At 43.4% G+C, this 57,671-nt stretch carries 28 protein-coding genes (2 of these 28 only partly in view); 23 read left to right on the top strand and 5 right to left on the bottom strand.

Annotated features, from left to right (window positions below):
* The 6 genes from DWW10_RS08210 to DWW10_RS08185 form a co-directional block, all read left to right on the top strand.
* Positions 1-38, top strand: partial view of an SGNH/GDSL hydrolase family protein gene (locus tag DWW10_RS08210; RefSeq protein ID WP_022394133.1) — the end only. The gene continues 832 nt to the left of window position 1, outside the view; only the last 38 of its 870 coding nucleotides appear in the window; its start codon lies beyond the left edge, outside the window; the stop codon is at positions 36-38.
* A 485-nt stretch (positions 39-523) separates the two neighbouring features.
* Positions 524-3,691: a SusC/RagA family TonB-linked outer membrane protein gene (locus tag DWW10_RS08205; RefSeq protein ID WP_118421202.1), complete on the top strand. Its 3,168-nt coding sequence runs from the start codon at positions 524-526 to the stop codon at positions 3,689-3,691.
* Positions 3,692-3,697: 6 nt separating this feature from the next.
* The gene (locus DWW10_RS08200) at positions 3,698-5,737 is read left to right on the top strand and encodes a RagB/SusD family nutrient uptake outer membrane protein (protein WP_022394130.1); all 2,040 of its coding nucleotides are present in this window, start codon (positions 3,698-3,700) and stop codon (positions 5,735-5,737) included.
* Positions 5,738-5,785: 48 nt separating this feature from the next.
* Complete coding sequence (locus DWW10_RS08195) at positions 5,786-8,602, top strand: SusC/RagA family TonB-linked outer membrane protein (RefSeq protein WP_022394129.1); 2,817 nt, start codon at positions 5,786-5,788, stop codon at positions 8,600-8,602.
* Between the two features lie 29 nt (positions 8,603-8,631).
* Positions 8,632-10,365 (top strand): RagB/SusD family nutrient uptake outer membrane protein, encoded by a 1,734-nt coding sequence (locus DWW10_RS08190; protein WP_022394128.1) that lies wholly within the window; start codon positions 8,632-8,634, stop codon positions 10,363-10,365.
* A gap of 129 nt (positions 10,366-10,494) precedes the next feature.
* Entirely contained in the window at positions 10,495-13,359 is a 2,865-nt protein-coding gene (locus DWW10_RS08185) for an exo-beta-1,4-galactosidase (protein WP_409012354.1), read from the top strand.
* Positions 13,360-13,468: 109 nt separating this feature from the next.
* Here DWW10_RS08185 and DWW10_RS08180 read toward each other — a convergent pair whose 3' ends face one another.
* From DWW10_RS08180 to DWW10_RS08170, 3 genes are all read right to left on the bottom strand, one after another.
* Positions 13,469-15,064 (bottom strand): glycoside hydrolase family 43 protein, encoded by a 1,596-nt coding sequence (locus tag DWW10_RS08180; RefSeq protein ID WP_118421204.1) that lies wholly within the window; start codon positions 15,062-15,064, stop codon positions 13,469-13,471.
* Positions 15,065-15,168: 104 nt separating this feature from the next.
* On the bottom strand, positions 15,169-19,455 hold the full coding sequence (locus DWW10_RS08175; RefSeq protein WP_022394125.1) for a hybrid sensor histidine kinase/response regulator transcription factor: 4,287 nt from the start codon (positions 19,453-19,455) through the stop codon (positions 15,169-15,171).
* A 210-nt stretch (positions 19,456-19,665) separates the two neighbouring features.
* Positions 19,666-20,208: an RNA polymerase sigma-70 factor gene (locus tag DWW10_RS08170; protein ID WP_022394124.1), complete on the bottom strand. Its 543-nt coding sequence runs from the start codon at positions 20,206-20,208 to the stop codon at positions 19,666-19,668.
* Between the two features lie 163 nt (positions 20,209-20,371).
* On the opposite strand from DWW10_RS08170, the gene DWW10_RS08165 reads away from it, so the two are divergent.
* From DWW10_RS08165 to DWW10_RS08155, 3 genes are read left to right on the top strand one after another with little or no spacing between them, the layout of a single operon-like run.
* Positions 20,372-23,635, top strand: a complete 3,264-nt coding sequence (locus DWW10_RS08165) for a SusC/RagA family TonB-linked outer membrane protein (RefSeq protein ID WP_022394123.1) — start codon at positions 20,372-20,374, stop codon at positions 23,633-23,635.
* Positions 23,636-23,649: 14 nt separating this feature from the next.
* Entirely contained in the window at positions 23,650-25,428 is a 1,779-nt protein-coding gene (locus tag DWW10_RS08160; protein WP_022394122.1) for a RagB/SusD family nutrient uptake outer membrane protein, read from the top strand.
* A 33-nt stretch (positions 25,429-25,461) separates the two neighbouring features.
* The gene (locus DWW10_RS08155) at positions 25,462-26,553 is read left to right on the top strand and encodes an Sb-PDE family phosphodiesterase (RefSeq protein WP_022394121.1); all 1,092 of its coding nucleotides are present in this window, start codon (positions 25,462-25,464) and stop codon (positions 26,551-26,553) included.
* Between the two features lie 67 nt (positions 26,554-26,620).
* Here DWW10_RS08155 and hemW read toward each other — a convergent pair whose 3' ends face one another.
* On the bottom strand, positions 26,621-27,751 hold the full coding sequence (gene hemW, locus DWW10_RS08150; RefSeq protein WP_022394120.1) for a radical SAM family heme chaperone HemW: 1,131 nt from the start codon (positions 27,749-27,751) through the stop codon (positions 26,621-26,623).
* Positions 27,752-27,829: 78 nt separating this feature from the next.
* Positions 27,830-29,848, bottom strand: a complete 2,019-nt coding sequence (locus tag DWW10_RS08145) for a DUF2264 domain-containing protein (protein ID WP_118421205.1) — start codon at positions 29,846-29,848, stop codon at positions 27,830-27,832.
* A 353-nt stretch (positions 29,849-30,201) separates the two neighbouring features.
* Between DWW10_RS08145 and DWW10_RS08140 the strand changes: the two genes are divergently transcribed.
* The 14 genes from DWW10_RS08140 to lacZ form a co-directional block, all read left to right on the top strand.
* Positions 30,202-34,401 carry a hybrid sensor histidine kinase/response regulator transcription factor gene (locus DWW10_RS08140; protein WP_022394118.1) on the top strand — a complete coding sequence of 1,400 codons (4,200 nt, stop codon included), beginning with the start codon at positions 30,202-30,204 and terminating at the stop codon, positions 34,399-34,401.
* Positions 34,402-34,624: 223 nt separating this feature from the next.
* Positions 34,625-37,924: a SusC/RagA family TonB-linked outer membrane protein gene (locus tag DWW10_RS08135; RefSeq protein WP_022394117.1), complete on the top strand. Its 3,300-nt coding sequence runs from the start codon at positions 34,625-34,627 to the stop codon at positions 37,922-37,924.
* A 15-nt stretch (positions 37,925-37,939) separates the two neighbouring features.
* The gene (locus DWW10_RS08130) at positions 37,940-39,952 is read left to right on the top strand and encodes a RagB/SusD family nutrient uptake outer membrane protein (RefSeq protein ID WP_118421206.1); all 2,013 of its coding nucleotides are present in this window, start codon (positions 37,940-37,942) and stop codon (positions 39,950-39,952) included.
* A gap of 98 nt (positions 39,953-40,050) precedes the next feature.
* Positions 40,051-41,175: a glycoside hydrolase family 43 protein gene (locus tag DWW10_RS08125; protein WP_118421207.1), complete on the top strand. Its 1,125-nt coding sequence runs from the start codon at positions 40,051-40,053 to the stop codon at positions 41,173-41,175.
* Positions 41,176-41,237: 62 nt separating this feature from the next.
* On the top strand, positions 41,238-42,089 hold the full coding sequence (locus DWW10_RS08120; RefSeq protein WP_022394114.1) for a glycoside hydrolase family 16 protein: 852 nt from the start codon (positions 41,238-41,240) through the stop codon (positions 42,087-42,089).
* Between the two features lie 151 nt (positions 42,090-42,240).
* A complete protein-coding gene (locus DWW10_RS08115) occupies positions 42,241-43,491 on the top strand; it encodes a DUF2264 domain-containing protein (protein WP_022394113.1) in 1,251 nt (416 codons plus the stop codon).
* Between the two features lie 5 nt (positions 43,492-43,496).
* Positions 43,497-44,786, top strand: coding sequence for an alpha-l-rhamnosidase (locus tag DWW10_RS08110; protein WP_022394112.1), 1,290 nt, complete (start codon positions 43,497-43,499; stop codon positions 44,784-44,786).
* A 249-nt stretch (positions 44,787-45,035) separates the two neighbouring features.
* Positions 45,036-46,160, top strand: a complete 1,125-nt coding sequence (locus DWW10_RS08105) for a glycoside hydrolase family 88/105 protein (protein ID WP_118421208.1) — start codon at positions 45,036-45,038, stop codon at positions 46,158-46,160.
* A 232-nt stretch (positions 46,161-46,392) separates the two neighbouring features.
* A complete protein-coding gene (locus DWW10_RS08100) occupies positions 46,393-48,282 on the top strand; it encodes a glycoside hydrolase family 43 protein (RefSeq protein WP_259320449.1) in 1,890 nt (629 codons plus the stop codon).
* A gap of 40 nt (positions 48,283-48,322) precedes the next feature.
* A complete protein-coding gene (locus tag DWW10_RS08095) occupies positions 48,323-51,250 on the top strand; it encodes a glycoside hydrolase family 97 protein (RefSeq protein ID WP_118421209.1) in 2,928 nt (975 codons plus the stop codon).
* A gap of 16 nt (positions 51,251-51,266) precedes the next feature.
* The gene (locus tag DWW10_RS08090) at positions 51,267-53,792 is read left to right on the top strand and encodes an alpha-L-arabinofuranosidase C-terminal domain-containing protein (protein ID WP_118421210.1); all 2,526 of its coding nucleotides are present in this window, start codon (positions 51,267-51,269) and stop codon (positions 53,790-53,792) included.
* Between the two features lie 11 nt (positions 53,793-53,803).
* The gene (locus DWW10_RS08085) at positions 53,804-54,364 is read left to right on the top strand and encodes a hypothetical protein (protein ID WP_118421280.1); all 561 of its coding nucleotides are present in this window, start codon (positions 53,804-53,806) and stop codon (positions 54,362-54,364) included.
* A 13-nt stretch (positions 54,365-54,377) separates the two neighbouring features.
* Positions 54,378-56,309: an alpha-L-arabinofuranosidase C-terminal domain-containing protein gene (locus DWW10_RS08080; RefSeq protein ID WP_118421211.1), complete on the top strand. Its 1,932-nt coding sequence runs from the start codon at positions 54,378-54,380 to the stop codon at positions 56,307-56,309.
* Between the two features lie 134 nt (positions 56,310-56,443).
* A protein-coding gene (lacZ, locus tag DWW10_RS08075; RefSeq protein WP_022391594.1) for a beta-galactosidase, LacZ type crosses the window boundary here: on the top strand, positions 56,444-57,671 show its start. 1,868 nt of this gene lie beyond the right edge of the window; 1,228 of the gene's 3,096 nt are visible here — the first part of the coding sequence; the start codon lies at positions 56,444-56,446; the stop codon falls past the right edge of the window.

Here is a 57,671-nt window from a genome sequence, read left to right as displayed (position 1 = left end):
AGCAGGTTGCGTTTATTGGTACTGATTATAAATACTAATCCTCAAAGGTAAAGTAGTAACCTTTCTTTTGGTAAATACTAATTCGTCCCTCCATGGAGAACATTGCGTCCCCTTATAAGGAACATTGCGTCCCTCCATAAGGGAACGCAATGTTCCTTATAAGGGGACGAATTAGTGTTTATAGCTACATTATTAAATGGTGGTAATAGTAGAGGTAGTATTAGTTACCGGGAGTTAATTTCATTATGAATGATTAATAATCATTTTCTTCAAAATCGTACAGGGATGGATAGTATTTGCCAATGATTCCTTTTAAGGACTCTGTAATTTTGATGGAAATTTGTGCAAGAATATGGAAATATTGGGCAAATAGACGATGTAATGGTGGCATTCTATTCGGGTGTCCATTATTACATGCTTTTGTACAATTTCACATTATTTGGAATTATATGTGTAGTTATATTTGCAGCACATTTATTATTTGAGAATTAAAAACACTATCGTTAACTTAAAAAAAGAATGCATGAAAAACAGAAGAAAAAACAAACTGTTTGGTTACCTGCATGAGTTCAGGCAATTTTTCTTCATTACATTTCTATCGGTGCTTTCCGTGAATCTCTATGCACAGCAGAAGGGTATTCAAGGCGTTGTGGTAGATGGTAATGGAGAAACTATCATTGGAGCTAATGTCTTGTCGGAAGACGGTAAGGTTGGAGTGATAACCGATCTTGATGGGAATTTTAAATTGGATGTCCCGGTGGGTACTAACATTAAGATTTCATACATTGGTTATAAGACCAAGGTATTGAAAGCGACTGCCGGGAATATGAAAATCATTTTATTGGAAGATTCCGAAATGCTTGCCGAAGTGGAAGTAGTAGCCTATGGCGTACAAAAGAAAGTAACGGTGACCGGTGCGCTTTCGAGTGTGAAATCGGATGATTTGGTTCGTACGCCGGTATCTTCCGTAAACAACGTGTTGGCAGGTCAGCTTTCCGGTGTGACTACCGTACAGTATTCGGGTGAGCCGGGTTCGGATGCTGCCACGATTTTCGTACGTGGTCAGGGTACTTGGGCAGATTCCGCTCCGTTGATTCAGGTGGATGGCGTGGAACGTTCCATGGCGGACATTGACCCTGAAGACATCGAAAACATCACTGTGCTGAAAGATGCCTCGGCTACGGCCGTATTCGGTGTACGCGGTGCCAACGGTGTAGTATTGATTACTACCAAGCGAGGTAGAGAAGGACAGGCCAAAATTGACATCAACACCTCTTTTTCTGCGTTGACTCCGACTCGCCTCTTAGAGCAGGCAAACAGTTATGAATACGGGTCTTTCTTCAACCAGATGCAGAGGAATGACTTTGACTTCTCTGCCGGTGAGACGTTCACTCCGATGTTCTCGGATGGAGTGCTTCAGAAATTCAAGGACGGCAGCGACCCCATCCGCTTTCCGAGTACGCGTTGGGTCGATTACATCATGAAAGATGTTACCATGCAATCCAAGCATAATGTCAACATCAGTGGTGGTACCAAGACCATGCGCTACTTTGTTTCTGCCGGTTTCATGACACAAGGTGGTCTGTTTACCGAATTTGACGATTTCCATTACGACTACCGCTATCAGCGTTTCAACTATCGTACCAACCTTGACTTGGATGTGAGTAAGACTACCACTTTGTCGTTCAACTTAGCTGGTTCGGTAGACAATGCACAGAAGCCCCGTACCAGTCAGGGCGCTTCCGGTATGATTATGAGTATGTTGCAGGCCACTCCTTTCAGCAGTCCGGGTATCGTTGACGGAAAGAATGTCGCCACTACCACCGATTATAGCGATGGACTGACCTTGCCTTTTGTAGGAGGCGGTGCCATGAATTATTACAGCAGTGGAGGTACCGGTGGTTATTACCATTACAATAATAACAAGTTGCAGTTAGATCTTGCATTAGATCAGAAATTGGACTTCATCACCAAAGGCCTTGCATTTAAGCTCAAAGGTTCGTATAACAATATGTTCAACGTGACCAAGGGAGGTACTGTGGGGCGTGCTACCTATTTTCCTGTTATTCAGAGTGATGGCAGTCTCCTTTATCGTAAAGAAGGCGAAAATACTCCCGTCAGTTACAGTGAAGATACCGGAAAGGCGCGCGACTGGTATTTCGAGGCACAGTTGAACTACAATCGCACTTTCGGCGATCATTCGGTAGGTGCATTGGTGCTCTATAATCAGAGCAAGAATTACTATCCCGACAGTTATTCGGACATTCCGCGCGGATATGTAGGTCTGGTGGGGCGTGTCACTTACGACTACAAGAATCGTTATATAACCGAATTCAATGTAGGTTATAATGGTTCCGAAAACTTCCACCCAGACCGCCGTTTCGGTGTATTCCCGGCAGGTTCTATCGGTTGGGTGGTCAGCGAGGAAAACTTTTTCAAGCCCTTGAAAAAAGCCATCTCTTTCTTGAAGCTCCGTGCTTCATGGGGTTTGGTAGGTAACGACAAAGTGGGTGGTTCGCGCTTCATGTATCTGGCCGACCCCTTTCTGTATAGTGATAAGATGGCTACCCGTGGCGGTTATGCCTATAACTTCGGTGTAGAAAACTCAGTACTGTTCCCGGCTTATTATGAGGATGTGAACAACAAGAACAACCCGGAGTTGACTTGGGAAAAGGCATTTAAACAAAATTACGGTATCGATGTCAACTTATGGAACGACCGTCTGCGTGCCACTTTCGACTACTATAAGGAACACCGTACGGACATCCTGCTGAAAGACTACACTGCACCCGCCATCGTAGGCTTCCAGCCGCCTTACGCCAATTTGGGTGTGGTAGACAGCTGGGGATGGGAAGTCTCCTTGAACTGGAATCACAAGGTGAACGACAACTTCCGCTATTGGGCTACGCTGAACCTCTCTCACAACCAGAATGAGATTATCGAAAAGAAGGAAGCTCCCTATACCAATGCTTACCAGTATGAGAAGGGACACCGGATCGGTTCGCGCTATATGTACAAATTCTTCCGTTTCTATGACGAAGACACGCCTCGTTTGTACGAAGAAAAATTCGGTAAGCCTTTCCCGGAACAGCTCGTTGACTTAAAAGACGGTGATGCCGTGTTTGTGGACTTGGACGGTAACGGCATAATCAATGAAGACGATAAGACCCGTGAGTTGGGTTATACCGACGACCCGCAATACATTGCCGGTCTGAATGCCGGTTTTGCATGGAAAGATTTCGAATTTAACATGCAGTGGACGGGTTCTTGGGACGTATCGCGTGTCATCAGCGACGTGTTCCGCTATCCATTCCTGGACCGTACGACGAAAGACCGTGGCGGCTTGTTGAAATATCATGTTGAGAATACATGGAATCCCGACAGACCGGGGCAGCATTATGAATATCCGCGCGCCACTTGGACCAACGGATCTACCAACAACTATCAGGATTGCGCTCTTTATGAGAAAGATGCGAAATATCTGCGTTTGAAGACGATTATGCTTGCTTATAACATGAAACTTCCTTTCTTCAGGAAGATTGGATTGGATCGTGCCCAAGTGGCATTGAGCGGTTACAATCTGCTGACCTTTACTCCTTACATTTGGGGTGACCCCGAAACACGTGCCAGCAGTTCGCCCTCATACCCGCTTCAACGTACTTATACCATTAGTCTAAAACTTAATTTTTAAGCAAAAATGAAACTGAATATCAAACATATCATAGGTGTAGCAGCTGTGGCTACTCTCGGAATGGTTTCTTGTACGGATGAAATAAAGTTCGGAAACTCATTTCTGGAAAAGGCTCCGGGTGGTACGGTGACTGCCGATGAGGTATTTTCCAATCCGGAATATACCCGTAACTTCTTGGCAAGTGTTTACGCTACACAGTATTACAATCTGCCCACTAATTCCACGAACGCTGCTCCGCAGTGCCAGAACTATTGGAAAGGAATGCCCGATGCGTTGGGGGATGACTTTCATATTTTCTTCAACAATACCACTGTGTTTTCCAAATACTATGGCGGTTCGCTGACTTCGGCTATTGACGGAAACAAGAACGGTAATATTTATCCTTATACGAACGAATTTATCTGGGAGAATGTACGTCACTGCTGGATTCTGATTGAACGCATTAATGAAGTGCCCGACATGAGCGATGCCGAGAAAGCCCGTATAGTCGACGAAGCAAGATGTCTGATGGCTTATACTTACTTTATCGCTTTCCGTTGGTACGGCGGTCTGCCTATTATCCGCCAGTCGTTCACCGGTGCCGAAAGCAGTTATGACCTGCCCCGTCGCAGTGTTGAATCGACCGTGAACTTCATGCTGGAACTGCTGGATACAGCAATCGCCAACAAAGCATTGCCGTGGGCTTACACCGGTGCGGAAGCACAGTCGGAGACCGGTCACTGGACTTTGGCAGGTGCTATGGCACTGAAATGTAAGGTGCTGGCTTTCGCCGCGTCTCCTTTGTTCAATGATTCACAACCTTATTATCAAGGCAAATATGCTCTGGAAGCTGATACCTGCACTTGGTATGGTGGCAGCAAACCTGAACTGTGGACGAAACTGAAGGGCGCATGCGATGATTTCTTTACACAAATGAACAGCCAGGGACATTATCAGTTGATAAAACCGTCCGGAAATACACAGGAAGATTATCGATATGCCTATCGTAGCGGCTACATTCTGGAAAACAGTACTGAAATTCTACATAGTGTCCGCCGTAGTAAAAATGCCAATGGTAATGATTATGGTTGGTTCAATTTGGGCTTTGGCTCTGCGGTAGATGGTAGCAAAACCAATTCTCGTTACGCCTATTGTCCTACGCAAGAATACATCGAGATGTTTCCTTGGGCAGACGGTACTCCGTTCGATTGGGAAAAAGCGGAGAAAGAAGGCCGATTGGACAATATGTTCATTCAAGGCGATACCGTGAAAGGCAAACAACAGTTGCAGAATATCCGCTATACCCGCGATCCTCGTCTGTATGAAACCGCAGTGGTAAACGGTGCACGCCAAGCCGTGAACTGGGGTGACGGACGTGCCAGCGGTAATAACTGGGAGACTTGGGTAGGTGGCACCAATGCCAATAAAGATCCGAAAACCAATTCAGGTATATATGCCACCGGTTACCGCATGCTGAAATATCTGGTAGGTAGTGTCATGGACAGGAAGTTTCCGCAGTGGAATGCCATCATGTTGAGCGATATCTACTTGACATACGCAGAGGCCATCGTTCAGACCGGAGGTAGTTTTACGGATGCCATCGGTTACGTGGATGCCGTACGTGCTCGTGTGGGTCTGAAAGGACTGGTGGAATGCAATCCTGACAAGAACCTGACATCTAACAAAGAAAATCTGCTGGCGGAAATCATGCGTGAACGTGCTTGCGATCTGGCTTTCCAAAACGAACGCTACTTCGACTTGATCCGTTATAAGCGTGCCGACTTGTTGGAACGTCCGCTTCACGGCTTGCGCATTTATCGTTTGGTGAAGAATGGTAATGGTTGGGTACGTTCCGAAGACCAGTGGTACAATAAGTCTTTCAACAAAGGCTTGGCGGAAGACGATCCTAACTTCTACGAACCGTCACATTTCGACTTCGAACGCTTCCAAATCACTACCGGTTCCCGTATTTGGTGGTCAGGTTTTGATCCGAAGTGGTACTTGCAACCGTTCCCTATTACGGAAGTGAATAAGAATTACGGTTTGGTACAGAATGCCGGATGGTAACCTCTTTAATAATGAACAATCAAAAGGTATAAAGTAAAATAATACGTTATGAATAAAAAATATATAATTGTGTTATCGCTCTTTGCAGGTTTGTGCCTGCCGACGACGGCACAGGAATCAAACGAAGAGCAGACCGACAAGTTTGTAGGCCAGACCATCGATGTAGGTGCCGAGCGATTGCTGACCCGTGAGGAGACTACTGGTTCCGTGTCGGTCATTAGTTCCGAAACTACCGACCGTCGTAGTGCCAAGAATATCGGCAACTCCATTATTGGTCAGGGCAATGGCTTGATATCGTTGCAGAGCAGTGGTCGTTATGCAGATGTGAATCCTACTTTCTATATACGCGGACTGCAAACATTGAACGGCAAGAACTCGCCGTTGGTCATGATCGACGGTATCCAGCGAGACATTGTAAGCATTGCTCCCGAAGAAGTGGAAAGCGTCATCGTTCTGAAAGATGCGGCAGCAGTCGCCCTCTATGGATATAAGGGAATCAATGGAGCAATCAATATCGTGACTAAGCGTGGTAAGTATAACACGCGCAGCGTCAAGGTGACATACGATCATTTGTTTACTTCGCTTGCCAACAAACCCAAATTCGTAGATGCCTATACGTATGGATTGGCCGTCAACGAAGCCCGTATCAACGATGGTATGACAGGGCGTTACAGCAATCAAGAGCTCAATGCTTTGCGCGATGGAACCATGCCTTATCTCTATCCGAACGTGAACTGGGTGGATGAAACGTTCCGCGACAATGCGATGACCAATAAGTATAACATCGAATTCCGCGGTGGCGGCGAAAAATTTCGTTACTTTACCATGCTGGATTTGATTTCCAACAAGGGATTTGTGAAAGAACCGGGTGCAAATGAAGGCTATTCCACACAGGACAAATACGTAAAAGGCAACTTACGCATGAATATGGATATCGACCTGACCAAGACAACCGATCTGCAGGTGAATTTGTTGGGCGTATTGCAGGAAACATCAAGACCGGGTGCGCAGGCTGACCTTTGGGACTTGGTTTACACAGTGCCCTCTGCCGCATTCCCCATCAGGGATAAGAACGGTGTTTGGGGAGGTAGCGACACATGGGCAGGTACACAAAATCCTGTAGCACAGAGTGTCGGCGCCGCTTATTACAAAAATCATACTCGCTCGCTTTTTGCCGACATGAAGCTGACTCAGGATCTTTCCGGCCTGACAAAAGGATTGAATGCGTTCGTGCGCATCAGTTATGACAATATAGCAAATATCTATGAAGACCATAGCAAAGAGTATGTCTACAGTGTCAATGCGCCTACATGGGCGGACGGTGCTTCCGAGCCTACTGTAAAGAGTGAAATTTATGGAAAGGATAGTGAAATGGGAACAGATGCGAAAACTAATGAATTTGACCGTCTACTCCATTTCGATGTGGGATTTAACTATCAGCGGACATTCGGTGACCACAGCATCTACAGCCAGTTGAAGTGGGACTATGAGAATAACGACCCGAATGGCATCAACAACACGGTGAATCGTCAGAACATTACCTGGTGGTCGCACTATGGTTACTTGAACCGTTATTTCGTTGACCTCGCTTTGGTAGAAAGTGGCAGTAGCCGTTTGGCTCCCGGTACCAAATGGGCTTTTTCGCCCACTTTGTCGGCCGCATGGGTCATCTCCAAAGAAAAGTTCATGGAAAATGTGAAATGGGTGAATTTCCTGAAACTGCGTGCATCGGCAGGTATCATCAATGTGGACAACTTACCGGGTGATGAAGTTTGGTCATACTATGCCCAGCAGTATGGCACTTCGGGAGGTACTTATCCTTTCGACAGCGGTTGGAACTCTAGTTTCGGACGTTCCTACCTCGAACGGGTAGCTACAACCAATCCGAGCCATGAAAAGGCCTATAAATACAATGTAGGGGTGGATGCGAAACTTTTCGGATGTTTGGATGTGACTCTTGACCTTTGGAAAGAACACCGTACAAACATTTGGGTGACTTCGGAAGGCAAGTACTCGGAAATTTTCGGTATGGATCCTCCGTATGAAAATGCAGGTATCGTGGATAGTAAGGGTATAGAAGTTGGTCTTGATTATAGCAAAAAGCTCGGCCAAGTGGAATTTAATGTCGGCGGTAACTTCTCGTTGAATAAAAACGAAATCAAGGAAATGCTGGAAGAGCCCCGCCAATATGCGAATCTTGTCCAGACGGGAAATCCTTACGAACAACTCTACGGATTGGAAGCTATCGGTTTCTTCAAGGATGAAGCAGACATCGCTGCAAGTCCCACACAGAATTTCTCTACGGTGAAGCCCGGTGATATAAAGTATCGCGACGTGAATGGCGACAACATCATCGATGCCAACGATAAAGTGGCTATCGGCTACAGCACCACTTGCCCGGAAATATACTACAGCCTGCATTTGGGTGCGGAGTGGAAAGGAATCGGATTTTATGCCATGTTCCAGGGGACAGGCAATTACAGTGCCGTTCTCGACACCAAGAGCATGTATTGGCCGTTGATAAACAACACTAATATCTCTCAATATGCTTACGACAATCGTTGGACACCGCAGAATCAGAATGCCAAATTCCCGCGTCTGAGCAGCCAAAGCAATGCCAACAACTACCAGACATCGACTCTGTGGTTGGCCGACCGCTCATTTCTCAAGTTGCGTAATCTGGAAGTGTACTACAAGTTGCCCGCTTCTTGGCTGAAAAAGACGAAAATTGTAAACGCCGCTAAATTGTATGTACGTGGCATTGACCTCTTCAGTTTCGACCATATAGATGAGAACGACCCCGAAGCATATGGAATCAATCCTATGACGAAAAGCGTTGCGTTGGGTCTGAGTGTTACGTTTTAATTTTATGAACGAATTAATACATTAGAATTATGATCAATAAAATATGGAAATCTGTCTTTGTCGTATGTGCAGCCGGATGCTTGGCTTCATGTTCTGATCAGATGAATTACAATGAGTACAACATCTTCGACAAGGACTATATAACACAGAACTTCGGTAATGTAGGTGGATTCATGACCGACATCTACAATACCGTGGACTATGACTTCGGTAACTACTCATCGGGCGCCATGCAGGCGTCTGCTACAGACGAAAGTGAGTACAGTCTTGGGGGCAATGGTATCGAGCACTTCTACAATGGAGCTTGGAGCCCTACCAATGCGAAAGCGTCAGTCTGGAGTAGCATGTATAAAGGCATCAGTACTTGCAACCACGTGATTTACGAATTGCAGGGCTTGTCATTCGATGAACTGAAGCTGAACAACGACTATGCCGCCCAACTTCACCGTTATGAGAACTACAAGTATGAAAGCCGTTTTATGCGTGCTTACTTCTACTTCTGCTTGGTTCGCCAATATGGTGATGTACCTTTGGTGACCAAACAAATCACGGCAGAAGAAGTCAATTCGATAGAACGGACTTCGGCAGATGAAATCTTTAAGTTCATCATAGATGAATGTACGGAAATCCAACCATTGATTATCGAAGATTACAGTAATCTGGGAGAATTTTCCACAGGTACGGAAGAGACTGGTCGCGCGGACCGACTTGCCGTGCTTGCATTGAAAGCCCGTGCTGCCTTGTATTGGGCCAGCCCGCTGTTCAATCCAAGTGGTGACAAGGAGCGCTATTATATGGCAGCTTTGTATGCCAAAGAGTTGCTCGATGCTGCTGATAAACGTGGCAAAGGTCTTACTGCCAACTATGCGGATTTGTGGGATGCAGGAAGTTTCAATACGCCCGGCATTATGAAGGAAATCCTCTACGGTCGCCGTTATTATAAAAGTTCATCCGGTGACAACTTAGTGGAAACCAACAATTACCCTGTGGGCATTGAAGGTGGTAAGGGGGGAAACTGTCCTACTCAGAATTTAGTCGATGCTTACGATATGCTCAACGGTAAATCTATCGCTGAAGACGGTTCGGGATATGATGAGAAGAATCCTTATCAGGATCGCGATCCGCGTCTGGCGGCTACGGTAGCTGTAAACGGTGATCAGTGGCCTACTTATTCCGGTGCCGCCAAGATTGAAACATTCCAGGGGGGTATCAATGGTGAGCCTTTAACTGGCGCCACACCGACAGGCTATTACCTCAAAAAACTTTGTAACGGTGCCATTTCATTGGCCAGCAACAGCAAGTTTAAGGAGTCTCGCCATACTTGGCTGACTTTCCGTCTGGGCGAATTTTATTTGAATTATGCAGAAGCTGTGTTCAAGTATCTGGGTGGTGCAGATATTACCAGCATGGATTTCCCGATGTCGGCTCGTGCTGCTGCCAGCAAGACACGCCAACGTGCCGGTATGCCGGAGTTTGAACAAGGAATGGATGCCAATACATTCTGGACTAAGTTGTGTAACGAACGCTTTGTTGAACTGGCTTTCGAAGGTCATCGTTTCTGGGATGTTCGTCGTTGGAAAGAGGCTGACAAATATTTCAAGAATATTGTGGAAATGAAGCTGATAAAGGAAGCCGATGGAAACATTACATACATGCGCAAGAATGTATCACGCCAATGGGATGACAAGATGTATTTGTTTCCAATTCCTCAGTCAGAAAGATCGAAAAATCCAAATCTGACACAGAATCCGGGTTGGGAATAAAGGATATATTTTAAACAAAAGTTATGTAAGGTAGAGATTGAATTCAATCAAGAAAGAAGAGCGACTGTGAAGCCGCTCTCTTTTCGTATAAATAATAATATACTAATTATGAGAAAAATACTATTAATTATGCTGTCGCTTCTATCCGTTCTTCAGATGGGAGCGCAGAAGACAATTGATTTATCCGGAGACTGGAATTTTGAAATAGACAGGCAGGATATAGGAGAGAAAGAAAAGTGGTTTAATCAAGCACTAAAAGATGTGATTGAGTTACCCGGTTCAATGCCCGAAAGATTAAAGGGAGATGATGTAACGATTCGTACTCAGTGGACCGGTAGTCTTTATGACAGTTCCTATTATTACAATCCGTATATGGAGAAGTATCGCAGAGAAGGAAATGTGAAACTACCCTTTTTCTTAACTCCTGATAAACATTATGTAGGAGTAGCGTGGTACCAAAAAGAAATTAATCTTCCTAAAGATTGGAAGAAAGACCGTATTGTGCTGTTTCTGGAACGTCCGCATATCGAGTCTACTGTTTGGGTGAATGGTCATAAAGTAGGAATGCAGAATAGTTTATGTGTGGCGCATGTATATGATGTAACACAGTTTATGAGTCCTGGTAAATGCAAGATAGCTATCCGGATAGATAACCGTATCAAAGATATAAATGTAGGACCTGATTCACACAGTATCACCGACCAGACGCAGGGAAACTGGAATGGAATAGTAGGGCGTATCTGTTTGCAGACTACTCCGAAGATTTATTTAGAAGATATTCAGGTATATCCGGAACCGGAGCAAAAGGTGGCAAGAGTGAAACTTCTGATAAAATCCTCGGATAAAGGTACTGCAATTGCTCAGGTGAAGCTGTCAGCCAGAAGCTTTAATACGGAACAGTGTCATGTACTTCCGACTGTTACCCACGATGTAAAAGTGATGAATGGCATCGCGGAGCAAGAGATTGTTTTACCTATGGGAGATGATATGTTGCTTTGGGATGAATTTAATCCGGCATTGTATAAACTGACGGCTGAAATCAGTACTGGCAAAGGGAAAGAGAAAGAAGTAAAAGAGATTCAGTTTGGTATGCGCAGTTTTGAGATTAAAGGTAAATGGTTCTATGTAAACGGTCGTAAAACGATGTTACGCGGAACAGTAGAGAACTGCGATTTCCCTTTGACAGGTTATGCACCTATGGATGTGGAAAGTTGGGAAAGAGTTTTTCGTATTTGTCGTAGTTATGGATTGAATCATATGCGGTTTCATTCTTTCTGTCCTCCTGAAGCTGCTTTCATAGCTGCCGACCTTGTGGGATTCTATTTGCAGCCTGAAGGTCCGAGTTGGCCTAACCATGGTCCGAAACTGGGATTAGGTCAACCAATCGATAAATATTTAATGGACGAAACCATAGCACTGACCAAAGCTTATGGTAATTATGCTTCTTATTGTATGTTGGCATGTGGAAATGAGCCGAGCGGACGTTGGGTGGACTGGGTTACCAAATTCGTGGATTATTGGGAGAATACAGATCCGCGTAGAGTATATACAGGAGCATCTGTTGGTGGCGGATGGCAATGGCAGCCCCGTAACCAATATCATGTGAAGGCTGGTGCTCGTGGACTTACCTGGAGGCAGAAGCGTCCGCAAACTAACGATGACTATCACATGCAGAGTCGCATTGATACAGTGAGTCAGCCGTATGTATCACATGAGACAGGGCAGTGGTGTGTATTCCCTAACTTTAACGAGATACGGAAATATACCGGAGTGAACAAAGCCAGGAATTTTGAAATATTCCGTGATATTCTGAACGATAACCAGATGGGAGAACAAGCGCATTGTTTTATGATGGCATCGGGTAAATTGCAAGCGTTATGTTATAAGTATGAGATAGAAAAGACACTGCGTACTCCTGATTATGCAGGATTCCAATTGCTGGCCTTGAATGATTATTCAGGACAGGGGACGGCACTTGTAGGAGTACTTGATGTTTTCTTTGAAGAGAAAGGATATATTAATGCACAAGAATGGAGGCGTTTCTGCTCACCCACTGTACCATTGATGCGTACGGACAAGTTTGTATATACGAATGATGAGGCATTCGTTGCTGATATTGAAATTGCTCATTTCGGTGAGAAAGCCTTAAAACATGCTCCAGTGACGTATACCATAAAGGATGTGTACGGTAAAGTCTATACTCGCAATACGTTAGGGAATAAGGACATTCCTATCGGTAATCTTCACGCTTTGGGGCATATCGAATTTCCTCTTGGGGAGATAAAGAAGCCGACAGAATTAAATCTGGAAGTTCGTATTGAGGGTACTGAAGCTGTAAATGATTGGAATTTCTGGGTATATCCCAAAGAGGTGGAACTGGTGCAGAAAGATGTTTATACTACGGATACGTTAGATACTAAGGCTTTAGATATCTTGCAAAATGGAGGAAAAGTCTTAATACTTGCTGCCGGTAAAGTCAGTTATGGGAAAGAGGTGTCTCAGATGTTCACACCTGTTTTTTGGAATACATCCTGGTTTAAAATGCGTCCTCCGCATACTACAGGCATTCTGGTAAATCCCAAGCACCCTTTGTTCCGTGAGTTTCCAACGGAATATCATAGTAATTTGCAGTGGTGGGAACTATTGAATCGTGCCCAAGTGATGCAGTTCACTGACTTTCCTGCCGATTTTCAACCTACAATCCAGAGCATAGACACTTGGTTCCTAAGCCGGAAGATTGGTATGTTGTTTGAAGCTAAAGTGCTCAATGGCAAATTGATAATGACTACCATGGATCTTACTACAAATACTGACGAGCGTATTGTTGCCAGACAGATGCATAAAGCGATTCTGGATTATATGAATTCTGATCATTTCCGTCCGATGTATACAATAGAGCCGGAACGGATCAGTGATTTATTTAAAAAAGTGGCAGGTGATGTGAAATCATATACAAAAGGATCTCCGGATGAATTGAAGCCGAAAATAAACTAATGAAAATGGTCTCGTGATATAAAAATATCCATCTCACGAGACCATTCTTTTTATCTCATAAGGTGGATATTTCAGAAATTTATTGCAATTTTTTCTTTTTATGTGCCTTTTAATTATTGTCTGAAATATATTCAAACCAATCATAGAGAGCTTTATTTCGAGATTGTTTCCCATTGCTCGTAGCATATACTCCAACACCGGTACCGTTGAATTTATTGAATTTGTTATCTGATAAAGGTGCTACATTCTGAATACTGCCAATATTTATCATATGCTCCTGAGTCTCTCCAAAGCTGAACTGTATTTCTGTACCATTAACTGCTACAGATAAAAACACCTCTTGTTTGTTGTATGGGATATGCTCGATGATCTCTTTTTTTTCAAGGTGTTTCTTTATTAAAACAATGCCGGACTTATCTTTCAGCAGACTGTAATATCCGTTGGCAGTTCGGTAAAGAATCAATCCAGCCTGTTCATTATCTTTCTTTGTCTGAAAATTCAGCAGGGTAGTTGCCTTGAATTGATGATGCTTGGTTTTCTGTATAATCATAGCTGAATTTACCAGGCTATCTACTATTTCTGGTTGTAATGTCAAAGTCAGTTGACCGTTTGCCAGATTATGGAATGCCTTTTTAGGTATCCTTACGAAGTACCACTCTGAACTAAGAGTGGGAGAATCAAAATTGTCCCGCGCCGGTTTAGCTTTAACAGGTGTCCACGGAAGGTCCGGTCTTTCCTGCTTAGGCAGTATCATGCCCATCCCCGGATTGAAAATCGGAGTGAAATCTTCGAACTCTACTTTACACATAAAGGTTTCCCTTGCAAGGGGATTATACTCATTTAGCATTCTTTTTCCCAGAAAAACCGAATACCATTCTCCTTTTTGAGTTTGCACAAGGTCGGCATGTCCCAAAGCTTGCAGAGGGCACTTGCTGCCCAAGTGTCGGTGAGTGAGTACCGGATTGACTTTAGCTGCTACATAAGGTCCCCATAATGATTTGCTATGGTGTGCGGTTATGGCATGATGATAACTTGAACCTCCCTCTGCCATCAATAAGAGATACTTTCCGTCAATTTTATAAATATGGGGGCCTTCGGCATACGTTGCATTATTGGCATGTCCGTAAGTTAATATTTTCCGTTCACCGACGAGTTTTCCTTGGGAAAGGTCTAATTCCTGCATCCATACAGCACATTGTGCAGGCCATGATTTTTTGAAATCCCAGAAATTACCTGTATAGTAACATCTGCCATCATCATCCCAGAATAAGGAAGGATCAATTCCTGCTGCATCTTTCAGCCATACAGGGGCAGACCATGGTCCTTTGGGATCAGTGGCAGTTATGTAGAAATTTTCTCCGTTTTTATGAGCAGTGGTGATCAGATAGAAAATTCCGTTATGATAACGTATAGTAACTGCCCAGATGCCATCGTTATCATTCAACCCATTCATGTCTATCATGTCGGGACGATCAATGGCATGTCCTATAACTTCCCAATTTACAAGGTCTTTGCTATGATAAATGGGGATTCCGGGGTACCAGGTGAAGGAAGAAGTGACCATGTAATAGTCATTATTTACCCTACAAATTGAAGGGTCAGGATTGAATCCCGACAGTACCGGGTTGTCGTAGTACTTAGGAATCTCCTGTCCTTTTAGAGCAAAGGACATGGAAATAAAAAAGAGGACGTAAATGAGTCTCATACTTTTCATAGGAATAAAATGTATTGGTTATTAAGAGCACAAAAATAGGCCGAAATCTGTATTGTTTTTCAGTAAAATAATACGGATACATGCAATATTGTAATTTATTCCGGTTCTTCCCGAGTCTTTTCACCTCCCTTTTGATATACAGAAGGTGATATGCCAAACTGACCTTTAAAGCATTTACTAAAATAGAACGGATCATTTATGCCGACTTTGTAAGCCACTTCTGCTACCGTAAGGTGTTCTTCCGATAACAATAATTCCGCTGCTTTTTTCATACGCATGATGCGTAAATATTCGTTGGGTGAGTATCCGGTTATACCCCGTATCTTTTTATAAAAGACCGTACGTCCCAGTTTCATAAGCTGGGCAAACTCTTCTACTGAGAAGTCAGAACGCGAAATATTGGCTTTTAATACGATGTCCAGACGGTCGGTAAATTCTTTATCACGATCGGTGGAATACATGGCTGCATGTATAATACCTGGTTCGTTGGAGAACTTCTCGCGGAGTTTTTCCCGTTGTTCTATAAGGCGGAATGCCCGTGCCAGCAGGAATTTAATACTGAATGGTTTGGATATATAAGCATCTGCACCGGATTCAATTCCTTCCAGTTGTTTCTCCGGCGAACTGAGTGCTGTTAATAAAATGATAGGAATATGGCTGGTTGCAAAGTCCGATTTCAATCTTTTAGTAACTTCAAACCCACTCATTCCAGGCATCAGAACATCACAAATGATTAAGTCGGCATCATAAGTACGGGCTTTTTCAAAGCCGGATGTTCCATCTACTGCCACCTCTACTTCAAAGTAAGTGCCAATTTCTTCTTTCAACAGTTCACGAATGTCATTATCATCTTCAATAATCAGCACTTTTCGTTTATTCAGAGGAATTGCTGGTTGAGGAGATTCTAAAGTGGCTGGAGTACGTTCACTCAAAACGGGTGTTTGTTCATTCATCTCTTTTAAAAGCACATTGCCGGGAATAAGGAAATCTTTCTCTGTATAAACAGTCTTGTCGGTAGGAAGACAAACTGTGAAAATAGAGCCTCCCCCTTCATTATCATTATATTCGATGGTGCCTTTATGCACTTGTACCAATTCATGTGTAAGATGTAATCCAACTCCGATGCTGTCACCTGAGAAACTGCTTTGCATAAAGCGTTTGAATAGCTCATGTTGTTTTTCTTTGGGAATGCCAACTCCTGTATCAGAAACTTGGATGTGTATAGTTTTCTTTGCCTCATTTACCTGTATGGAAAAAATGATGGTACCATTGGCGGGGGTGTATTTGAAAGCATTCGATAATAAATTGTAAGTCACTTTATCCAGGTTTCCTTTATCGATGAACATCTTATAAGATGGCAGGGATGGCTTGAAAAGGAATTTCATATTTTTCTGTTCTGCTACATCACCGAAACTGAGAAATATTTCATAAAGGAAGCCGATAACATCAGTTTCTTCCAGTGACAATGCTAACTTATTATTCTGCATTTTTCGGAATTCCAGTAACTGGTTGATAAGTCTCAGCATACGCTGGGTGTTTTTATTCATTATATGCAATGGAGAGGTCAGCTCATTCGGAATATTGCCAATGCGCTGTATCTTCTCCAATGCGCCTTGAATCAATGTGAGCGGAGTACGGAATTCGTGGGAAATATTGGTGAAGAATACTAATTTGTACTCTGTCAGTTGCTCCTCTACATGGATGCGGTTGCGTAATTGATTGAAATTGCTGGCAATGCGATAGGCAAAAAACAAGGCTACTATGATTAGAATGACATATCCTAACATGGCCCAGCTACTTTTCCAGAATGGAGGGACAATAACTATCTTTAAAATAGTTTCGTCGTTATTCCAGATGCCGGCTCCATTACAAGATTTCACATGAAGAGTATAAGTACCGGGATTGAGATATTTGAAAGCCGCAGAACTTGATGAAGAAGGGTCACTCCATCCTTTATCGTAGTTCTCTAACCAATATCGATATTTAGTCTGTCCATTGTCCGAATAATCGAAAGTGGAGAAGTCTAGAATAAAAGAGTTTTGAAAATATTTTAAAGTGATTTTATCAGAATACGCCAAAGATTGTTCTGCCAAGGGAGAATCTTTCATTTCGGGACTCATCTGGATACCATTGATTTTTAAATTGGTAAAGACAATGGGGGAGAAAGCTTCATTTCCCAGCATCTTCTTCGGGTCGATAACTGTTAAACCATAATTTGTTCCGAAAAGAAGTTTCCCATCTGCTCCCTTACATGAACAATTATCCGTATAAACATTTCCCAGTGTATAGGAGGAGAAGAAGTAATTCTCAAACGAATGGTTTTCGGGAGTGAATTTGGAAATACCATATTCTGTTGCTACCCATAGTTTTCCCTGGTTGTCTTCTTCGATAGACATTACCACATTATTTACCAGCCCTTCCGGTATTCCGTAGTGTTCATATTCCAGAGAGTTATAGTTATCTGTAGGAGTACATTGATTGATCCCAGCCCCGGAAGTTCCTACCCATATCCTTCCTTTACTATCACGGAACAGACATCTGATTTCATTAGAACAGAATTTACCATTTACGTTATTGAATAAATGATAATTGTCACTATTGGCAATCAGCGAGTCCGGGTGGAAAATGCAAAATCCTTCGCTGGTACCCATCCATATCATACCGTTTTCATCTTCTAACAGGTCTCTTACCATTTTTAATCCATACTTTTGCTGGAAAAAATGGCGGAATTTATACTTGCCATCGGCTGTCGGTTCGGCCAGATCCAAGCCTCCTCCAAATGTACCTATCCACATACGGTCCTTTTTATCACGATAAATAGAGAAAATATGATCGTTTGCTAATGATGATGGATCGGAAGGAATATTTTTATACCATGTATCTCCTATTTTTAATCCTTCTCCTCGGGTTCCCATCCAAAGTTTTCCACGATCATCCTCAGTAATAAAATAAACATTGGAATGGAGGTACTGATTATTATATTGAGGTTTTAAATGAATATCATAATTATATAATCCTCCTTTTCGAGTTCCTATCCATATATTTCCATCGTCCGTCCGACTCAACATTCGAATGGTATTCGAACGGTCGAAGAGATCCGGAGACTCCGGATAGATGCGGGTTATCCCTTCATTGGATATTGTGATGCGTGATAATCCGGAATGTTCGGAACTTACCCAAATAGCTCCCGCCTTGTCCTCCATAATGGTCAATAGGAAGTCCGAACCGATGGGAGAATCTTTTGTATTAGAAACGAAGTGCTCTAATTTATCTTCAGATGGCTTGTAGGCGAATAAACCATTGCCGTAAGTTGAAATCCAAATTATTCCTCGGGAGTCATGTACTATATGATAACGTTCATTATCAATATAGCTTAATTTATCTTTGGGTATTAGTTGTAGTTCTTTTGTTTCTCCTGTTTCTGAAAGAATATAGTAGATTTTCCCAGTATGATTGAATACCCAATAGTTACCACGGTTATCATTGAATACAATACCTTCTTTGATGTTCAGTTTGGGATCAGTTGTCACCTTATGAGAGTTGAAATCATAATTGTATGTACCCGTGGAAGTGAAAATAATCCATTGATTTTTAAATGCGAATTTACAGTTGGAACGTATTTTTCCGGCAGGAAGTTCTGCTGATTTGGATAGTTTTCCAGAGGTGGTATTATACCAATATATATAGCCGTCATCCGTCAGGAAGAATATATCCCGTTCGTGTGTTATGGCAGCTACAAAATTGTTTTTCCTGTCTATTATGTTAAAATCTCCTTTAGAAATGAATGCAAGCCCACGCATCGTACCAATCCAAATACGGCCGGCTTCATCTTCCGTTATAAATTGAACTCTATTATCCGGCAGATTTCCACGTTCGGTTTTAAATTCTACGGAGGTCATGGTTCGGTCACTTTTAGTTATAATGTGTCGTGCACCATTTGCTTTGTGGTATAGCCATATGTCTCCGTTAGAGGCAAATAATGAATAGGCATAATTTTGCTCATATTCTCCACTTCCGGTGAAATCCACAAAACGGCTTTTCTGCAAGTCATAACAGCTATATAATTCAGGGCCTGTACCTATCCAGAGGAAGCCGTTCTGATCCTCTATCACTCTGTTGATTCGGTTATCTATCAATGAAATGCGTCCGTTGGCATTAATTTCCGGTTGGAAGTTAAGAAACGAATTACCATCGTAGCGACTAAGCCCGTTCAGGGTACCTAACCATAGGAATCCTTTACTGTCTTGGTATATATTACGGATAGAGTTACTGGGAAGTCCATCGGTAGTTCTCATTTGCTTGGCCCGGAGTTCTATTTCACCGTAGGCGTTAGGAATGAGAGTAATCAGGGATATGAGGGCTAATAAAATTGTGTGTTTCATATAGATTCCAAGATTATTAATAAATGGCAAACAAAAGTAATTAGAATATTAGAATAAAAAAATGAATTGATTTATATGAATTCACTTTTATTAGGTAGCAAAAGTAGCCAACAAGAAATAAAGTACCATGAATAATCGTACATATACCTGTAAAATCTGTCATTTATGGCTGTAGAATAGCATACAGAAGGGGATATCCTGTATAATGAACTATTTCAATAACATCTCTTTTAGCCTGCTCGTTGCTTTCTGTAATTGTGCATCCACCGTTTTTGTACTGATGTCGAGCTTCTCTGCTACCTGTGCGTATGTCTGTTTTTCTTCGCGAATCAGGATAAAAACTTCCCGGCAACGTTCCGGTAATCGGTCGAGGGCTTTTACATAACGGGCAAACAGTTCTTCGCTGATAAGAGTATCTTCGGGAGATACATCCTGGTCTGCTGGTTCTTGTAAAACTTCAGCTGATAGGGTAGGGCGGCGTTCCTCTTTTTCTATATAGTTGAGAGAAGCATTTTTCACGAGTATGAAACAGTAATCTTCGATATTGGTTACATCTAACAGCTGTTTACGATGTTCCCAAAGTTTCATGAAAACATCGAGTACGATCTCTTGTGACCATTCTTCGTGATGGGTATAGTAGTAAGCAATGCGGAACAGGCGATCGTACGTCATATCATAGAATTCCCGGAAAGCAGACTGGGAGTCCTGCTCGCTCATTTTCCGTAGATATCTTCTGACTTCCTGTTCTGTCATATTGTCTTTTCATGTAATTAATGGACAAAGGTAAGAGTTTCAATCCAAATATCCATCATTTCTCTGACATCCTAACTTCACTTTCTTGTAGCGTAGTTGAAATCTGTAGCCCCCATCTTTGCACCCCGAAAGGATTCTTGATTTATTTTATCAATAGAACAGTATGAAAGTAAAAAGATGTTTTTTAGAATGGAGTTTGGTAAGCAGGCGTTTTGCCGTTGCCCTCACCTTTGTTTTAGGGGGAGGGATGTTACTTGCTGCTAATCTTGTTCCACTGAAAGGTGTGGTAAAAGATGCCTCAGGAGAACCGCTGGCCGGCGTTACGGTGAGAATCAAAGACGGAAAGTCGGGAACAATCACTGATGTAAACGGACATTTTGTCTTGGATGTAGAGAAAGGGAAAAAACTGTTACTGAGTTATATCGGATACTCAGAAACAGAGGTACTGGTAAAAGATGACCAGCAAATGCAGATTGTACTTAAGGAAGATGCGCAACAGTTGCAGGAAGTGGTGGTCGTAGGTTACGGTACGGCAAAGAAAGTAAATCTGGTGGGTGCTGTGGACCAGATTGATAGCAAGCAGATTGCAGAGCGCAGCAATAGTAACATTTCCCGTTCGTTGCAAGGCATGGTACCGGGACTGAACATTACATTCAGTGACGGTAAACCTTCGCGTACGCCATCCATCAATCTTCGTGGAACAGGAAGTATTGGTGCGGGTGGTAGTGCCCTTGTGTTGATAAACGGGGTGGAGGGGGATCTCAACTCGGTGAATCCCGCAGATGTGGAAAGTGTATCTGTACTGAAGGACGCTTCTTCGGCTGCTATCTATGGTGCGCGTGGTGCTTTCGGAGTGATATTGGTAACTACCAAGAACGCTACTGCCGGAAAGACGAAAATCAATTATAACGGAAGTTTCTCCATGCATCAGCGTACGGTGAAGACAGAAGATGGTATCGTTAGTAATGGTTTGCAGTGGACCGATGGCTGGTATACGGCTTATCTGGAAGGTCAGGAGGCGCCTCCGGGAGGTATCAATAATGTATTTAAGTACTCTACCGACTGGTATAATGAATTGGTAAGACGCGATGCCGATCCTTCTCTGGATAAAGTGCGTGTCAATGATAAGGGGGAATATGAATACTTTGGTAATACCAACTGGCTGGATATTATTTATAAAGATCAGAACTATTCCACTGAACATAATGTCAGCATTAGTGGGGGAAATGAGCGTGCCCGGTATTATGTGTCAGGACGCTACTACAATCAGGATGGCATTTACAATGCCGGAGACGAAAAGTATACGCAGTATAATATCCGTTCAAAAGGAGAAATACAAATCAATAAATCTCTTTTGTTGGAGAATAATACGGATGTCATGATTTTCCGTTCCCACCAGCCCATGGTGATGTACGACCGTCAGAATATAACCCGTCAGGCACAACATCAGGGATATCCGGTGACTATGGAGAAGAACCCTGACGGTACTTGGACCGAGGCAGCCGTATATATCGGATGGGCAGGTTTTGTAGAAGGGACTTCCTGGCAAAAGGACAATAAACTGGATGTACGCAATACGACGACCTTAACGTATACACCTATAAAACAGCAATTGATCTTCAAAGGTGACTTTACTTATTACAGCAGCAAGTCCACCCGTCTAAGAGCCGAGAACCAGTACAATTACTATACGGGACCGGAAATAATGGGAACCCGTAACACATTCAGTTCTCTGGAAAATATGGATTATAACAAGGAATATCTCTCAAGCAATATTACCGGTAACTATATTCCTAAATTTTCTAATTCCAATCATTATCTGAATGTACTGTTGGGCTGGAATCTTGAGCACCAGGATTATAAAACGATACAAACTTACCGCCGTGGTCTGATTAGTGCCACTAAACCGAGTTTTGCTCTTATGGATGGTGATTATTATACTACGGGACAAGGCGGAAATGAGTGGGCTTATGTAGGTTTCCTCTATCGTCTGAACTACAATTATAAGAGTCGTTACCTGGCAGAAGTAAGTGGACGTTATGATGCCTCTTCCAAGTTTCCTGAGAATCAGCAGTGGGGGTTCTTCCCTTCCGGATCACTGGGCTGGCGTATTTCTGAAGAGCCTTTTATGAAATCTACCCGCAATTGGCTGGATAACTTGAAAGTCCGTGCTTCCGTCGGTAGCCTGGGCAACGGTAATGTAAGCCCTTACCTCTATCTTTCTACAATTCCCATTAAGAAAACATCTGTTATTCTGGGTGATGCATTGCAGACGTATGCCACTACTCCGAATATCGTTCCCAACAGTCTGACTTGGGAGAAATCGACAACTTATGATATTGGTCTGGATGTCGATATGCTGTCTAACCGTTTGTCGATGGTGTTCGACTACTATCAACGCTATACAACGGATATGTATACAGTAGGTCCTACCTTGCCTGCCGTACTGGGAGCCGCTACGCCTAAAGGTAACAATGCGGAGATGAAAACCAAGGGCTGGGAACTTTCGGTCATGTGGCGTGACAACTTTACACTGGCTAATAAGCCATTTAATTACAGTGTAAAAGCTATGTTGTGGGATAGTCGTACCTGGGTTACTAAATTCAATAATCCTACGAAACTACTCTCCACTTATTATGAGGGACAGGAGATCGGTACTATCTGGGGATATCATATCGAAGGATTATTTAAAGATCAGGCTGAAATAGATGCTCATGCAGACCAGTCCAAACTAAAAGTATCCGCTACGAATATTCTGAAACCGGGTGATTTGAAATTTGCCGATCTCGATAAGAGCGGTACGGTGGATAATGGTCAGAATACATTGGATGATCACGGTGACCTGAAGGTTATCGGAAATACTACGCCTCGCTATCAGTTCGGTCTCAATTTGAGTGCCAATTGGAATGGTATTGGTATCAGTGCTTTCTTTCAGGGTGTAGGCAAGCGAAACTGGTATCCGCATCGCGAGTCAGCTTTCTTCTGGGGGCAATATGACCGTCCTTACAGCTATATGCTGAAGGAGCATACCGGAAATAATGTATGGACAGAAGAAAACCAGAACACTGATGCTTATTGGCCCCGTTACCGTGGCTATCTGGCAAATGGTTCTACAAAGGCGTTGGGTATCCAGGCCAATGACCGCTATTTACAGAATATAGCTTATGTCCGTCTGAAGAATCTTCAGATAGATTATACTTTTAATAAGAAGTTTTGCGATAAACTGCACTTGCAGGATTTGAAGATTTACCTTGCCGGTGAGAACCTGTTGACATGGACACCACTGAACAAGCATACCAAGATGTACGATCCCGAAGGTATCAGTGCCGGTGATGCAGATTTCCGTTCTACTGCCAATACTGATGGAGACGGATATGGTTATCCTATTTTGAGCAGTTATACAATCGGTATTAATGTAACCTTTTAACACAGAAGATGAGTATGAAAAAATATTGGTTGATAGGTCTGTATGCTTTGGCTCTGACCTCTTGTGATAGTTTTTTGAATTGTGAACCCGAGAACAGTTTTTCTTCCGAAGGCTTTCTGGAGTCGGAGTCGGACTTACGGCTTTATACAAACGGTTTTCTGCAAAGTTTCCTGCCCAGTGAAGAAACAATAGCCTGGGGTGGTGACCAGTATGCAGACTTTTGCGCAACCCGTTCGTCCACTACCTTTCTGATCGGTGATACGTGGGATGATACCCAACAAGGTGGTTGGGGAACCGGTGACTGGGGAGATCTGCGACAAATTAATTATTTTCTCGATAATCTGCCTAATGCTAAAGGCAAAGTAACAGATGCCATTTATTTACATAATGAGGGTGTGGGACGTTTTTGGCGTGCTTATTTCTATTATGGTATGATCAGAACGTTCGGTGATGTACCCTGGTATGAAACGACATTGGATGTGGATAATAGAGATGAACTATATAAACCACGTGATAAGCGTGAGGTCGTTATGGATAAGATATTGGAAGATCTCGATTTTGCCTGTACCAATTGTTCCACGGATAAGACCTTGACAGAAAGTAGCACATTGATAACGAAATGGGTGGCATTAGCACTCAAATCCCGTATCTGTCTGTTTGAAGGTACCTATCGTAAATATCATGCGGAGTTAGGACTGCAAAACTCGGCTGAAAAGTTCCTGCGTGCTTCTATTGCCGCATCCGAAGAACTGATGACAAAAGGTCCCTATAAATTACTGAATACGGGAGATCTGGAGACACAGTATCGTTCTCTGTTTACTTCGGAAGAACTGAATACAACGGAAGTAATCTGGGGTATTGCCTTCAAAAAAGATTTGCGTATGCATTCCATTACTTGGAAACTATTCTCAGCCTCATTCGGTGCAAACTGGTCGTTGGTACGGCCTTTTGTGAATATGTATCTGATGCGCGATGGTAATCGTTTCACCGACCGTACGGATTATGCTACCATGCAGTATATGGATGAATTCCAGAATCGTGATTGTCGCTTGATGCAAACAGTTATTTCACCGTCTTATCAGCGAAAAATCAGTGGTACGGTGAAGCCGGATGCACCTAATTTCTCTATGACATCCACCGGTTATCAGCTTATCAAATGGGCTATAGATGATGATGTGCATGTAGGGAAGGCTACGGCCAATAATTCTATTCCTATTTTTCGTTATGCGGAAGTATTGCTGAATTATGCAGAAGCGAAAGCGGAATTAGGAGAATGTGATGAAACGGTGTGGAATGCTACGGTCAAACCACTACGCGAACGTGCCGGAGTGGAAGGGAAGATCCCTGCAACCTATGACCCGTATGTAGCCGCTTACTTTAAAAATCAAACAACGGATAAATGGGTGCTGGAAGTACGTCGTGAACGTGGTGTGGAGTTGGCTTTTGAAGGAGTTCGCTATGATGATATCATGCGTTGGAAACAGGGAGACCTGATTGAAAATATATGGCAAGGTATTTATATTCCCCAGAAAGGCGAAGCGTATGACCTGAACGGTGATGGTATAAAAGACGTAGCTGTGGTGGATAAAGAGCCGCCAGCCGATGAGAAGATTAAAGGCGTGCAATATGTGGTAATTGGTAAAACCAATCGTTTGTCCGAAGGTGACCACGGATATATTGAATTTGGCTTTAGCCAGGGACGTAAATGGGATGATAAGAAATACTTGCGTCCGATACCGTTGACGGCTACCCAGATAAATCCGGCTTTATTGCCTCAAAACCCAGGTTGGTAATAGTAACTTTAATGATAAAAATAAATAGATAACATGAAAGTAAAGAAAGTATTAGTAAGTGCGTTCCTTTTGGCAACCTGCCTGATGAATGTACAGGCGCAACGCCGGAATGAAATTCAGGTTCCCGATTTAGATGGATACACTACTTTGAAGTGCGATTTCCATATGCACACTGTTTTCTCTGATGGTCTGGTTTGGCCTACGGTACGTGTAGATGAGGCTTACCGCGAAGGATTGGATGCTATTTCTCTGACAGAACACATCGAATATCGTCCTCATAAAAAAGATGTTGTGGCAGATCATAACCGTTCGTTCGATCTTTGTCAGAAGCAGGCTGAAAAGCTGGGGATATTTTTAATCAGAGGTAGCGAGATTACTCGTCCGATGGCTCCCGGACACTTTAATGCCATTTTTCTGGCTGACTCCAATCCATTGGAACAAAAAGAGTATAAAGACGCTTTCAATGAAGCCAAAAGGCAGGGAGCATTTATCTTCTGGAATCATCCCGGATGGGCTGCCCAGCAACCGGATACTACTAAGTGGTGGCCCGAGCACACAGAACTCTATAATGAAGGTTGTATGCATGGCATTGAAGTAGCAAATGGCCCTCTGTATATGCCCGAAGCCATTCAATGGTGTTTGGATAAGAATCTGACAATGATTGGTACTTCTGATATCCATCAACCCATTCAGACTGATTATGATTTCTCTAAAGATGAGCATCGTACCATGACATTCGTCTTTGCGAAAGAACGTTCCTTGAAAGGCATCCGTGAAGCATTGGACAATCGTCGCACTGCTGCTTATTATCGAGAGTTGGTGATTGGACGTGAAGACCTGCTCCGTCCATTCTTTGAAAAATGCGTGAAAATAGAAGAAATCAGCCGTAATGAGAAAGGAGTGACGCTCTCTATAACCAATACTACGGATTTAGTCCTGAAACTGAAAAAGACGGCACATGATACTTCTCTGGTCTATTTTCGGGATATGACGCTGAAGCCGCATACACGCTATAGTGTCCGTATCGGATTTGATAATGGTATCAAAGGAGGAGATATGAATTTTGAAGTGACGAATTTTATAGTGGCTCCTGATAAAGGATTGGAGTATACTATTTCTCTGTAAAAAGGGTTTGTTTTGTTAACTTGCCCGGTCTTGAAATATATCAGGACCGGGCATATTGTATGTGTAACTATTCTATTTCTAAGAGGTCGCTCATGATACCGTCTGAGACGAAAATGCCCTCTCTGGTTAGCTTTAACCGATCGTTATGCAACTCTAATTTCCCATTTTCCAGATAAGGTTTGGCTTGTTCCAAACAATATTTCCAAAGTCGGTCGCCAAACTTCTTTTTTAGCTCTTTAGTGGATATTCCCCACATTGTGCGCAGACCTGTGATGATGTATTCATTGTAGCGGGTTCGTGTGTCCAGTTGTTCTGTTTCGTGCTGGCGTTGCCCTTGTTCTACTGATGAAAGATACTGATTTAGTGAGGCTACATTCCATTCGCGTGAGCCTCCATCAAAGGAATGTGCGGACGGGCCGCATCCCAGATAAGAGATACCTTGCCAATAAGAAGTATTGTGTCGGGAGTACATTCCCGGTTTGCAGAAATTGGATATTTCGTAGTGTTCGTATCCAGCGGCAGAAAGGGTGTCTATTAACGTGGAGAAGAAGTTCAGGCTACTGTCCTCATCCACTTGAGATACAGAGTGCTGTTGCAACATTTTGTATAGAGGTGTATCTTCCTCGTAAATCAGATGATAAGCGGAAATATGTTCCACGTTAAGGCTGACTGCTTGCTGTAAATCCTGTGCCCAGCGTTGGTCAGTTTCTCCGGGCAAACCATAAATCAGATCGATGCTAATATTTTGAAAACCTGCTTGTCGACAGCGTTTTACTGCTTCTATTGCTTGTGTGGCATTGTGTCGTCTATTCAATAATTGCAGTGTTGCATCATCGAAAGTTTGTATTCCCATGCTGATGCGGTTGAACGGTAGGGTACGTAGCATTTGGGTATATTCTTCCGTAAGGTCATCGGGATTTGCTTCAAGAGTTATTTCTGTTACTTCCCTCGTTCCGTAAACCTGCTCAATCGTTTTGAAAACCTCCTTAAAGTCTTCCTCCGATAACTGTGACGGTGTACCTCCACCGAAATAAATGGTTTCAACAGCTTCCCCTTTCAGATATTCCTTGCGTTCCGTCAACTCCCGGCAAAGGGCACGGATATATTGCGATTTCAATTCCGAACGTGTAGTGGAATAGAAATCGCAATAAATGCAACGTGTCTTGCAGAAGGGGATATGTATGTAGATGCCTGCCATAATTATATTGTTTCTGTAGAAGAACTTCTGTTGTTCTTACTTTGGTGGCAAAGATAACTATTCCTTCCGAAACTTACATCAGGAGAGAGAAACCGTCTTTACCGTTCCGTCAGAGAAATAAATGGTTATACTGTCTCCGGTCTGTTTGAAGGACTTTACAGGTGTCAGTTCCTTTTTAGTAAATGGCTTGCCACTCTTTTTCCATAATTGCAGTGTGATAAAGACTTTATCACCGGAATGAGTTGTGGCTGCATTGATTACAGAACATTTATTACTTAGCGGATGTAGTCCTTCTGTCTGTACAAATTCCACTTCCGACCAACCCTGGAGATTGATAAGCCCTGTTTGATAGACACCATTATCCATGCAGTAGGCAGTGTATCCTCCAGCCTTTTGTTCCTTTGTAACAATGGGACTTTCTAATTCCGGTAATGAATAGTGTCCATAACGTAATTCTGTCGTAATTGGGAAAGAAACTTTGTCTACACGCAGTATGCCGTTAGGAAGTGGAATATCTGCCAGGCGGAATTTGATTTCCGGGTTTGTTTCAAGTTCTGCATCCCGGTAATAAATTCCATCTTCAAACTTCTTGAAGGTGTAGAGGCGTAGTACTTCCCATTCTTGTTTGGCATTCAGTACAGCATAGTTCATAGATACCTTGCCATCTGGACTGTCTGCCATCCAGGGAAATGCCGTGTTGTAAGACAGTTTATTATAATTCTCGGTAGAACGGAATTTCTGCCAGTCTTTTGCTACTGCTTCATGACACCATGCACGTATTTCCGAAGTGCCACTATTGGGATAGTTAGTCACCAAAGTATTAGAGCCTTCCATGAACTTATTGTACACCTTGCCGGGTTGAAACTCTTTTTCCCAAGCTCCGTTATTCTCGACAGCCGTCCAAAATGGATTATCAGCAGGCAATAATAATCCAAGAAATGCTTTTCCCATCCAGTAAACGCTGCCACGGCAACTATAAATCTGTACGGCAGGCTCAAAAGCTCCGTAGAATCCCAGCGTGGGTACCCGGTCTTCCATCAATGCTGGATTTTCAAGGAATTGAAGCAGGGTGGAAGAAGCAATGCGGCGCATCCAACCATAGTTGATAGATGGATCATTGAGCCACCCCATCAGTGGGAAAGGTACAGCGGCAGCTATACGGTACGTAATACTGCGTCCATACATATTCATTTTACCATCCTCAGCAAACATATAAGGATAGTTAGGAACCAAATCACGGAAGTTGCTAACAAACTGACGTCCAGCTTCAGGATTAAATTTCTCACCGTAATAGTGTGCCCAAATCATGCCATACATCTGGAAAGCCCACATACTATAATAGTCATAGGCTGGGCTATCATTATACCATCCATATCCACGATATTGTGCCAGTGATTTTTGTAGCAATTCATCTATATAACCATCTTTGACTTCATAACCCTGGTTTTTGAAGAAAGACATGACGAATATATTGAAGAAGCGCCAGTTAGAACCGATTGTAGGTCCGTTGCCATAACTAAGCATTAATGCAGCAAGATCGTCTTTCTCCTTTTGAGTCAATGGTTCCCAGATAATTTCGGGCATTACGGTAAGTGACAGGGCAAGTGCTCCAAACTCAACAAGCGTCTGGCTTGGTCCACCTTTGAGATGTTGAATATATCCGGACTTCGACGGATCACTCATATTGCACAACTGTTGCCGGTAATAATCTCCTACCTTGATTCCATTTAATACCAAATCCGGATTTTCTTTTAATAGAGGAATTGCTACAAACATAGTGCGGCAAAGTCCTTCCAGATTTTCTGTCTTGTTGAACTTTCCATCCGTTGGATAGCTTTTTCCCGGTTGTTTGGGGAAACGCATCGGATCATCCAATGTGTGGATGTAGCTGAATGCTCCGTCCAATAAATAGGTTGCTGCATCCATCCAATGTTGGCGAGTCATGCCCGTCAGTGGACTCAACTGATAATCCGGTTTAACTAAATGAAATACGGAATCATTTTTAGCTTGTGATAAGGATGCGTTTGCGTTTAGAGATACTAAAAAAACAAACAGTAATAGTCCCTTGGGCATTTTAGAAAAGGCAATTTTCATCATAGCGTGTGTATTACATGGTAAGAATATTCTTATTTATTTCTCTTTGCAAAGAAAACACTTTCCATGCTATGTAAATGACCATTTTAAGGTCAAAAAGGGCGAATTTTAGACCAAATCCATTCTTTTTGCCCCTATTCACTCCTTACCTGCACCGTATCCGGACCGTACTTGCTCCGTACATTCTCCACTCAGAAGTACCTCTGGACGGAGAAAGTACGGAGTTGATACGGAGCAAGTATATCTCAGGTATGGCTCATTGTGGAATGATTGAAATAAAAAATTACCAATGGATAAGATACTTTTATATATATTTACGTATATTTGCCTGCAGTTATTAATTATATTGAAATCTAATGCTAACTATGAAAGATAGAATCTGGAGTTTCATTTTTTGCTTTGGAATATTTTTCCCTTTGATGTGTCAGGCAGTGATAATGCCCCAACATAATTCTTTGGCATTTAGGTCTTCATCTATATTGAATACCTTGTCCAGTAAAGATGTGCAATCGGTCTATCAAGACCGGGACGGCTATATCTGGATATCTACCCGTAACGGACTTTTTCAGTATGATGGTTATTCTATTACTACTTATAAATCGAATCTTTATTGCCCGGATCTGTTGTCCAGTAACAACATATTTTGTGTAGCGGAGGATTCTTGCCATAGATTATGGATTGGAACTTATAGTGGGTTGAATGTATTGGATAAACGAACTGGAGAAGTTCGTAAGATAGAAAATGCAGAATTGTCAAGTACAGGTATATCACAAATATTGGTAACGAGTGATCAACGTATTCTGTTTGCCACGGAAGCGGGACTTTTTGAGTATCAGGAAAATGATGATACTTTTTTGGTTTATGATGCAAGTAATACCGGGGGCGTTTTTCCAAGGAATACTGTAAAATCTTTATTTGAAGATGATAGAGGAGATATCTGGATTGGTACCTGGAATGGTGGATTGTATCGTTATGAAAAGAAAACCGGTAAATATTGGAAATATCCGAGGATGAATTCTGGAAACTCCGCCCATGTCGTGTTTCAGGATAGTTACAAGAATATATGGGTTGGTACATGGGGATCGGGTTTGCATTTACTGCATAATGCTTATGATCCGGAGAGAACTACTTGGACTACATTTACCCATAATGAAAAGCAGCCTTATACTATTTCAGATAATCTTATCTATGCTATTTCAGAAGATGTGAATACCCATTCTTTATGGGTAGGAACGCGTAGTGGTTTGAGTATTCTTCCCTTACAGAATGGACCGATCTCTTTTTCCGGGTTTGAGAATTGTTATTCTGGTGAATCGGAAAATACAATAACCAGTAGTGAGGTTGCTTCGTTATTGCGTGACCGGCAAGGCATCATGTGGGTTGGTATGATTGGAGGTGGGGTGAATATGGTGAATACCCGTAAAGCGAAATTTAATCTGGACCGCCTAACCGAAACTAAACGGATGTTGAAAAGTAATTCGGTGCGTAGTCTTTTGTTGGATGATGATGGACAGCTTTGGATGGGGATCAGTACTTACGGTTTTGGGGTGAAGGACCGCCAGACTGGAAAATTTATTCACTATAATCAGATGCCCGATTTTATGTCATATGAGGGAATTTCAACGGTAATGTCTATTATGCAATCTCCTACTACCGGTCATATTTGGATTGGTGTGTACAATGGAGGAGCCTACGAGCTTGATAAACAGGCCCCTGTCGGCAAGCGTGTGAAGGCACATAATTCGGGAAATGCTCCGTGGATGTGTAATTCTTGTATTTATGATATTTATGAAGACTCTAAGCAAAACCTTTGGTTTGCTACGAGGGGAGGAGTGTCGATGCGTGCAGCGGATGGTACCCCGGTACGGATTGATTCTTTGAAAGTAGGAGGAGTTGCCATACAGGATATGGTTGCTATGCAACTAACCGAGGGGGGTAATGGTGAAATGTGGATGGCATCTAATACGCATGGAGTGGTTCGTATCCAGGGTAGTGGACACTCGTTAAATGGATATACGCTTTCGGCTTATTCTGTAGTTAATGGGAAACTGAACAGTAATTATGCAGATTGCATATATAAGGATATTGAGGGGCGTATCTGGGTTGGAACCGGGGGAAGTGGCTTAAGTTTGTATGACGCCGTAGAAGATCGATTCTTACCGGTACATAAGTTGTGGAATCTGCCGGGAGATGCAGTAACCAGTATTCAGAGTGATAAGAAAGGGGATCTTTGGTTGGGAACAAATGCAGGATTATTGAAGCTTACTGTGCCAAAGGATTTGCAGAATGTAACATACCGTCTTTATACCACTTCAGATGGTCTGCAGGATAATCTGTTTAATAGAGGGGCGTCATGTGAAGCTCCGGATGGTGAATTGTTTTTTGGCGGACATCGGGGATACAATAGCTTTTATCCGGATGAACAGGATGAACAAGTCTTTTCTTCTCCGGTCGTGATTACTAATATTAAAGTGTTTAATCAGTCGTGGACTTCCTTGTCTGATGAAGAGCGTGCGGAAATCTCTGATTTATCACCCGGGTTCACAGATGAGATTGTTTTGGATTACAAACAAAATAACTTTAGCTTTGAGTTCTCTGCCATGGAGTATGCCAATCCGGAGAGAAACCAGTATGCCTATAGACTGGACGGATTCGATGTGGGATGGCAGTACACGGATGCTTCCAAACGTTTTGCTTATTATAATAACCTGATGCCCGGTACTTACACTTTCCATGTAAAGTCTTCAAATTCCAATGGTATCTGGGACGAGAATGTACAAACGGTGAAAGTTACCATTCTTCCTCCACCTTGGAAAACCTGGTGGGCTTATACCTTATATATATTAGTATTTATTGGTATTTCCTGTTATATTTTCCGGATTGTTCGCAACCGTATCCGTTTACGTAATGCACTTCATTTGCGTGAGATGGAACAGGCTAAGGCTGAGGAAATTAATCATGCTAAATTGCAGTTCTTTACGAATATTACACATGAACTTCTGACTCCGTTAACTATTATTTCTGCTTCTGTTGATGAATTGAAGCAGACAGCTCCGGTTTATAAGGAACAGTATACTGTGATGACGCATAATATAAATCGTTTGATACGCTTGCTGCAGCAAATCCTGGAATTCAGGAAAGCGGAGACAGGTAACCTGAAGTTGAAAGTATCTCAGGGAGATCTGGTACAGTTTGTACGTCGGAGCCTTGACAGTTTCCGACCTTTAATGAAGAAAAAAGACATTCATTTTACGATTCAGAATGATTCGGAACGGTATCTGGCTTTCTTCGATTCGGATAAACTGGATAAGATTCTGTATAATTTGTTTTCTAATGCTTCTAAATACAATAAGCCCGGTGGTAAAGTGGCGATTGAATTGAGTCATGATGGAACGAACGGGTTGGCTTGTCTGGTGGTTAAAGATAATGGGCCCGGCATTCCGGAAGAATCACAGAAAAACTTATTCAAGCGTTTTTATGAAGGAGATTACCGGAAATTCAATACGATAGGGACAGGAATAGGCTTGTCACTGGTACGCGACTTGATTGCTCTCCATCATGGTACGATTACTGTAGAAAGTGAAGAAGGTAAAGGAACAGCTTTCAAAGTAGAGTTTCCTATTCAGCGTTCGGCTTATTCTGAAGAAGAAATAGATGAAACGAGTGTTACTGTTTCAACGTTGGATGAAGTTATATCTACTCAGGAAGAAGCTATAATTTTGGATACTGCATCAGAAGAAAATGTATCAGGCAAGGATAATATGCCGGAGAAAAAGCATACTTTATTATTAGTAGAAGATAATGAAGATCTATTGGCATTGATGGTGAAATTGCTCGGTACTGAATATGATATCTGTACCGCAACTGATGGCAAAGAAGCTCTTGAAGTGGTAGAATCTGCTGATATTGACTTGATCGTTTCGGATGTAATGATGCCGGTAATGGACGGCATTGAGTTTTGTAAAGCAGTAAAAGGTAATTTTGATACTTCCCATATACCTCTAATTTTACTCACTGCGAAGAGTAAAGAAGAAGATCGTGTAGAAGCCTATGAATCGGGTGCGGACGCATTTATTGCAAAGCCGTTTAACCTGAGCATACTTCATGCACGTATTGGTAACTTACTCAAATCTCGTGAGCGTGTGATGAAAGACTTCAAGAAGCAGCTGGTGTTCGAAGCAAAAGAATTGAATTATACCAGCATTGACGAAGATTTCCTGCAACGTGCCATTGACTGTGTGAATCGCCATTTGGATGATCCGAACTTTGATCAGACCCGTTTTTTGGAAGAGATGCATACCACCAAGTCCACCTTCTTCCGCAAATTGAAGTCACTAACCGGGTTGACTTATGTTTCATTCATCCGTAATATACGTATGAAAGCAGCTTGCCGAATCATGGAAGAAAAGAAACACATCCGCATTTCAGAATTGGCGTATGCAGTGGGATATAATGACCCGCGTTACTTCAGTAGTAGTTTCAAAAAAGAAATCGGTATGCAGCCCTCCGAGTATATGGAACGTTTCACTTCGGGTGGAACTATTGAGGGAGAATAAGAAATATCCTGTTAATGTTTTTTGTATCCTACATAATATGTTGAAGAATGTTCCAACTTATGTAGGATTTTGTTTCATGCACCAAAACTAAACATGAATGGAACATTTGTAAGGGCTTTGCTCTGTGAATGTCCATAGATTTGCAATGTGATTCTGGAGCTAAGCATGCAGCTCTATTATCACATAGTGTGTTAAGTTATTTTTTAATCTTAAAATTCATACGATGGAAAAACTAAAGATTTCCTCAGGGGCAAGATTGAATAAGGTACTCTCTACCTTAATGATCTGTATGGCTCTTATGATGAACGTCTCGTATCTGAGCGCTCAAAATCCTAATGTTACGGTAACTGGTACAGTGGAGGACACAATGGGTCCTGTAATTGGCGCCAGTGTGGTTGAAAAAGGCGTACCTTCCAATGGATGTATTACCGATATTGATGGTAATTTCTCTTTGAAAGTAAAACAGAATGCTACGCTGGTAATAAGTTTTGTGGGCTACAAAACAGTAGAAATTCCTTTGAAGGGACAGAGAACAGTGAAAGTGACGTTGCAAGAGGACACTGAGATGCTGGATGAGGTAGTGGTAGTTGGTTACGGTACGATGCGTAAGAAAGACCTTACAGGATCGGTTGTACAGATCAATCCCAGTAAAATAGCTGACTCGAATCCTGCATCTGTACAAGATGTGTTACGTGGTACTCCTGGTTTGCAGATTGGTTACGATGCTTCTGCAAAAGGTAGCGATGCATCTATTTCATTGCGTGGTAAGAACTCATTGGGTACGGATGCCAAACCGATGATTGTACTGGATGGTATGGCTTTCTATGGTGAACTCTCAGAAATCAATCCGGATGATATCGGTCAGATTGACGTATTGAAAGATGCTTCTTCTGCTGCTATTTATGGTGCCAAAGCTGCTGCCGGTGTTATTATCATTACTACTAAGAAAGGTAAACAAGGCAAGCCGGTCATCAACGTAAGTGCTAACTTGGCTGTCAATAAGAAATCTGCTTATCGTGATTATTACAGTGCTAGCGGTTACCTGCGTTATCGTCAGGACTGGTATAAGATGGTGAATACTTATGGACAAGGTGAAAACGGACTTTATGGCTACTACAATGTGATGGCAAAAGATGGAAGTGGCAATATGAGTGCTGCTTATCCGCAAGGTTATTATGACAATCCCGCGAATATGACAGCTGCAGAGCAAGATGCTTGGGCATCCGCTGCTGGTGTAAGTGGTTTCGGACCTTCTGATGGTGAATCCGCACTTAGCTTATTTGCACGTCGTCTGACGTTGGATGTTTCTCCGCTGGTATTCAATAATTTCTTGTCCGGCAATACTTTTGACTGGTATGATGCTACTTTCCGTACTGGTATCAATCAAGATTACAACGCCAGTATTTCAGGTGCTACTGATAGGATTAACTATTATTTGTCTGTTGGTTACATGGATAATGAAGGTGCCGTACAAGGTAATGAATATCATGCATTCCGTTCGAACATGAAGATTAGTGCTAAGATTACTGACTGGTTGGAGATTGGTGCGAATGTGAACTTCCAGGATCGCTCTGACGGTGATATCCAAGTATCATTGGGTAGTAACTATTGGGATGCTAATATGTTGCGTAACTCTCCTTATGCTTCTATGTATGACGAAAAAGGTGGTTATCAGCAATATCCTATGAGTGGATTGCCCACTAACGGTGGTTACAACTACTACTTCGACCGTCAATACTATGATTTGGAAAAAGGATATACAGTGTTAAACACTATTTTCAATGCCAAGATTACATTGCCTCTGGGTTTCACTTATCAGTTTAACATCGCTCCGCGTTATCAGTGGTTCTACGACCGTTATTTTATGTCGGCTGACCTACCTGATGCTTCGGCATCCAGCCGTGGTGTGAACCGTGAATGGTCCAAGAACTTTGACTGGAACTTGAATAATACTATTACTTGGGACCGTACTTTCGCTGATACTCATCATTTTACAGTGACTTTGGTGCAAGAAGCCGAAGAACATCGTACTTGGAATGACAAAATCAATGCCCGTAACATTACACCGAGTGATGCACTGGGTTTCCATTATACTGGTGGTGCTAATAAGGAGCAGAGTTCTTTCTCTACTAATGATACGCACTATACAGCTGCTTCTTATCTGGGTCGTTTGTTCTATAGCTACAATGACCGCTATATGTTTACCGGTACGTTCCGTCGCGATGGTTATGCAGGCTTCGGAGCCAAGAATCCTTGGGGTAACTTTGGTTCGGTAGGTTTAGGTTGGACTGTTTCGAACGAGAAATTTATGAAAGGTGCTGAGAAGTGGCTGGATATGTTAAAGTTGCGTTTGTCTTGGGGTACCAATGGTAACCGTGATTTTGGTGACGTATACAAAACGTTGGCTAACCTGAACTTGGGGGGTACTGGTATGGTTTATGTTAACAACGGAACTTCAACAGTAATTAATCCTTTGTATATGGACCGTCTGGCTGCTCCTAATCTGCAATGGGAAACGACGAAAGCCTGGAATGCCGGAGTGGATTTCTCTGTATTGGGTGGCCGTTTGACCGGTAGCCTTGACTACTATTTCAAGAAGACTACTGACATGATTATGGGGCAACGTCTGCCGAGTTTCTCCGGTTTCAGTACTATCACCACCAACTTGGGTGAAGTGCAGAACCAGGGTTTTGAAATAGCCTTGAACTCTACTAATATCGAGACTAAAGACTTTACATGGAATACTTCTGCTGGTTTCTCCATTAACAAGAACCGTATCAACCACATCTATTACGACTATGATGAAAACGGCGTGGAACGTGACGATACTTCTAACAATTGGTACATCGGACAGCCTATTGGCACCATCTGGTATTACGAAACTGACGGTGTTTGGCAGAATAATCCTGAGGACATTGCTGCTGCAGCTTTGGTAGGTCAGAAACCGGGTGATCCGAAAGTAGTGAACCGCTATACGGAAGACGATAAGATTCTGGAAGACGGCACACGTGTGCCTGTTTACAACGATAACGACAAAACTTATCTTGGAACCACGACTCCCCCCATTTATTGGAATATACGTAATGAATTCACTTTGTGGAAGGATTTGACTTTCTCATTCTCACTTTATTCTTATATGGGGCATAAGAGTACAAATGGTTACTGGCTGAATCAGGATAACGGTGGATCACAGGTACTTAACGGCTTCAATATGCCAACGAAAGAATATTGGACGCCCGACAACCCTACTAATGATTACTGCCGTCTGAATGCTGTAGGTCCTAATACAGGTTTGGCTTCCGGGGTGGACAAACTTTACAACCGTAACTTTGTTCGTTTGGATGATATTACCGTTGGCTACACGTTGCCTCAGAGATGGACGAAGAAATATATGATTGATAAGGTTCGTGTGACTGCAAGCGTAAAAAATGTGTGTACCATCTCCGGTTGGGAATATGGTGATCCTGAAACAGGTGGCTTGGCTACTCGTACCTTTAATTTTGGCTTGAATATAACACTCTAATAACTGAAAGACAATATGAAAAAGATGAATAAATTAGTAAAGGGATGTATGGTTTTGGCTTCGGCAGCCATGCTGGCAAGCTGTTCGGACAGCTTCCTGGAACAAGATCCCTTATCATTCTATAATCCGGGAAATACGTATACTACAGAATCAGGTCTGCGTTCGGCAATGGCTATGTGCGATCTGGGACTTAAGGAAATGTTGATGGATGGTAACGGAAACGTACTTCCGATTGCTTCACTCTATTTTATGACTGATATAGGTTTGTATGCAAAGACGGATGCGGGCTTTTTTATGGACGATTTCGCCAATAAGATTACACCGACCAGCGGTATGAAAGGTGGTGGTGACGAGAATGCAATGAGCCGTTTCTGGGACCGCGGGTGGACCAGTATTAAATTTGCCAATACTGTGCTTTCATATGTAGACCAAGTGCAGAGCTTGGATGAAAAAGTACGTAACGAATACAAAGGACGTGCTTATTTTCACCGCGCTTATGGCTACTATCATCAGGCATTATTATTCGGTGACATTCCCTTGGTGACAAAGATTATCGAGGTACCTAAGCAAAACTATAAATCTACAAGCAAGGAGGCTATTTTCCAGATGTTGGTACACGATTTGGAGTTTGCCGTTCAAAATGTGCCGGCTCAAAAAGATATGCCTTATATGGGTACGGTGAATCAGGAAGCTTGTATGCAACTACTTATCAAATGTTATCTTGTAACGGGTGAGTATAAGAAGGCGGAAGATATGGCTACTGACTTGATCAATAATCATGGTTTGAAGTTGATGGATGCTCCGTTTGGTTCGCTGGTTACAGGTAATAGTACTACTTGGCCTGTAGAACGCAATGTGGTTTGGGACCTTCATCGTGGTGAAAATGTGTCTATTGCTGAAAACAAGGAGACCATTATGCCTATCTTGAACTTTCATAGTCAGAGCTGGATAAATTATCCGCTAATGCGCGCTATGTGTGTACACTGGTCCAATAGTGTTATCATGGATCCGCATAAGCTAAGTGCCCCTACATACAACTATTCACGTACTGATGGCAAGTATAATGAAGAGTTAGATTGGGTACGTGCATTGGGACGTGGTATCGGTTGTTTCCGTACTTCCCGCCACTACAACCAGACTATTTGGCGCTATGACGGAGAGGAAGATACGCAAGACTTGCGCCACAATCGTGCTGTGGGTAACTGGGTGGAAATGGAAGACCTTAAGTATAATAATCCATCATCAGCATTCTATGGTCAGAACATGACGCTTTATGCGCCGGAAGACTGGACGAGTGAAGATGGTAAAAGTAGTGTGAAAAAAGGAGAGTTACTCTGTCTTGATACGATTCGCAGTTGGTATCCTACTCCTTTGTATAAGGTTTACATTAAAGATGCTGCTGCTGAAGAAAATATGGGTGCCAATCAGTTCAATGGCGCAACAAAAGGTAATGCTTGTTCTAACGGTGATCTCTATTTATTCCGTCTTGCAGAGACTTATCTACTTCGTGCGGAGGCTAAATTCTATCAAGGCAACACAACAGGTGCAGCCGATGATGTAAATGCTGTTCGTCGTCGCGCTAATGCTAAGAAGATGTTTACTACGGTTACCATCGGTGATATTACTGACGAACGTGCTCGTGAACTCTATCTGGAAGAATGGCGTCAACCTGAATTGACTCGTATTTCTTGGTGTTTGGCTCGTAGTGGTCAGCCTGATGAGTGGGGTGAAACTTACGATTTGTCCACTTGGGATAAACAAACCGGTACTGATCTGAGTGGTGGTAGTTATTGGTACAAACGTTGTACACGTTACAGTCTTTTCAATAATGGTCCGATATTCTCTGGAAAACAATTTAATTATCAGGTTAGTAAGCATAATATGTTCTGGCCTGTACCTAATTCGGCTATTACAGCTAATATCGGTGCTACACTTCGTCAGAACTATGGTTATGATGGTTACGATGCTTCAGTGCCGATGTTTACTAACTGGGAGGAAGCTGTAGCTGATGAAGAGAAGACAAATTAAAAGATACTTTTAGTTTTCGGTAGGTTTTGTTCTTAGTTAGGCGAGGCAACCTTTCCTCGTGAAAGGTTAGCCTCGCCTTTTCTTTAAAGGTAAGAAGTATGAGTAAGAAAATAAAAGTAATAGGGCTTTATTTATTTCTTTGCTTGTTTTTCCAGACAGTTCTTTGGGGACAGATAAATTCAATAGGTAACCAAGATATTGTTTCCGGTGAAGTTTGGAAAGATACGGATGGAAATGTAATTAATGCCCATGGTGGTGGTATTATTTTCCATAAGGGAAAATATTACTGGTATGGAGAACATCGACCTTCCTCTGGTTTTACAACTCAAGTAGGGGTAACATGTTACTCGTCTGCGGATTTACGTAACTGGAAGTATGAAGGCGTGGCTTTAGCTGTATCTGATGAAGTTGGAAGTGATATAGAAAAAGGTTGTATCATTGAACGGCCCAAAGTAATCTATAATCAAAAGACCGGGAAGTTCGTCATGTGGTTTCATCTGGAACTGAAAGGAAAGGGATATGGACCTGCACGTGCAGGAGTTGCCATAAGTGATACCCCGGTAGGGCCTTACACGTTTATCCGTTCCGGACGTATAAATCCGGGCGTTTATCCGATGAACATGACGCTGGAGGAACAGAAGCTCACATGGAACCCGAATGAGTATGAATGGTGGACTCCGGAGTGGCGTGAAGCAATAAACAAAGGAATGTTTGTGAAACGTGATTTGGAAAGTGGACAGATGTCTCGTGATATGACTTTGTTTGTTGATGAGGACGATAAAGCTTATCATATTTATTCTTCTGAGGAGAATTTAACGCTTCAAATTGCAGAATTGTCCGATGACTATCTTAGCCATACAGGAAAATATATCCGTATATTTCCCGGTGGACACAACGAAGCACCGGCTATATTCAAGAAAGATGGGACTTATTGGATGGTAGCGTCAGGATGTACTGGTTGGAAACCTAACGAAGCCAGGCTTATGACTGCTTCTTCCATTTTAGGAGAGTGGTCTCAGTTACCCAATCCTTGTGTAGGGAAAAATGCGAGTATTACTTTTGGCGGACAAAGTACCTATATATTGCCATTAAAAGATGGTGGATACATGTTTATGGCGGACATGTGGCGCCCAAGCAGTTTGGAAGATTCACGTTATATCTGGTTGCCTATCCGATTTGATGAAAAAGGAATTCCGTTTATTGAATGGTTGGATAAGTGGTAAATTTCTTATATTCGTATCTTCTATAAGAATCGGTAGTATAAATCTGTAAAATGTGAACTTGAATGAAAATAGTAACAAGAAGTCTGTTCCTGCTATTTTTGCTTATTCCGGTAGGTCTGTCCGGCCAATCGGAGTGGCAATTAGTGTGGAGTGATGAGTTCAACGCAGACGGTCTTCCGGATACGGCTGTGTGGAGTTATGATAATGGTTTTGCACGTAATGAAGAAGCCCAGTGGTATCAGGAAGGCAATGCTTACTGCAAGGATGGAAAGCTGATTATCGAAGTGCGAAAAGAGGAAGGACGTAGAAATCCATGGTACGAACCCGGAAGTAACGACTGGCGGAAGAAGCGGGAGTTTATCGAGTACACTTCCTCGTGCATCACTACGTCCGGTAAGAAAGAATTTCTTTATGGCAGATTTGAAGTTCGCGCCAAGATTCCTGTAAGTGGAGGGGCATGGCCTGCTATCTGGACATTGGGCAGCGGTATGGAGTGGCCTTCGTGTGGTGAAATTGACATCATGGAATACTATCGTATTAAAGGTGAACCGCATATTCTGGCAAATGCTGCCTGGGGAACTGACCGGCAATGGAGTGCAAAATGGAAAAGTAAAGCAATCCCTTTTACTCATTTTACGGATAAAGATCCCCAATGGGCAGATAAATTTCATGTCTGGCGTATGGATTGGGATGAAACTGCAATTAAACTCTATCTGGATGATGAATTACTGAATGAAATACCTTTGAGCGAAACTATAAACGGAACGATTGGGATGAGAACAAATCCTTTCCGCAAGTCTCAATATCTTTTGTTGAACTTGGCTCTTGGTGGCATAAACGGTGGAGAAATTGATGATAAAGGAATCCCCATGCGCTATGAAATAGACTATGTACGGGTATATCAGAAGCAATAGAAAAGATGGAAAAGACCAGATTTTCCTGAAAACTATGCATTTTATAACGGAAATGACCGATAAATATCCTCTTTTGCAATATTTGTAGTAGTTCGTTTTCTTATGAAACGGATATATTTGCAACAATGAAAAACAACTTATATAGAATATCATGAAAACAAGAAAATATCTTTGGCTACTATTGACCGTAGCATTGCTGATACCTCTTAATGTATCGGCTAAAAAGAAACCTGAAAAAGTAAAGACTGATCGTGAATTATGGACAGGCATTCTCTATCAGATGGCTGCACCTGTACTGAGCAATATGAGCGAAGGTAAATTGCAGGAAAATATGCTGGTAGAGTTAAGTCCTACATGGGATGGCCGTGATAAACGAGTGACTTATATGGAATGCTTCGGCAGGTTGATGGCCGGACTGGCTCCGTGGTTGTCATTGCCTGATGATGACACGGCAGAAGGTCAGCAGCGCAAACAATTGCGTGAGTGGGCATTGAAGAGTTATGCCCAATCAGTGGACCCGGAAAGTAAAGATTACCTGCTATGGCGCAAGGAAGGACAACCTCTCGTAGATGCTGCTTATATAGCTGAAAGCTTTTTGCGTGGATATGATGCCTTATGGGTTCCATTGGATGATTTGACAAAGCAGCGATATATTGCTGAATTCCAACAATTACGCCGGGTAGATCCCCCATATACGAATTGGTTGTTATTCTCTTCAACTGTTGAATGCTTCCTGAAAAAGGCAGGTGCCCAAACCGATTACTATCGTATAACTTCTGCTTTACGTAAAGTAGACGAGTGGTATGTGGGCGATGGTTGGTACAGTGACGGAGAAGATTTTGCATTTGACTATTATAACAGTTTTGTGCTTCACCCCATGTATGTGGAATGCCTTGACGTGATGACGGATGGAGGAAAAAGAAACATCTGGAATGTGAAAGGCGGAAACTTCCCGAAAGCTTTGAAGCGTATGCAGCGTTTCGGTATGATATTGGAACGCTTTGTTTCTCCCGAAGGTGCTTTCCCCGTATTTGGTCGTTCAATTACTTATCGTACCGGTGTACTACAGCCGCTTGCCTTGTTGTCATTACGTGGCTGGCTACCGAAAGAATTGCCTGCCGGACAGGTGCGTGCGGCAATGACGGCTGTTATTCAACGCATGTTCGGTGATAACCGCAATTTCAATGCGGAAGGTTATCTGACATTAGGCTTTAATGGTTCTCAACCCAATATTTCAGACTGGTATACCAATAATGGTAGTCTTTATCTGGCTTCGCTTGCTTTCTTGCCATTAGGTTTGGCTGCTGATGATCCCTTCTGGACAGATGCACCACAGCCCTGGACATCAAAGAAAGCATGGGGAGGAGAAGATTTCCCGAAAGATCACGCATATTACGAATAATAATTATGAATAAACGCATTCTTTTTTTCTTTCTGATTCTCCTGATATTTTCCGCTCTCCGGGCACAACAGTCCCGGCTTGTGGAAGTGGGGAACGGATATAGCCAAACGTCGGTCAATACGACTGTATTCAGAAACAACTCGCTTGTGACACAAGGAGATGAACAGTATATAAGTTATTATGACGGGGACGGTTATCTGGTGCTCGGCAAACGGAAGTTGGACTCTGACCAATGGACGTTACAACGGACACAATACAAGGGAAATGTAAAGGATGCCCATAATATAATCAGTATGATGCTGGACGGAGATGGTTATTTGCATCTGTCATTTGACCATCACGGACATAAACTGAATTATTGTCGCAGCACTGCTCCGTATACTCTGGAGCTGGGTGATAAAGAGCCTATGACCGGAGTGGATGAGGGAAATGTGACTTATCCGGAGTTCTATCCGTTGAATGGAGGCGATCTGTTGTTTGTTTATCGTTCCGGTTCTTCCGGCAGGGGAAATCTGGTGATGAACCGCTATTCTGTGAAAGAGAAAAAGTGGTATCGCGTACAAGATGTTCTGATAGATGGTGAAGACCAGCGGAATGCCTATTGGCAACTTTATGTAGATGAGCAGGGAACCATACACCTGTCGTGGGTATGGCGCGAAACATGGCATGTGGAGACTAATCATGATCTTTGTTATGCCCGCTCCTATGATAACGGTGTGACGTGGTATAAGGCGAATGGCAAGAAATATGATTTGCCTATTCGTTACAATAATGCAGAGTATGCCTGCCGCATTCCACAAAACTCAGAACTCATCAACCAGACCAGTATGAGTGCGGATGCAAGTGGTAATCCTTACATTGCCACGTATTGGCGCGATCCTGATAGTGATGTTCCGCAATACCGTATTGTGTGGTACGATGGACAAATGTGGCAGAACCGCCAGGTTTCCGATCGTCATACTCCTTTTTCTCTGAAAGGCGGTGGCACCAAGATGATTCCAATTGCCCGTCCGCGTATTGTAGTGGAAGGTGGTGAGATATTCTACATCTTCCGTGATGAAGAACGGGGAAGTAGAGTGTCGATGGCACATGCTCAGGCTGTGGGAACTGGCAAATGGACCTTTACGGACCTGACAGACTTTGCAGTAGACGCCTGGGAACCCTCACATGACACGGAACTGTGGAAGCAGAAACGCCGGCTCCATCTTTTTGTGCAGCATACTAAACAAGGTGATGGTGAACGTATGGTTGAATTTGCTCCTCAGCCGGTATATGTGCTGGAAGTGAATAATTGATTTTGTATACGTATAATTTACTATAGTGACAGACTCCCTTTAATCCTTACTCAGAATACCTTCTGGGAGGGGGGATAATGAGTATACGACTGAATAGGGTTAAGTATACGACTGAATGGCATTCAGTATACGATTGAATAGGGTTCACTCCGGGACACAAATCCAAGGAGGTACTCAGTAGATATGAATTTGTCTTCCTTTATGAATAATAACGAATGGTATAGTAATTAAGTAAAAAAAGAAAAATATATGAAAACGTTTTTGGGAAATGTGATACTTTTAGCTTTCTGTTTGAGTGGACTGTCTGCTTGTGCCGCTCCGAAAGATGAGGCTAAAGAAGTTGTGGATATCATTTATAAAGTGAATAACTATTGGCAGGAAAAGAATCCGAAGCATGGACGTTCATTCTGGGACAATGCCGCCTATCATACAGGTAATATGGAGGCATTCTTCCTTACCGGTGATTCGAAGTTCATGGACTACTCCAAAGCATGGGCCGAACATAATGAATGGAAAGGAGCCAAATCGGACAATAAGGCTGAGTGGAAGTATAGTTACGGTGAAAGTGATGATTACGTACTTTTTGGTGACTATCAGACTTGCTTTCAGACCTATGCCGACTTATATAACCTGGAGCCGGATTCGCAGAAAATAGTTCGTGCCCGCGAAGTGATGGAATATCAGATGAGTACGGATAAGAACGATTATTGGTGGTGGGCCGATGGACTCTATATGGTGATGCCCGTTATGACTAAACTATATAAGATAACCGGTAATCCGCTTTATCTGGAAAAATTGCATGAATATTGGGTATTTGCCGATAGCTTGATGTATGATTCCGAAGATGCTCTATATTACCGTGACGGGAAATATATCTATCCCAAACATAAGAGTGCGAACGGCAAGAAAGACTTTTGGGCACGCGGAGACGGCTGGGTGCTTGCAGCACTGGCTAAAGTATTGAAGGATTTACCTGAAACAGATAAATACCGCCAGGAATATATAGATCGTTTCCAGACAATGGCAAAAGCTGTAGCTGCCTGTCAGCAACCGGAAGGATACTGGACACGCAGCCTGCTTGATCCGGAACATGCACCCGGACCGGAAACCAGTGGTACTGCTTTCTTTACCTATGGCCTGCTATGGGGTATGAATAACGGCTTTTTGGATAAGGCTACTTATCAGCCTGTAGTAGAAAAAGCCTGGAAGTATCTGACGACTGTTGCTTTGCAACCGGATGGACGTATCGGTTATGTGCAACCTATCGGAGAAAAGGCAATTCCGGGTCAGGTAGTAGATGCCAATTCGACTGCCAATTTTGGAGTGGGAGCATTCTTATTGGCTGCTTGTGAAATGGTACGTTTCTTGGATTGAACATTCGTTTTTAATTGAAATACGAAATGGAGTTTGTTTTGCCGGCAAACTCCATTTTTGTTATAGATAAGTGGGTAAATCTTTGTTTTTTAATGAAATGACACAAAATTATTCCCTTTTTGCATGATTCGTGGTAGTATATTCCCTTTTTTATGTGTATTTTTGACACCCAATAACTAACGTGAATTTTATGAGGAACACTATGAGACATTTTGCAGTTGCTATTAGTTTAATGTTGGCAATGACATTGCCTTCTTTTTCCCAACAACATCCTATCGTTGAAAAAGATTATGTGGCTTATTTGTTTACCTACTTTACAGGTAACCACATCAGTGAAGAAGCTGTATGTTATGCCGTAAGTATGGACGGATATACATATTGGGCACTGAATGACGGCAAGCCCGTTCTTGATTCAAAAGTAATCAGTTCGACCGGTGGTGTGCGCGACCCGCATATCCTGAGAAGCCAGGACGGTCATACCTTTTATATGGTGGTGACAGATATGGTATCTGACAATGGTTGGGATTCGAACCGTGCAATGGTGCTGCTGAAGTCCAATGACCTTGTAAACTGGACGCATTCCATCATCAATATGCAGAAACGTTATAAAGGACAGGAAAAGCTGAAACGTGTTTGGGCACCGCAGACGGTTTTTGATCCTGAAGCCGGAAAATATATGGTGTACTGGTCTATGCAGTATGCCGGTGGAGCCGATATCATCTACTATGCATATGCCAATGATGACTTTACAGATCTGATTGGTGAACCGAAGCCACTCTTCATTCCGGAGAATAAGAAATCATGTATCGACGGGGATATTGTCTATAAAGACGGCGTTTTCCACCTGTTCTATAAGACAGAGGGACATGGAAACGGTATTAAAGTGGCAACCACCCGTTCACTGACTTCCGGCCAATGGGAAGAAGCACCGGACTACAAGCAGCAAACAAAAGAGGCTGTAGAAGGCGCCGGCACATTTAAACTGATAAATCAGGATAAGTATATATTAATGTATGATGTATACATGAAAGGCAAATATCAGTTTACGGAAACTACCGATCTGAAGAACTTCAAAGTGATAGACAGTGAAGTGAAGATGAATTTCCATCCCCGCCATGGAACGATTATTCCTATCACGCGCGATGAATTGATCCGCATCACAGATAAATGGGGCAAGCCTGCCGAATTGGGTGCAATACCGAACAACCCTGTATTGCCCGGATTCCATGCCGACCCTGAAATCTTATATTCAAACAAGACAAAGAAGTATTATATCTATTCCACAACAGACGGACAACCCGGCTGGGGCGGATGGTACTTCACTGTTTTCTCTTCAACCGACCTGAAGAACTGGAACTATGAAGGCGTTATGTTGGATTTGAAATCCGAACAGGTACCTTGGGCGAATGGAAATGCCTGGGCACCGTGTATTGAAGAAAAACTCATCAAGGGAGAATACAAGTACTTCTTTTATTATAGCGGTAATCCTGCCAAAGGCGGAGGAAAGCAAATCGGCGTAGCAATGGCCGACTCACCTACCGGACCGTTTACCGATCTGGGACAGCCCATCATTACAGACTCCCCTGTAGGACGCGGACAGCAGATAGACGTGGATGTCTTCACTGATCCCGTATCCGGTAAACCCTATCTGTATTGGGGTAATGGCTACATGGCCGGCGCCGAACTGAATAAAGATATGATCTCCATCAAGAAGAAAACACTTACGGTAATGACTCCCGAAGGAGGAACCTTGCAGGATTATGCATTCCGCGAAGCTCCTTATGTATTTTACCGTAACGGACTTTATTATTTTATGTGGTCGGTAGATGACACCGGTTCACCCAACTATCATGTGGCTTACGGTACATCTAAATCGCCGCTGGGACCTATCGAGGTAGCTAAAGATCCGATTGTGCTGATTCAGAATCCGGAGAAACAAATCTACGGTCCTGCACACAATGCAGTGCTACAAATTCCGGGTACGGATGAGTGGTATATCGTTTACCATCGTATTAATAAGAACTTCCTGAAAGATGGTCCGGGTGTGCACCGCGAGGTGTGCATTGATCGCATGGAATTCAATGCGGACGGAACCATTAAGCCGGTAGTGCCAACCCTTTAATTATATGACTATTAAAATACCAGAGAAACATTATTTGATCATGAGAAACAAACTGAAGGGATTAGCTTTTTTATGTATGGCGGTAGCCTTGCCGCTGACAGCACAGAATGTAACCGTCAGCGGACCTGACGGTAAATTACAACTAACAGTTTCGTGCCCGGAAGGGAAGGAAGCATCGTATTCTCTCACCTATAACGGAAAACAGATGTTGGAATCATCTCCGTTGGGTCTGGAGACCAATGTGGGAGATTTCGCGAAAGCAATGAAACTGACCGGGCATAAAGAAAGGAAAATTGATACCGTTTACACGCAATCGCGTATCAAAGCTTCCAAGATACGCTATCAGGCCAATGAATTGGTATGTGCTTTTGCCAATGCAAAAGGGCAGAAGATGGACGTAATCTTCCGTGTGAGCAATAATGACGTTGCTTTCCGCTATACGTTGCCCCGCCAGGGCGAACGGGGAAGCCTTGTTGTGAACAGCGAAGCAACCGGCTTCCGTTTTCCTGAACAGACTACTACCTTCATGTGTCCGCAAAGTGACGCTATGATAGGCTGGAAGCGGACAAAACCGAGTTATGAAGAAGAATATAAGGCAGATGCTCCGATGGATGTCCGTTCACAATACGGACACGGATATACTTTCCCCTGCCTGTTCCGCGTAGGAGATAATGGCTGGGTGCTTGTCAGTGAGACAGGAGTAGACAGCCGCTATTGCGGTTCGCGCCTGAGCGATGTAACAGAAGGAAATCTGTATACGGTAGCTTTCCCGATGGCTGAAGAGAATAATGGTAACGGAACAGTTGCCCCCGCTTTCGCTTTACCGGGTTCTACCCCTTGGCGTACGATTACGGTAGGTGAAACATTGAAACCTATTGTAGAAACCACTGTTATCTGGGATGTTGTGGAACCGTTGTATGAGACGGAACATGATTATCAGATGGGACGTGGTACCTGGAGCTGGATACTCTGGCAGGACGGCAGTATCAATTATGATGACCAGGTGCGTTATGTTGATCTGGCTGCTGCAATGGGCTATGAATATGTATTGATTGATAACTGGTGGGATACGAAGATCGGCCATAAGCGTATGGAATCCCTCATCGACTATGCACAAGGTAAGGGAGTGGATGTATTCTTGTGGTACAGTTCAAGCGGCTACTGGAATGATATCGAGCAAGGGCCCGTCAACATGATGGATGATCCGATTATCCGCAAGCGTGAAATGAAATGGCTTCAGGAGCAGGGTGTGAAAGGTATTAAAGTCGATTTCTTCGGTGGAGACAAACAGGAAACCATGCGTTTGTACGAAGGTATTCTGAGCGATGCTGACGATCATGGTCTGATGGTAATCTTCCACGGCTGTACAGTGCCTCGCGGATGGGAGCGGATGTATCCCAACTATGTAGGCAGCGAAGCGGTACTGGCTTCCGAGAATCTGATTTTCAACCAGCACTACTGTGATGAAGAGGCTTTCAATGCCTGTCTGCATCCTTTTATCCGTAATTCGGTAGGCTGTATGGAATTTGGCGGTACTTTCTTGAACAAGCGTTTGAACCGGGGGAACAATGGTGGAACTACCCGTCGCACGACGGATGTATTCCAGTTGTCAACGGCTGTGTTATTCCAGAATCCTATTCAGAATTATGCTTTGGCACCCAACAATCTGACAGATGCCCCTCAAGTTTGTTTGGACTTTATGAAACAAGTGCCTACTACGTGGGATGAAACACGTTTTATTGATGGTTATCCCGGAAAATATGCAGTCATTGCACGTCGTCACGGCAAACAGTGGTATGTAGTTGCCGTTAACGGTACAAAAGAAGTACTGAAGTTGAAACTCGAATTACCTATGCTGGCAGGAGAGACTCTCTCATTTTATAATGATGATAAAGAACTGCAACCCCAGTTGCAAACTCTGAAACTGAAAGCTGACGGCAAACTTCAACTGACCCTCCAACCGCAAGGTGGCGCTGTACTGGTTCAGGACTGGAAAACGAATGAGAAGGAAATGGGGGCTTATCTGTTTACCTATTTCAAAGACGATACACATAGTTTATATTTTGCAGTCAGCGATGACGGATATACATTTACGGATGTAAATAACGGTCAGCCCATTATCGCCGGTGATACGATTGCCGAACAGAAAGGTATCCGTGACCCGCATATCTATCGTGCACCGGATGGTACTTTCTACATTGCCATGACCGACCTGCATATCTTTGCCCAGCAGAAAGGTCTGCGCAACACCGAGTGGGAGCGTGACGGAGCCAAATATGGCTGGGGCAACAACCGTGGTTTTGTCCTGATGAAATCAAAAGACCTTGTAAACTGGACACACCATGTGGTTCGTATTGACAAGACTTTCCCCGGATATGATGAGATCGGTTGTGCCTGGGCACCTGAACTGGTCTACGATGAACATGCAGGCAGAATAATGATCTACTTCACCATGCGCATGGGCAATGCACGGAATATGCTGTACTATGCTTATGTAAACGAAGACTTCGACGGTCTGGAAACAGAACCCCACTTATTGTTCCAATATCCTGATGCTACCAAATCAGCTATCGATGCCGATATCACGAAAGTAGGTGATAAGTATCACATGTTCTACGTAGCTCACGACGGAACACCGGGTATCAAACAAGCTGTTTCGAAATATATCAACCGTGGATATGCTTATCTGCCGGAATGGGTAGACCCGGAACCGAAAGCCTGCGAAGCTCCTAACATGTGGAAGCGCATTGGCGAAGACAAATGGGTGGTAATGTATGACATCTATGGTATCAATCCTCATAATTTCGGTTTCAGTGAAACCACTGACTTTGTGAATTTCAAAGATCTGGGACACTTCAACGAGGGCGTGATGAAGGCGACTAACTTTTCTTCACCGAAACATGGAGCAGTAATCCACATCACTAAGAAAGAGGCTGAGAAGCTGAGAAAGTATTGGAAAAACAAATAACCCGATAAATAATACCATGAACAGATTGATTAGATTTTTAAGTGTATGTTTACTTCTGTCTTTTGTCTTCCCTGTGCAGGCAAAGGTGGAGGGCGTGACGAATGAACCGAATCAGGTGTACCTCTTTTCCTATTCGAACCGTGATGGACGCAGCGGCCTGAAGTTTGCCTGGAGTCCCGACGGAGAGAAGTGGTTTAGCGTGGCCGATGGATTTGCCTATGTGAATTCCGACTTCGGTCCGTGGGGACGGGCAAAGACTATGTTCAAGCCCCATTTGATGCAAACCCGTGCCGATGGCAAATGGCATTGCATCTGGGAAGCTACGAATACCGGTAAGGCACTTGCCTATGTAACCTCTCCCGACTTGCAGAAGTGGGAAGCACAGAGTTATTTCTCTCCCGAAGAACGTAGCAAGTATGAGCCCAAAGATGTGTATCCCACCACTCAGAAGAAGGTGTTGGTGAATGGTTCCGAAGAAGAAGGCTGGGTGCAGGAAGTTCCCTATACTACCGTGCAGCAGATCATCCGCTATGCCGAACATAAGAAATACCGCCAGTCACTGAATGCCGAACGTACCGAGCAAGACCCTGTACGTTTTGCCAACCTCAAGCCTGTAGAGGCTACTATCCAGGTAAATGCAGGTCAGGCAAAAGAAATCAGCAAGCATCTGATTGGTATTTTCTTTGAGGATATCAACTATGGAGCTGACGGTGGTTTGTATGCCGAACTGGTTCAGAACCGCGACTTTGAATATACCCCGACCGACCGTGGTAACGATCAGAACTGGAATAGTACTCACTCCTGGAGTGTTCAGGGCAGTGATGCTACATTGAGCATTGCAACGGAGAATCCTATTCATCCTAATAACTCCCATTATGCCGTCTTCGATGTGAGTGCAGCTGAACAAACTGCATTGGTGAATGCTGGTTTCGATGGCATAGCCTTGAAGAAAGGCGAAAAATATGACTTCTCACTCTTTGGTAAAGTGCTTGAGGGTAAAGGAGGTAAGGTACTTGTGAACTTGGTTGATAAAGATGGAACAATTATAGGACAAACTGCCGTAAATGTAACATCTAAAGATTGGAAACAACAGAAAGCAGTCCTGACAGCCACAAGCGATGCGGCGGCTGCATCTCTGTCCATTGTTCCCCAGGCTGTCAGCAAGTATGCGCTGGATATGATTTCCCTCTTCCCGCAAAAGACCTTCAAAGGTCGTAAGAACGGACTTCGTGCTGATTTGGCACAAACGCTTGCCGACCTGCATCCCCGTTTCGTACGTTTCCCCGGTGGTTGTGTGGCTCATGGCGATGGAATAGATAATATTTATGATTGGAAAGGCTCTATCGGTCCGTTGGAAGCCCGCAAGCCGCTCCGTAACCTTTGGGGATACCATCAGACACGCGGTCTGGGATACCACGAATACTTCTTGTTCTGTGAAGATATGGGTGCGGAACCCGTACCTGTGCTTGCAGCCGGTGTACCTTGTCAGAACTCTGGTACCTGCGCTCACCATTCCAAGGATGAACTGACTTGTATGGGACAGCAGGGTGGTATTCCGATGGAAGAAATGGATCAATACATTCAAGATGTTCTCGACCTGATAGAATATGCCAACGGAGATGCCCGCAAAACCGTGTGGGGCAAGAAGCGTGCGGAAGCCGGACATCCGAAACCGTTCAATCTGAAGTTTATCGGTATCGGCAATGAGGACATGATTACACCTGTCTTCGTGGAACGCTTTAAGATGATATTCGATGCAGTAAAAGCAAAACATCCTGAAGTTACCGTGATTGGTACTACCGGTCCGTTCTACGAAGGTACGGATTATGAAATAGGTTGGGACCTTGCTACCGAATTGGGTGTACCGATGGTAGACGAGCACTACTATGTAGAACCGGGTTGGATGATCCATAACCAGGAATATTACGATCATTACGACCGTAGCAAAGCGAAAGTTTACTTGGGAGAATACGCCGCCCACTTGCCGGGACGCCCCAATAATGTAGAAACTGCGCTTGCCGAAGCTCTCTATCTGACTGCCGTAGAACGTAACGGTGACGTGGTAGAAATGACTTCCTATGCTCCGTTGTTGGCTAAAGATGGTCATACACAATGGAATCCGGACTTGATCTATTTCAATAATACGGAAGTGAGACCCACAGTAGGCTACTATACTCAACAGATGTATGGTCAGAATGCTGGTACCGAATACCTGTCTTCTACGGTAAAACTGAATAATGGTTGGGATGCCGTGAAGAAGCGTGTCGGAGTATCAGTCGTGAAAGACGCTAATACCGGAGATTATATCGTGAAGTTAGTGAATATGCTTCCGGTGGAAGTTTCTTCCCAGGTGAAGTTGGACGGAGCTACTTTGGTAAATCCTTCGGCTACAAAAACGATATTGACAGGTGATCCGAAAGACAGAGGAGCTAAACCCGCTTCTTCTGATTTCAAGGTAGAAGGAGATGACTTTTCTTACTCAATGCCGGCTTATTCGTTTACAGTGATACGTATCCATCAGAATATTGAAAAGAAAAAATAATGATATCTGATATGGAAACATCGAGAAGGCGTTTTGTGAAAACCTCCTGTTTAGGTGCTTTATGCTTCTGTGGGTTTGGACGCCTTCTCGGAGGGAATACTCCGGCTTTGGAAGATACAGAAGAGGCTTCTGATACAAATGATATGGCAAAAGTATGGATTGCAGAGCTTCTAACAAATCTGAGTGCAACTCAAGAAGAATCACAACTTCGTTTATTGATAAAGTCAGCTTCGATAGCTCATTTTAATCAAATGAAAGCGGAGGCTATGCTGGCACCCTTTAAAGGGCGATTAAAAGACTTTATTTCTTTCATAGAGAAAGAGTGGGGTTGGAAATGTCACTTTGAAGAAAATGAAAAGGTGCTTATTGCTGATGAATCGAAACCTTTTTGTGTATGCCCGCTAATAAATAAAGATACGGATAAGCTTCTTCCTGCCATGTGCTATTGCTCTGAGGGATTTGCAGAACGTATGTTTTCTGTGGTGTGTGAGCATCAGGTGGAGGCTGTAGTTATATCTTCTGTACAGAGAGGAGATGAAAGATGTATTTATCGAATAGAATTGAATCGTTAGAAATGAATATAATATGAAAAGATTTTTATTTTTCCTGATGATTGTTGGAGCACTGAGTGTGCAGGCACAACAACATGTGATGACCGTCGACGTTTCTAAACCGACGGCAAAGATACAACCTGAAATGTATGGCATCTTTTTCGAAGATATCAACTTCGGTGCCGATGGCGGTCTGTATGCCGAACTGGTAAAGAACCGTTCTTTTGAATTCCCACAACCTTTCGTGGGTTGGGTGCCTTTCGGTAATGTAACCGTTCAGGATGCAAATCCTTGTTTTGACCGCAATCCTCACTATGTACGTGTAGTGAACGACGGTCGTCTGCTGCGTGCCGGACTGGATAATGAAGGTTATCGCGGTATTGGTGTGAAGCAAGGCGAAGAATACCGTTTCTCCGTTTATGCCCGCACACCGGATGCGAAGCCGATGAAGCTCTCCATCGAGCTTGTCAACTCTAATGCACAGAATCTGTTGAAGAAAGAAATCGAAGTCAGCGGCAATAACTGGCAAAAGCTGACGGCGGTGTTGAAATCTCCTTTCACAGACGCTCATGCCCGCCTGCGTATCGTCCTCGAAACACAGGGCACGGTGGATATGGATCATATCTCCCTGTTCCCTGTGAATACTTGGAAAGGACGTGAGAATGGCCTGCGTGCCGACCTCGCACAAGCCCTTTATGACCTTAACCCGGGCGTATTCCGTTTCCCCGGTGGTTGTATCATTGAGGGTAACAGTCTTGAAACCCGTTACCAGTGGAAGAATTCCGTAGGTCCTGTTGAAAACCGCCCTCTGAATGAAAACCGCTGGAACTACACCTTCAAACATAAAGCCTTCCCTGACTATTTCCAGACTTTGGGACTTGGTTACTTTGAATACTTCCTGTTGAGCGAAGACCTCGGTGCAGAACCTCTTCCGGTAATCAGCTGCGGACTCTCCTGCCAGTACGAAAGCAATGAAGTGGTTCCGATGGATGAACTTGATCCGTACATACAGGATGCACTCGACCTGATTGAATTTGCCAACGGCCCTGTTACTTCCAAGTGGGGAAAGGTGCGTGCCGATATGGGACATCCCGAACCCTTCAATCTGAAGATGATCGGTATCGGCAATGAACAGTGGGACAAGGTTTATGTAGAACGCCTCGAAGCTTTCACAAAAGCCATCCGTGCGAAATACCCTAATGTGAAGGTTGTAGGTAGCTCCGGCCCGAGTGCCAGCGGTGATAAATTCGATTATCTCTGGCCCGAAATGAAGCGTATCGGTGTAGACCTGGTGGACGAACACTACTACATGAATCCTGATTGGTTCTTTGGCAATGCGTCACGCTATGACAATTACGACCGTAAAGGTCCGAAGGTTTTTGCCGGAGAATATGCTTCACACGATCATTCCACGAAGAAGGATAACAACTTCCTCGCCGCCCTTTCCGAAGCTGCCTTTATGACGGGATTGGAACGGAATGCGGATGTTGTCCATCTGGCTACTTATGCGCCGTTGTTTGCTCACGTAGACGCTTGGCAGTGGAATCCGGACTTGATTTGGTTCGATAACCTGCGCATGATGCGCACACCGAACTATTACGTTCAGCAGATGTACGGCATGAATGCCGGTACCGATGTGCTCAGCCTGAAGATGGATGGCAAAGCAGTAGCGGGGCAGGACAGCCTCTATGCAACAGCTGCACTGAATGCACCTACCGGAGAAATCATTCTGAAACTGGTGAATGCAAGTAGTAAGCCTGCCGATGTTCAGATCGATTTCAATGGTTTGAAGAAACGTCAGTTGGTTGCCGGTTCCTGCACTTACTTACAGAACGACAATTGGCGCACTGTAAATACGCTGGATCAGGAAGCGATTGTTCCCCGTGTACGTCCGGTGCAGGTAGAAGGGCAATCTCTGAAACTGAAACTTGAACCACGTTCGTTTGGAGTGTATAGATTACAGTAGCTTGTAGCTCTTTGAACTCTATTCCCCCTTTTTTGAACTATTATTCACCCTAAAAAAAGTTCATTCATCCTATCTTTGTAGCGGTATGCAGAAAATATTCTTCGTACCGCTACAAACATAATAATTTTATATCCATGAAGAAACATCTTATTACCGGACTCTTTGCAGCCCTGGCTCTGACTGCAAATGCACAGTCCTTTAAAGAGTGGCTTGATCCGGAAATCAATGCCGTGAACCGTGCTCCCATGCACACTAATTACTTTGCCTATGAATCGGCAGATGCCGCCATGCAAGGCAAGAAAGCCCAATCTACTAATTACATGACTTTGAACGGTACCTGGAAATTCTCTTGGGTACGCAATGCCGACCAGCGTCCTACCGACTTCTGGAAAGTAGGTTTCAATGACCGTGGTTGGAATAATCTGCAAGTTCCCGCAGTGTGGGAATTGAACGGTTATGGCGATCCTATTTATGTAAACACCGGCTATGCCTGGCGTAATCAGTTCCAGAACAACCCTCCTGAAGTTCCTACAGAGAACAATCATGTAGGTTCTTACCGTCGTGAAATCATTGTTCCCGCCGACTGGAAAGGGAAAGACATTATCGCTCATTTCGGTTCTGTAACCTCCAACATGTATCTCTGGGTAAACGGCCGTTATGTAGGCTATAGCGAAGACAGCAAGCTCGAAGCTGAATTCGACCTGACTCCTTATTTGAAGCCCGGACAAACGAATCTCATCGCTTTCCAGGTATTCCGCTGGTGTGATGGAACCTACCTGGAAGACCAGGACTTCTTCCGTTACAGTGGTGTGGGACGTGATTGCTACCTCTATGCCCGCAACAAGAAACGTATTCAGGATATCCGTATCACTCCGGATCTGGACGAGGCATACAAAAATGGTTCCCTGCGTGTGACGCTCGATCTGAAAGGCAGCGGTAATGTGAACCTGGAATTACTCGATGCTGCCGGCAAGGCAGTAGCTACGGAAACAGCCAAAGGTAGCGGTACCATTCTGATGAATGTGGAAAATCCGCATAAATGGACAGCCGAAACTCCTTACCTCTATACACTGCGTGCCACTTTGCAAGGCAGCAACGAAGTAATCCCCGTAAAGGTAGGCTTCCGTAAGATCGAATTGAAAGGTGACCAGATATTAGTAAACGGCCAGGCCGTTCTCTTCAAAGGTGCCGACCGTCATGAAATTGATCCGGATGGTGGTTATGTCGTATCTCCCGAACGCATGATCCAGGATATCCAGGTCATGAAGAAATTCAATATCAACGCTGTGCGTACCTGTCACTATCCTGATGATAACCTGTGGTACGACCTTTGCGACCAATACGGTCTGTATGTAGTGGCTG

The organism is Bacteroides intestinalis, assembly GCF_003464595.1.
In the GTDB taxonomy this organism is placed as follows: domain Bacteria; phylum Bacteroidota; class Bacteroidia; order Bacteroidales; family Bacteroidaceae; genus Bacteroides; species Bacteroides intestinalis_A.
Note: the sequence above shows the minus strand (reverse complement) of the source record. Positions and strands in the feature narration are given on the sequence as shown.

Bases quoted from the DNA above. Each gene is read 5' to 3' on its own strand.
- DWW10_RS08095 (WP_118421209.1), top strand. From the start codon at position 48,323: ATGAGAAACAAACTGAAGGGATTAGCTTTTTTATGTATGGCGGTAGCC.
- DWW10_RS08175 (WP_022394125.1), bottom strand. From the start codon at position 19,455: ATGAAACACACAATTTTATTAGCCCTCATATCCCTGATTACTCTCATT.
- DWW10_RS08145 (WP_118421205.1), bottom strand. From the start codon at position 29,848: ATGATGAAAATTGCCTTTTCTAAAATGCCCAAGGGACTATTACTGTTT.
- DWW10_RS08205 (WP_118421202.1), top strand. From the start codon at position 524: ATGAAAAACAGAAGAAAAAACAAACTGTTTGGTTACCTGCATGAGTTC.
- DWW10_RS08165 (WP_022394123.1), top strand. From the start codon at position 20,372: ATGAAAGTAAAAAGATGTTTTTTAGAATGGAGTTTGGTAAGCAGGCGT.
- DWW10_RS08090 (WP_118421210.1), top strand. From the start codon at position 51,267: ATGAACAGATTGATTAGATTTTTAAGTGTATGTTTACTTCTGTCTTTT.
- DWW10_RS08180 (WP_118421204.1), bottom strand. From the start codon at position 15,064: ATGAGACTCATTTACGTCCTCTTTTTTATTTCCATGTCCTTTGCTCTA.
- DWW10_RS08080 (WP_118421211.1), top strand. From the start codon at position 54,378: ATGAAAAGATTTTTATTTTTCCTGATGATTGTTGGAGCACTGAGTGTG.
- DWW10_RS08115 (WP_022394113.1), top strand. From the start codon at position 42,241: ATGAAAACAAGAAAATATCTTTGGCTACTATTGACCGTAGCATTGCTG.
- DWW10_RS08200 (WP_022394130.1), top strand. From the start codon at position 3,698: ATGAAACTGAATATCAAACATATCATAGGTGTAGCAGCTGTGGCTACT.
- DWW10_RS08195 (WP_022394129.1), top strand. From the start codon at position 5,786: ATGAATAAAAAATATATAATTGTGTTATCGCTCTTTGCAGGTTTGTGC.
- DWW10_RS08130 (WP_118421206.1), top strand. From the start codon at position 37,940: ATGAAAAAGATGAATAAATTAGTAAAGGGATGTATGGTTTTGGCTTCG.
- DWW10_RS08110 (WP_022394112.1), top strand. From the start codon at position 43,497: ATGAATAAACGCATTCTTTTTTTCTTTCTGATTCTCCTGATATTTTCC.
- DWW10_RS08120 (WP_022394114.1), top strand. From the start codon at position 41,238: ATGAAAATAGTAACAAGAAGTCTGTTCCTGCTATTTTTGCTTATTCCG.
- DWW10_RS08100 (WP_259320449.1), top strand. From the start codon at position 46,393: ATGTTGGCAATGACATTGCCTTCTTTTTCCCAACAACATCCTATCGTT.
- DWW10_RS08105 (WP_118421208.1), top strand. From the start codon at position 45,036: ATGAAAACGTTTTTGGGAAATGTGATACTTTTAGCTTTCTGTTTGAGT.
- DWW10_RS08160 (WP_022394122.1), top strand. From the start codon at position 23,650: ATGAAAAAATATTGGTTGATAGGTCTGTATGCTTTGGCTCTGACCTCT.
- DWW10_RS08155 (WP_022394121.1), top strand. From the start codon at position 25,462: ATGAAAGTAAAGAAAGTATTAGTAAGTGCGTTCCTTTTGGCAACCTGC.
- DWW10_RS08185 (WP_409012354.1), top strand. From the start codon at position 10,495: ATGCTGTCGCTTCTATCCGTTCTTCAGATGGGAGCGCAGAAGACAATT.
- DWW10_RS08135 (WP_022394117.1), top strand. From the start codon at position 34,625: ATGGAAAAACTAAAGATTTCCTCAGGGGCAAGATTGAATAAGGTACTC.
- DWW10_RS08140 (WP_022394118.1), top strand. From the start codon at position 30,202: ATGCTAACTATGAAAGATAGAATCTGGAGTTTCATTTTTTGCTTTGGA.
- DWW10_RS08085 (WP_118421280.1), top strand. From the start codon at position 53,804: ATGGAAACATCGAGAAGGCGTTTTGTGAAAACCTCCTGTTTAGGTGCT.
- hemW (WP_022394120.1), bottom strand. From the start codon at position 27,751: ATGGCAGGCATCTACATACATATCCCCTTCTGCAAGACACGTTGCATT.
- DWW10_RS08125 (WP_118421207.1), top strand. From the start codon at position 40,051: ATGAGTAAGAAAATAAAAGTAATAGGGCTTTATTTATTTCTTTGCTTG.
- DWW10_RS08190 (WP_022394128.1), top strand. From the start codon at position 8,632: ATGATCAATAAAATATGGAAATCTGTCTTTGTCGTATGTGCAGCCGGA.
- DWW10_RS08170 (WP_022394124.1), bottom strand. From the start codon at position 20,208: ATGACAGAACAGGAAGTCAGAAGATATCTACGGAAAATGAGCGAGCAG.